39 protein-coding genes, 3 pseudogenes and 1 other annotated feature (1 of these 43 running past the window's edge) are annotated in these 43,185 nt (G+C 31.3%); of the genes and pseudogenes, 35 read left to right on the plus strand and 7 right to left on the minus strand.

All coding sequences use genetic code 11. The features are described from left to right. From ACREVX_RS09195 to ACREVX_RS09235, 9 genes are all read left to right on the plus strand, one after another. Positions 1 to 1,236: the 3' portion of a TrkH family potassium uptake protein gene (locus tag ACREVX_RS09195; protein ID WP_431543925.1), read on the plus strand. The gene continues 117 nt to the left of window position 1, outside the view; only the last 1,236 of its 1,353 coding nucleotides appear in the window; its start codon lies off the left edge, out of view; its stop codon occupies positions 1,234 to 1,236. Between the two features lie 11 nt (positions 1,237 to 1,247). After that, positions 1,248 to 1,907, plus strand: coding sequence for a potassium channel family protein (locus ACREVX_RS09200; protein ID WP_431543876.1), 660 nt, complete (start codon positions 1,248 to 1,250; stop codon positions 1,905 to 1,907). A 12-nt stretch (positions 1,908 to 1,919) separates the two neighbouring features. Then, a complete protein-coding gene (locus ACREVX_RS09205; RefSeq protein ID WP_431543877.1) occupies positions 1,920 to 2,705 on the plus strand; it encodes a TrmH family RNA methyltransferase in 786 nt (261 codons plus the stop codon). Positions 2,706 to 2,811: 106 nt separating this feature from the next. Beyond that, positions 2,812 to 3,023: a binding site (T-box leader), on the plus strand. Positions 3,024 to 3,098: 75 nt separating this feature from the next. Continuing rightward, positions 3,099 to 4,118, plus strand: coding sequence for a phenylalanine--tRNA ligase subunit alpha (gene pheS, locus ACREVX_RS09210; protein ID WP_431543878.1), 1,020 nt, complete (start codon positions 3,099 to 3,101; stop codon positions 4,116 to 4,118). Positions 4,119 to 4,146: 28 nt separating this feature from the next. After that, entirely contained in the window at positions 4,147 to 6,525 is a 2,379-nt protein-coding gene (gene pheT, locus ACREVX_RS09215; protein WP_431543879.1) for a phenylalanine--tRNA ligase subunit beta, read from the plus strand. 180 nt (positions 6,526 to 6,705) lie between these two features. Further along, a complete protein-coding gene (gene zapA, locus ACREVX_RS09220; RefSeq protein ID WP_431543880.1) occupies positions 6,706 to 7,305 on the plus strand; it encodes a cell division protein ZapA in 600 nt (199 codons plus the stop codon). A 165-nt stretch (positions 7,306 to 7,470) separates the two neighbouring features. Next, positions 7,471 to 9,402: an ABC-F family ATP-binding cassette domain-containing protein gene (locus ACREVX_RS09225; RefSeq protein WP_431543881.1), complete on the plus strand. Its 1,932-nt coding sequence runs from the start codon at positions 7,471 to 7,473 to the stop codon at positions 9,400 to 9,402. A 142-nt stretch (positions 9,403 to 9,544) separates the two neighbouring features. Next, complete coding sequence (locus ACREVX_RS09230; protein ID WP_431543882.1) at positions 9,545 to 11,911, plus strand: ATP-dependent DNA helicase; 2,367 nt, start codon at positions 9,545 to 9,547, stop codon at positions 11,909 to 11,911. Between the two features lie 678 nt (positions 11,912 to 12,589). Then, positions 12,590 to 13,006 carry a hypothetical protein gene (locus tag ACREVX_RS09235; RefSeq protein WP_431543883.1) on the plus strand — a complete coding sequence of 139 codons (417 nt, stop codon included), beginning with the start codon at positions 12,590 to 12,592 and terminating at the stop codon, positions 13,004 to 13,006. A gap of 70 nt (positions 13,007 to 13,076) precedes the next feature. Here ACREVX_RS09235 and ACREVX_RS09240 read toward each other — a convergent pair whose 3' ends face one another. Both ACREVX_RS09240 and ACREVX_RS09245 read right to left on the minus strand, forming a co-directional pair. Then, positions 13,077 to 13,322 (minus strand): AbrB/MazE/SpoVT family DNA-binding domain-containing protein, encoded by a 246-nt coding sequence (locus ACREVX_RS09240; protein WP_431543884.1) that lies wholly within the window; start codon positions 13,320 to 13,322, stop codon positions 13,077 to 13,079. A 338-nt stretch (positions 13,323 to 13,660) separates the two neighbouring features. After that, entirely contained in the window at positions 13,661 to 14,152 is a 492-nt protein-coding gene (locus ACREVX_RS09245; RefSeq protein WP_431543885.1) for a YajQ family cyclic di-GMP-binding protein, read from the minus strand. A 325-nt stretch (positions 14,153 to 14,477) separates the two neighbouring features. On the opposite strand from ACREVX_RS09245, the gene ACREVX_RS09250 reads away from it, so the two are divergent. The 6 genes from ACREVX_RS09250 (at position 14,478) to ACREVX_RS09275 (ending at position 21,655) form a co-directional block, all read left to right on the plus strand. Further along, positions 14,478 to 15,137 (plus strand): sensor histidine kinase, encoded by a 660-nt coding sequence (locus tag ACREVX_RS09250; RefSeq protein ID WP_431543886.1) that lies wholly within the window; start codon positions 14,478 to 14,480, stop codon positions 15,135 to 15,137. A 14-nt stretch (positions 15,138 to 15,151) separates the two neighbouring features. Next, a complete protein-coding gene (locus ACREVX_RS09255; protein ID WP_431543887.1) occupies positions 15,152 to 15,883 on the plus strand; it encodes a LytR/AlgR family response regulator transcription factor in 732 nt (243 codons plus the stop codon). 88 nt (positions 15,884 to 15,971) lie between these two features. After that, positions 15,972 to 16,352 carry a response regulator gene (locus ACREVX_RS09260; protein WP_431543888.1) on the plus strand — a complete coding sequence of 127 codons (381 nt, stop codon included), beginning with the start codon at positions 15,972 to 15,974 and terminating at the stop codon, positions 16,350 to 16,352. A 189-nt stretch (positions 16,353 to 16,541) separates the two neighbouring features. Beyond that, a complete protein-coding gene (gene recQ, locus ACREVX_RS09265; RefSeq protein ID WP_431543890.1) occupies positions 16,542 to 18,707 on the plus strand; it encodes a DNA helicase RecQ in 2,166 nt (721 codons plus the stop codon). Positions 18,708 to 18,722: 15 nt separating this feature from the next. Then, on the plus strand, positions 18,723 to 19,907 hold the full coding sequence (locus tag ACREVX_RS09270; RefSeq protein WP_431543891.1) for a DEAD/DEAH box helicase: 1,185 nt from the start codon (positions 18,723 to 18,725) through the stop codon (positions 19,905 to 19,907). A gap of 131 nt (positions 19,908 to 20,038) precedes the next feature. After that, positions 20,039 to 21,655, plus strand: a complete 1,617-nt coding sequence (locus ACREVX_RS09275; RefSeq protein WP_431543892.1) for an ABC-F family ATP-binding cassette domain-containing protein — start codon at positions 20,039 to 20,041, stop codon at positions 21,653 to 21,655. A 51-nt stretch (positions 21,656 to 21,706) separates the two neighbouring features. Here ACREVX_RS09275 and ACREVX_RS09280 read toward each other — a convergent pair whose 3' ends face one another. Continuing rightward, positions 21,707 to 21,907, minus strand: coding sequence for a ground-like protein (locus ACREVX_RS09280; protein ID WP_431543893.1), 201 nt, complete (start codon positions 21,905 to 21,907; stop codon positions 21,707 to 21,709). 326 nt (positions 21,908 to 22,233) lie between these two features. Here ACREVX_RS09280 and ACREVX_RS09285 point away from each other — a divergent pair, with 326 nt between their 5' ends. The 7 genes from ACREVX_RS09285 (at position 22,234) to ACREVX_RS09315 (ending at position 28,366) form a co-directional block, all read left to right on the plus strand. Continuing rightward, positions 22,234 to 22,395, plus strand: coding sequence for a YvrJ family protein (locus ACREVX_RS09285; protein ID WP_431543894.1), 162 nt, complete (start codon positions 22,234 to 22,236; stop codon positions 22,393 to 22,395). 250 nt (positions 22,396 to 22,645) lie between these two features. Continuing rightward, a complete protein-coding gene (locus ACREVX_RS09290; protein WP_431543895.1) occupies positions 22,646 to 23,053 on the plus strand; it encodes a DUF6465 family protein in 408 nt (135 codons plus the stop codon). Positions 23,054 to 23,237: 184 nt separating this feature from the next. Continuing rightward, positions 23,238 to 24,314: a M24 family metallopeptidase gene (locus ACREVX_RS09295; protein WP_431543896.1), complete on the plus strand. Its 1,077-nt coding sequence runs from the start codon at positions 23,238 to 23,240 to the stop codon at positions 24,312 to 24,314. A 67-nt stretch (positions 24,315 to 24,381) separates the two neighbouring features. Continuing rightward, the gene (locus ACREVX_RS09300) at positions 24,382 to 25,215 is read left to right on the plus strand and encodes a deoxyribonuclease IV (protein WP_431543897.1); all 834 of its coding nucleotides are present in this window, start codon (positions 24,382 to 24,384) and stop codon (positions 25,213 to 25,215) included. Between the two features lie 279 nt (positions 25,216 to 25,494). Next, the gene (locus ACREVX_RS09305; RefSeq protein WP_431543898.1) at positions 25,495 to 26,187 is read left to right on the plus strand and encodes an iron-sulfur cluster assembly scaffold protein; all 693 of its coding nucleotides are present in this window, start codon (positions 25,495 to 25,497) and stop codon (positions 26,185 to 26,187) included. Between the two features lie 28 nt (positions 26,188 to 26,215). Next, positions 26,216 to 27,217, plus strand: coding sequence for a GGGtGRT protein (locus ACREVX_RS09310; RefSeq protein WP_431543899.1), 1,002 nt, complete (start codon positions 26,216 to 26,218; stop codon positions 27,215 to 27,217). A gap of 282 nt (positions 27,218 to 27,499) precedes the next feature. Further along, a complete protein-coding gene (locus ACREVX_RS09315) occupies positions 27,500 to 28,366 on the plus strand; it encodes a hypothetical protein (RefSeq protein ID WP_431543900.1) in 867 nt (288 codons plus the stop codon). Between the two features lie 133 nt (positions 28,367 to 28,499). On the opposite strand, the gene ACREVX_RS09320 is transcribed toward ACREVX_RS09315, so the two are convergent. From ACREVX_RS09320 to ACREVX_RS09330, 3 genes are all read right to left on the minus strand, one after another. Beyond that, positions 28,500 to 28,856 (minus strand): hypothetical protein, encoded by a 357-nt coding sequence (locus ACREVX_RS09320; RefSeq protein ID WP_431543901.1) that lies wholly within the window; start codon positions 28,854 to 28,856, stop codon positions 28,500 to 28,502. 83 nt (positions 28,857 to 28,939) lie between these two features. Then, positions 28,940 to 29,620: a hypothetical protein gene (locus ACREVX_RS09325; protein WP_431543902.1), complete on the minus strand. Its 681-nt coding sequence runs from the start codon at positions 29,618 to 29,620 to the stop codon at positions 28,940 to 28,942. Between the two features lie 59 nt (positions 29,621 to 29,679). Further along, positions 29,680 to 30,129, minus strand: a complete 450-nt coding sequence (locus ACREVX_RS09330) for a helix-turn-helix transcriptional regulator (RefSeq protein WP_431543903.1) — start codon at positions 30,127 to 30,129, stop codon at positions 29,680 to 29,682. 247 nt (positions 30,130 to 30,376) lie between these two features. Here ACREVX_RS09330 and ACREVX_RS09335 point away from each other — a divergent pair, with 247 nt between their 5' ends. The 3 genes from ACREVX_RS09335 (at position 30,377) to ACREVX_RS09345 (ending at position 32,407) form a co-directional block, all read left to right on the plus strand. After that, on the plus strand, positions 30,377 to 30,880 hold the full coding sequence (locus ACREVX_RS09335; protein ID WP_431543904.1) for a GNAT family N-acetyltransferase: 504 nt from the start codon (positions 30,377 to 30,379) through the stop codon (positions 30,878 to 30,880). Between the two features lie 366 nt (positions 30,881 to 31,246). Beyond that, complete coding sequence (gene dcd, locus ACREVX_RS09340; protein WP_431543905.1) at positions 31,247 to 31,768, plus strand: dCTP deaminase; 522 nt, start codon at positions 31,247 to 31,249, stop codon at positions 31,766 to 31,768. Between the two features lie 96 nt (positions 31,769 to 31,864). Further along, positions 31,865 to 32,407, plus strand: a complete 543-nt coding sequence (locus ACREVX_RS09345; RefSeq protein ID WP_431543906.1) for a DUF7010 family protein — start codon at positions 31,865 to 31,867, stop codon at positions 32,405 to 32,407. A 63-nt stretch (positions 32,408 to 32,470) separates the two neighbouring features. Here ACREVX_RS09345 and ACREVX_RS09350 read toward each other — a convergent pair whose 3' ends face one another. Continuing rightward, positions 32,471 to 33,241 carry a DeoR/GlpR family DNA-binding transcription regulator gene (locus tag ACREVX_RS09350; RefSeq protein WP_431543907.1) on the minus strand — a complete coding sequence of 257 codons (771 nt, stop codon included), beginning with the start codon at positions 33,239 to 33,241 and terminating at the stop codon, positions 32,471 to 32,473. A 293-nt stretch (positions 33,242 to 33,534) separates the two neighbouring features. Here ACREVX_RS09350 and phnW point away from each other — a divergent pair, with 293 nt between their 5' ends. From phnW to ACREVX_RS09400, 10 genes and pseudogenes are all read left to right on the plus strand, one after another. Further along, the gene (gene phnW, locus ACREVX_RS09355; RefSeq protein WP_431543908.1) at positions 33,535 to 34,629 is read left to right on the plus strand and encodes a 2-aminoethylphosphonate--pyruvate transaminase; all 1,095 of its coding nucleotides are present in this window, start codon (positions 33,535 to 33,537) and stop codon (positions 34,627 to 34,629) included. Next, the gene (gene phnX / locus ACREVX_RS09360) at positions 34,626 to 35,429 is read left to right on the plus strand and encodes a phosphonoacetaldehyde hydrolase (RefSeq protein WP_431543909.1); all 804 of its coding nucleotides are present in this window, start codon (positions 34,626 to 34,628) and stop codon (positions 35,427 to 35,429) included. The genes phnW and phnX overlap by 4 nt, the downstream gene beginning before the upstream one ends. Before the next feature lie 336 nt (positions 35,430 to 35,765). Then, positions 35,766 to 36,113, plus strand: a complete 348-nt coding sequence (locus ACREVX_RS09365) for a hypothetical protein (protein WP_431543910.1) — start codon at positions 35,766 to 35,768, stop codon at positions 36,111 to 36,113. A gap of 218 nt (positions 36,114 to 36,331) precedes the next feature. Then, a pseudogene (locus ACREVX_RS09370) lies at positions 36,332 to 36,406 on the plus strand (dCTP deaminase domain-containing protein); the annotation flags it as partial. A gap of 9 nt (positions 36,407 to 36,415) precedes the next feature. Beyond that, positions 36,416 to 36,763 (plus strand): annotated as a pseudogene (locus ACREVX_RS09375) (NUDIX domain-containing protein); the annotation flags it as partial. Between the two features lie 71 nt (positions 36,764 to 36,834). Further along, a complete protein-coding gene (locus ACREVX_RS09380; protein WP_431543926.1) occupies positions 36,835 to 37,422 on the plus strand; it encodes an SdpI family protein in 588 nt (195 codons plus the stop codon). A 151-nt stretch (positions 37,423 to 37,573) separates the two neighbouring features. Further along, on the plus strand, positions 37,574 to 38,407 hold the full coding sequence (locus ACREVX_RS09385) for an undecaprenyl-diphosphate phosphatase (RefSeq protein WP_431543911.1): 834 nt from the start codon (positions 37,574 to 37,576) through the stop codon (positions 38,405 to 38,407). 168 nt (positions 38,408 to 38,575) lie between these two features. After that, positions 38,576 to 39,484, plus strand: coding sequence for a hypothetical protein (locus ACREVX_RS09390; RefSeq protein ID WP_431543912.1), 909 nt, complete (start codon positions 38,576 to 38,578; stop codon positions 39,482 to 39,484). Between the two features lie 185 nt (positions 39,485 to 39,669). Further along, positions 39,670 to 41,745 (plus strand): exosporium glycoprotein BclB-related protein, encoded by a 2,076-nt coding sequence (locus ACREVX_RS09395; protein ID WP_431543913.1) that lies wholly within the window; start codon positions 39,670 to 39,672, stop codon positions 41,743 to 41,745. Positions 41,746 to 42,213: 468 nt separating this feature from the next. Beyond that, positions 42,214 to 43,185, plus strand: a pseudogene (locus ACREVX_RS09400) (hypothetical protein); the annotation flags it as partial.

Below are 43,185 nucleotides of genomic sequence, written 5' to 3' on the forward strand. Positions count from 1 at the left end.
GGTGAAATTACTCCTTTTATAGATTGTATATTTACCTCTACATCTGCTGTGTGCGTTACTGGTCTCGTAGTATTAGACACTGGTACATATTGGACATATTTCGGGAAAACGGTAATAATGTTACTTATAGAAATAGGTGGACTTGGATTTATGTCAGTTGCTACGCTTGCTTTTTTACTTTTAGGTAGAAGAATAACATTAAAAGAAAGAATGGTAATGCAGGAAGCTATGAATGTTAATTCATTACAAGGGTTAGTCAAAATGGCCAAATATGTATTAATATTTACGATGGCTGTGCAGATAAGTGGAGCTGTGCTACTTGCAACACAATTTATTCCTGAGTTTGGAGTAGGCAAAGGAATTTATTATAGTGTATTCCATTCGGTGTCTGCTTTTTGCAATGCTGGGTTTGATTTGATGGGAAACTTTAATAGTGTTGTTTCTTATGCTAATAATTCTGTAATAATATTAACAATTTCTGCTTTAGTAATTATAGGTGGTTTAGGATTCTACGTTTGGGTAGAAATTTACAATTACAAAGGAATTAAAAAGTTGTCACTCCATTCTAGAGTAGTTATTTATTCAACTATAGCATTGGTTCTTGGAGGAGCAATATTTATGTTTATTTTTGAGATGAGCAACCCTAATACTATGCAGGGTATGACTATTAAAGGCAAGGTTTTATCCTCAATTTTTGCATCAGTTTCCCCGAGAACGGCTGGGTTTAACTCTATTCCAATAGATGAAATGACTGCAGCAGGAAAATTTCTAACAATGATTTTAATGTTTATTGGTGGATCACCTGGTTCAACCGCAGGAGGAATAAAAACAGCTACTGCATTTGTGCTTTTTATGACAGTAGTTTCTGTGGCTCGTGGACGAGATGATACTGAAATATTTCAAAGACGCATAAACAAGGAACTTGTCTATAAATCATTAGTAATAACTGTCCTTGGGTTTGTAATTGTTATCTTCGTTACCATGGCATTATCAATTATGCAGCAATCGAATATTCCTTTTGAATATCTTTTATTTGAGGCTACTTCAGCATTTGCTACAGTAGGTTTAACTTTAGGGTTAACTGCAAAATTAACACTTGCAGGAAAGATAATAATAGCGATTACGATGTATGCAGGTAGAGTAGGACCGCTTACTATAATACTTGCATTAGCTAAAAATAAGAAATCTAAATCAGGTAAAATAAAATACCCAGAAGGTAAAATTTTAATTGGATAGGGGTGGTGTAAATGAGTAAAAGGCAGTTTATTGTTATAGGTCTTGGAAGATTTGGAACGTCGGTTGCTGAAACATTATATTCTTTAGGAAATGATGTATTAGCAGTTGATTGTGATGAGGAAGTAGTTCAAGAAATTTCAGATAATGTAACCCATTCAGTTCAAGCTGATGCAAATGATGAGAATAGTTTAAGAGCTCTTGGTATTCGTAATTTTGATTGCGCAGTTATTAGTATAGGCACTAATATTCAATCTAGTATTTTGGCAACACTTCTAGTTAAAGAATTAGGAGTGAAATATGTAATAACAAAAGCGACTAATGCATTACACGCTAAAGTGCTATATAAAATAGGTGCAGATAGAGTAGTTTTCCCAGAACGTGATATGGGTGTGCGAGTTGCCCATAATTTAGTATCTTCAAATATATTAGATTATATTGAATTATCTCCTGATTATAGTATAGCAGAAGTTATTAGCCCTGAAGAATGGCATAATAAAACATTAGGAGAATTAAATATAAGAGCAAAATATGGTATTAATGTAATGGCTATAAAAAGAAATAATGATATCGATGTTTCTCCACTTGCAGATAATGTTATTGAACCTGGTGATATTATTGTGGCTATAGGCAACATTGAAGAATTAAATAAGTTAGAAAATCTAGTTAAATAAGGGGTACTTCTTTTGGAATATATTCAAAGTAAGGATAATTTATTGATTAAAGATGTTAGAAAATTAAAAGAAAAAAGGTATAGAGTAAGTAGTAATATGTTTTTAGTTGAAGGATTTAGGTTTGTACAAGAAGCGTTAGAGTCAGGGTTTGAAGTGGTGAGCATGTTTATAAGTGCTACAGGAGAATCTAAATATGAAGACTTAAACATGAAGCTAAAGTTAAGTAAAAACACTAAAGTTTATATTATTAGTGATAGTTTATTTAAAAGTATCTGCGATACTGATAATCCACAAGGTATTATTGCGGTGCTTAAAAATAAGCCTATTGAAATTAAATATGATCATGGGTTCTATATGTTAGCTGATAAAATTCAGGATCCAGGTAACATGGGAACTATAATAAGAACTGCTCATGCATCGGGAGCGTTAGGAGTTCTTATTACAAAGGGAACAGTAGATATTTATAATGAAAAAACCCTAAGAGCTACAATGGGATCCATTTTTAAAATACCTGTTATTTATGATGAGGATTTATCGCTTTTAAAAAAACTTAGAGATGATGGATTTAAATTAGTTACTAGTTCGTTAGATACTGATAAAAATTTTTATGATGTAGATTTAAAAGGAAAAGTAATTATATCGGTTGGAAATGAAGGTAATGGTATAAGCGAAGAAATTTATACTATAAGCGATATAAAAATAAAAATTCCTATGCCTGGTGGTGCAGAATCTTTAAATGCAGCTGTAGCTGCCTCAATTATGATGTATGAAGTGGTAAGACAAAAAAATAATACATAATATAAAACTTATAGTTGAAATTTTCTTCATTTGTGGTTATAATGTTTTGTATACTTTCACAAATTAATTATAACAAATTTATAATAAATAATAATGAAATAAATGATATTAAACTGTGATGGAGAAAGTAGATATAAAAATATTTACAGGGATAAGAAGCCTAGATTGAGAGCTTGCTTAAATAATTTTTATATTGAAGTTCACTCCGGAGTTCTAGCAGTGAAATTAAGTAACTGATAGCGGGTAGAATCGATAAATTTATCTAAGAGGACTATTTATAGTCAATTAGGGTGGTAACGCGGATATTCCGTCCCTTTAGTGAGGACGGTTTTTTTTTGTTTTATAAAAAACTATAAGATTTATTAAGAAATAAAAATGGAAGGAGCATTTATTATGAAAGAAAAGTTGGAAACAATAAAAGCAGCAGTTTTAGAAGAATTAAAGATTGCTAGTGTAAAAACAGAGTTGGAAAACATTAGAGTTAAGTATTTAGGGAAAAAAGGAGAGCTTACACAAATATTAAGGGGTATGGGGCAGCTTTCAAATGAGGAAAGACCAATTGTTGGTAAAATGGCAAATGAAGTTCGGGCAGATATAGAATCACTTATAACTAAAGCCTCAGATATATTAAAAAGCAATAAAAAGGAAATGGAACTAAAAAGTGAGGTTATAGATATATCTATGCCAGGGAAAAAACAAATAGTGGGAAAAAGACATCCACTTGAACTAACACTTGAAAAAGTTAATGACATATTTTTGTCTATGGGGTTTGCGATTGAAGAGGGGCCTGAGGTAGAAAGAGATTATTATAATTTTGAGGCGTTAAACATACCTAAAGATCATCCTGCAAGAGGAGAACAAGATACTTTTTACATAAATGATAGTATAGTTTTAAGAACTCAAACTTCACCAGTACAAATAAGAACTATGGAAATTCAGAAACCACCTATTAAAATGATATCTCCGGGTAAGGTTTATAGGTCAGATGCAGCAGATGCTACTCATTCACCAATATTTTATCAAATTGAAGGATTAGTTGTTGATAAGGGTATAACTTTTTCTGATTTGAAGGGGACGCTAGAAGCATTTACGCAAAAGATGTTCGGTAGCGAAATGGAAACAAAGTTTAGACCACATCATTTTCCTTTTACAGAACCATCTGCTGAGATGGATGCTACTTGTTTTGTATGTAAGGGAAAAGGTTGTAATGTTTGTAAGGGCAGTGGGTGGATAGAACTTTTAGGCTGTGGAATGGTTCATCCTGATGTTTTAAGGAATTGTGGAATTGACCCAGAAGTGTATAGCGGATTTGCTTTTGGATTTGGACTAGACAGAATTACAATGCTTAAATATGGAATAGATGATATTCGCGCACTTTATGAAAGTGATATGAGATTTCTAAAACAATTTTAATATAATAAAAATGCTAGGAGGATATATAATGAAAATTCCAGTTAAATGGCTTGAAGATTATGTAGATATAAATATTCCACCAAAGGAACTTGGCGATAGATTAACAATGTCTGGTTCAAATGTAGAAGAAGTTATTATAGCAGGTGCTGAAATTCAGAATGTTGTTTCGGGGAAAATAATAGAAATAGTTCGTCATCCCGATGCTGACAAATTGGTTGTGTGTCAGGTAGATATAGGCCTTGATAAACCAACACAAATAGTTACGGCAGCTACTAATATGAAAGAACAGGATATTGTACCAGTAGCCCTTCACGGCTCAACTCTTCATGGGGGATTAAAAATAAAAAAAGGTAAACTTCGTGGCATAGCTTCAAATGGTATGTTCTGCTCTGAGGAAGAACTTGGAATTGCTACAGATGAACCAGTATATGGATTGATGATACTTCCAAGCAATACGATTATTGGTAAAGACATAAAAGAAGTATTAAAACTTCAAAGTGTTTTAATTGATTTTGAGATAACATCAAATAGAGCGGATTGCCTTAGCGTTTTAGGGATTGCTAGAGAAACAGCTGCAACTCTTGGCACAACGCTAAGAAAACCATCGCTAGATTATAAAGCTTCTAACTTAGATAATGTAGAAGATATTTACAAAGTTAATATTAAAGATGAACTTTGCAGAAGATACATGTTAAAGGGAATAAAAAATATAAAAATTGAACCTTCACCACAATGGATGCAAGAAAGACTAATCGAGGCGGAACTTAGGCCTATTAATAATATAGTTGATATTACAAATTTTGTTATGCTTGAGATTGGTCAACCTATGCATGCATATGATGCCAGGCAAATTACAACTAACAATATAATCATTGAGAGGGCAAAGAGCAATGATAAATTTGTTACATTGGATGAGAAAGAAAGAAATTTAGATGAAACTATTTTAACAATAAAAGATGGAGATAGAACTATAGGACTTGCAGGTATAATGGGTGGCTTAAATTCAGAAATAAAAGAAGATACCATAAGCATAATATTTGAAAGTGCAAACTTTGATGGAGTTAATATAAGACTTGCATCTAAAAAACTGGCACTAAGAACTGATGCGTCTTCAAAATTTGAAAAAGATTTGGATCCTAATATTGCTCAAATAGCTATAGAAAGAGCTTGCCATTTAGTAGAAGAGTTAGGCGCAGGTGAAATAATGCTCGGGTGCGTAGATGTGTATCCTAGTGTTATTAAACCTCATTCTTTAGAAGTAGATGCTAACTGGATTAATAAATTTTTAGGAACTGATATATCAAAACGTGATATGAAAATGTACCTTGATAGATTAGAACTTACTACTGACATAATAGGTGACTTTTTAATTATACAGGTACCTACATTTAGAGCTGATATTAACATAAGAGAAGACATAGCAGAAGAAGTAGCAAGAATATATGGCTATGATAATATACCAACTACTATGCCTAAATGTGAGACTTTAAAAAGTGGAAAAAGTGAGAAACAAAAATTAGAAGATAAGGTAGTCCTATCACTAACTTCCAGTTCACTCAATCAATCTATTAGTTATTCATTTGTAAGCCCTAAATTATTCAATAAAATTTTGGTTCCAGAAGGCAGCGAATTAAGGAAAGTAGTTACTATCAGAAATCCTCTAGGAGAAGATTATAGTATAATGAGAACTACAACCATAGCTTCTATGATGGAATGTTTATCAAGGAACTACTCAAGAAACAATGAAGAAGCTAGGTTATTTGAAATAGGTAAAGTTTATATCCCAAATGAAGATGCAGATAAACTACCGGAGGAAAGAAATATATTGACTATAGGTATGTATGGGAATGTTGATTACCTGGACTTAAAAGGTGTTGTAGAAAATGTCCTAGAAATTCTAGGAATGAAAAATACATCTTTTAAAAGAGAAAGTGAAAACCCAACTTATCACCCTGGTAAAACCGCTAATTTATTTGTAAAAAGAGAATTTGCAGGTGTAGTTGGTGAAATTCACCCAACTGTATCTGAAAACTACGAAGTTGAGCCAAGGTGTTATATAGCAGAGCTAAACCTAGATATACTATATAAATATGCGGAGCTTAACAAGAAATATAAACCACTACCTAAATTTCCAGCTGTAACAAGAGATATTGCACTTATAGTTGACGAGGAAATTTTAGTTCAAGATATAGAGGATATAATAGTAGCACAAGGTGGTAATATTTTAGAAAGTACTAAGTTATTTGATGTATATAAGGGTAAACAAATAGCTGACGGTAAGAAAAGTGTAGCTTATGCTATATTTTATAGAAGAGCCGACAAGACGTTAACAGATGATGAGGTAAATAAGGTACATGATAAAATATTAAGAACATTAGAGCACAAAATAGGTGCTCAGCTTAGATAAAAGCATTAAATTATAACCCTCTTATAGCAAGGGGGTTATAATAATTTACAACATCTTTAAAAATAATAGGTTAATATAATAATTGTATTAAATACATGTATAATTTGAAAAAAATGGTTTTATTAAAAGTTATAATGTGATACAATGATATCAACTAATCTGTCTAAGAGGGTGTTTTAGATGAATGTTGTAACAATAAAAATAAATGGTGTTGAATATAATTTAAAGGGCGATGAAAGAGAAGAATATTTACATAAGGTAGCTAGTTATGTTAATAAAAAAATAAAGAATATAATGAGTAATAATGAGAAGCTTAGTACTTCGTCAGCGGCAATTCTAACTGCGTTAAATTTAGGCGATGATATGTTTAAAAGTAGTATATGTTGCAATGAACTCTCAAGTAAAGTTAAATCCATAGAAGTGCGTGATGAAGAACTTACTGAGCAATTAGAGGGTTTAAAAAAACAACTAAGTCATTTGGAAGATTATAATCAAGAATTGCTTAATAAGTGTAAAAAAGTAGAGAAAACAGAATATGTAAAAACTTTAGAGCAAGAAAATATAGAAATGCAACAACAATTAGATATTTTACAAGAGGCTAGTCAAAGTTCAAATCAAGAAAACATTAATATGAACAGAGAAAATAAAGAAATGAAATTTAAGCTGCAATCTTATAAGTATAAAATAATTGATTCTCAAAATAAGCTAATAGAATACCAAATTAGTTTAGCTAAGCAAAAGAAAATTAATAATCCACTTTTATCCTCACATAAGAAATAGTTCTTATTTAAGAATATGCTAGATTGTGAATTGGAGAGATTTTTTTAAAATAAATAGTCAGGTAATAGTGAGAAATTTGCCTTCGAAAATTTTCCGCTATCCCTTGGCTATTTTTTTGGTTATAATTAAAGTATGGTTTTATTAAATGAAAAGGGTGGTACATAAATGAATGTGTTAACAATAGAAGAAATGAGTAAAAGCTTTAGTGAGAGAATACTCATTAATAAAGCATCACTAGGTATAAGCGATAGTGATAAAATTGGTTTAATAGGAGTTAATGGTACTGGAAAGTCTACTTTCTTAAAAATAATAGCTGGTTTTGAAGTTCCTGATGAAGGAAGAATTTTAAAAGGTAGTATGATAAATATAGAATATTTATCTCAAAATCCTGAATTTGACCCAGAAGCTACAGTGCTTGAGCAAATTTTTAAGAGTAAAACTGATATTATGAAGGTTATAAGAGAATATGAGGTTACTTTAGAAAAAATGGAAGAAAATCCAGAGGATGAAAAAATCCAAAATGCTTTAATGAGACTTAACACTAGGATGGATGCATGCAATGGTTGGGAAGTACAAAATGATGCTAAAATTATACTTACGAAACTTGGAATAACTGATTTTAAGCAAAAAATTGGTGAGCTTTCAGGTGGACAAAGGAAAAGAGTAGCTTTATGTAGTGCCCTAATTACTCCATCAGATTTACTAATACTGGATGAACCTACAAATCATATGGATAATGAAATAATAGATTGGCTTGAGAAATTTTTAAATAATAGAAAAGGTGCATTACTTATGATTACTCATGATAGGTATTTTTTAGATAGAATTACAAATAAAATTATCGAATTAGATAAAGGTAATCTATATAGCTACCAGGGAAATTATAGTGTGTTTTTGGAAAAGAAAGTTGAAAGAATGGCTTTAATGGGTTCAATGGAGAAAAAAAGAGAGAGTTTATTTAAAAAGGAACTAGCTTGGATAAGACGTGGTGCAAAAGCTAGAACTACTAAGCAAAAAGCTAGAATTGATCGTTTTGATGAGCTTCGCGATGGAAAAGTTGAGGTAACAAACGAAAAGCTAGAATTAAACTCTGCATCAACGAGACTTGGTAAAAAGATTATGAATGTTGAACATATCTATAAGGCATTTGGTGATAAAAAGTTAATTAGTGACTTTAATCATGTTTTTACTAGGAGAGATAAAGTAGGTATTATAGGCCCTAATGGTATGGGTAAATCTACGCTTATGAATATTTTAAGCGGTATACTAAGTCCTGATTCAGGTATAATTGATTGGGGCGAAACATTAAAGATTGGTTTCTTCCATCAAGAAAATGGTGAGATGGACGAAAAGCTACGTGCTATAGAATATATCCGTGAAGGAGCAGAATTTATAACCACAGGTGATGGAGAACAGATTACAGCTTCTCAAATGCTTGAGAGATTTTTATTTGATGGAACTACAAAACATTCATTTATTTCCAGTTTATCCGGTGGGGAAAAAAGAAGGCTATATCTTTTAAGAATTCTTATGGAAGCTCCAAATGTATTATTCTTAGATGAACCTACCAATGACTTTGATATACAAACTCTAGCAGTGCTTGAAGATTATTTGGATGGATTTAATGGTGTGGTTATAACTGTATCTCATGATAGATATTTTTTAGATAGAGTATCTGATAAAATATTTAGTTTTGAAGGAAATCAAAAGATAATTCAATTTGTAGGGAATTATACTGAATATCAAGAATATATACAAAACAATCCAAACTTACTTGAAGATAATGAAGAAAGTAATGAAAGTGAAGATAAAGAAGCTATAAAGGATATTATCCCAGAAATTAAGCAGGATAAACCTTTGAAATTTACTTTTAAAGAGCAAAAGGAATTTGATGAAATTGATGGTTTAGTTGAACAAAAAGAAGCAGATCTTGTTGAGGTTAATAAAAAGATTAATGCTGCAGGCAGTGATTTTGAATATTTGGAGAAATTGATGAAGCAGCAAAAATATATTGGATCTGAATCAGAACGTCTAATGAAACGTTGGACAGAGCTCAATGAGTTAAATGAGTCTATTGAAGCTCAAAAAAATAGTTAAAGTATTACCTATAATGGTATAATAAAGGCGGCTTCAGAAGAAAATTTATATTTCTACTGAAGTCGTTATATTTTAATGAATACAATGAATTATATTATTATTCAATAAAGACGGTAGTTATTAAAAAAAGAAGGTATAATCTGTGGATAAAAATAGAGATATAAAAATATCTGTGCGTAACTTAGTAGAATTTGTACTACGGGCTGGCGATTTAGATTCGAGATTTATGGGCAGTAGTAGAGCTGTAGATGGTACAAAGGCGCATCAAAAAATTCAGCATGAAAACAGAGAAAAGTATTCTATTATATTTGGAGAAGAGTATTTGGCAGAGGTAAGTTTAAAACATAGAATATTATATAATGATACTGTAATTCAAGTTGAAGGGCGTGCTGATGGTATTTTAATTATTGGCGATAAAGTTACCATAGATGAAATTAAAACAGTTACTAAAGATGTTGAACTTATTAAGGAAGATTATAATAGTCTTCATTGGGCCCAGGCTAAGTGTTATGCGTATATATATGGCATTCAAAATAATTTTGAGCTTATAAGTGTTCAGTTAACTTATTATGAATTAGAGACGGAGAAGATAAAGCAATTCATTAAGGCTTTTTCAATAAATAAACTTAAGGAATTTTTTGATGAAATTATTTCTAGTTATTTTATATGGGCTAATATCACATATGAGTGGAATAAGGTGCGAGATAAAACTATAAAAGATTTAAAGTTTCCTTTTGATAGTTATAGAGATGGACAAAGGGAACTTGCCGTTTCCGTATACAAAACAATAACTCAAAATAAAAAGATGTTCGTGCAGGCACCTACTGGTATAGGTAAAACTATATCTACTTTGTTTCCAGCGATTAAAGCTGTGGGAGAGGGTCATTCTCAAAAGATATTCTACTTAACAGCTAAAACTATAACAAGGCAGGTTGCAGAGGATGCCTTTGATAAAATGAAAAAGAATGGACTTAAATTTAAGACAATTACAATAACTGCAAAAGACAAAGTGTGTTTTAGCAAAGGTAGTGCATGCAACCCGCAGCAGTGCACATTTGCAAAAGGTCATTTTGATAGGGTTAACGGAGCGCTACTTGATATTTTGAAAAATGAAGATACATTTAGTAGAGAAATAATTGAAAATTATTCAAATAAATATAAAGTATGCCCCTTTGAATTTTCATTGGATTTAACTCTGTGGTCTGATTGTGTTATATGTGATTATAACTATGTATTTGACCCTAGGGTATACTTAAAAAGATTCTTTACAGATAACACAGGCGACTATACTATTTTGGTTGACGAGGCTCACAACCTAGTTGATAGAGCTAGAGAAATGTATTCGGCATCACTTCATAAAAAACCGCTTTTGCAATTGAAAAGAGATATCAAAGCTATTGACAAGCAAATGTACAAAATTATTAATAAGCTTAATGCTTTTATGGCTGACATGAAAAAGATGTGTAATGAAGATGGGTACTATAAACAAAAGGGTGAGCCAGTAGATGTATATAATCTGCTTACAAGGCTTACTAAAATATTAGAGGTTTGGCTAACAAAAAATGAAAAATCTGCAATATACGATAACTTTTTAGAACTGTATTTTAATTCGCTAAGTTTCATTCGTGTGGCTGAGCTTTATGATGATAAATATGTAACCTATGTAGAAAGTACTGATGATGATGTGATATTAAAAATATTTTGTTTAGATCCCTCTAAGCTTTTAAGAGAAGCATCTAAAAGAGGGCGGTCGGTGATATATTTTTCTGCAACATTACTACCACTTTCATATTTTAAAAAAATTTTAGGTGGTGTCAAGTTAGATTACAATTTAACATTAAGTTCTCCTTTTGATAGAGATAAACTTAAAGTTCTAGTAGCTAAAGATATCTCCACTAAATTTAGACATAGAGAAAATAGTTACCCTAAAATAGTGGAATATATATATTCTATAATAAGCTCTAAAAATGGAAATTATATGGTGTTTTTCCCTTCTTATAAGTATATGGATGAAGTGTATGATAGATTTACTCAAAAGTATCCTGGAATAAAAGTTAAAACCCAAATGAGTTTTATGACAGAGGAGCAGCGCGAAGCTTTTCTACAAAATTTTAATAGTTTAAGTAGCGATGACACCTTAGGATTTGGAGTTTTAGGTGGTATATTTTCAGAAGGAATTGATTTAAAAGGTGAAGCCTTAATCGGTGCTATAATTGTAGGTGTAGGACATCCCATGATTTGTTTTGAACGAGAAATTATTAAAGAATATTTTGATGAAAAAAGTAATAATGGATATGAATATTCTTATATGTACCCAGGCATGAATAAAGTACTTCAGGCAGCTGGAAGAGTAATTAGAACAGAAGAAGATAGAGGGACAGTGCTTTTAATAGATGATAGATTTCTTCACCAAAGGTATAAAAGGCTTTTCCCAAAAGAGTGGGATAATTATAATATAATAAGTAATAAGACCGATGTGCAAAAAGAGGTCAGCGAATTCTGGAAGTAAAGTAAAAGACCTAAGCAATTGCTTAGGTCTTTATATATATAATAACTAAAATTTAGTTATAAAGTCCATTGGGGGGGATAAAGAAAAGGAAACTAAATTAATAATAACTGCTCCAATACATCTACATAAAATATTTATATCCATCAATACGATAATGGGTCACTGGTTATTAGTTAGAGCGTAATATGAATAAATAATTATGTTCATAACTAATTATAAGATATAAATAGTTTCCTTTTTTTATTTAGGGGTTTTTCTGTTTTGTAATTTAATATCGAAACAAGGTTTATCGTTTGTATAAGTAATACTGGGGGAAATTCGACTTATTTCTTATTCTTAGGATAACATTTATAACACGTTTAGTCAATAGTTTTTAGTAAAATTAATAAAAACAAGAAAAAAATAAAAATAAAGGATGCAATTCGACAAAATATATATGTAATTATTTAATCCTTATTTATAACGACATTTCAGTTCCGCAGGAGATGATTTAATTAGTAGTGTAATTGTAATAGAATAGAAGTATAAACAGGCATTACTAATCTTTTACAGAAAATTAATAATAATCTGAGCATTATAGTGATAAAATATATATAAGAGCATTAATCATATATTCGTCAATGTAGATAACAATTCGCAGTTGTTATCCACTCCAGAGAAAAGTAGGGGGAATTGTAAATGTTTGTTAAATGTTGTAGAGGATCTTATGGCTGGGATAGACTATCAAAAGTAACCTTATTATCAGGGATACTTTTGATTGTAACTAGGTATGCATGGATTTTAGGAACAACACTTATTGTATATTCAATTTGGAGAAGTAAGTCATATAATTTGCATAGGAGAAATACTGAGAAATTCATTTTTGAAAATATAGAAAGAGGGTTTTATAATAAAATTGGAAATTTTAAACATAATTTTAAGCTAATTAGTATTAAAATTAAAAAATATAATCCTATAGAGAGATTAAAAGAAAAAAGAAAGTATATAATTACTAGTTGTCCGAAATGTAAACAAAAATTAAGGGTACCAAGAAAAAAAGGGAGAATTATTGTTACTTGTTCAAATTGTTTTAGTGAGTTTAGGTTAAAAACGTAAAAAAAGATATCCTTAATATGGATATCTTTTTTATTATTAGGTATATGATAGCTAATTTTAAAAAAATAAATTATTTACTTGATCCTAATTCAGCAAGACAATCTTTACAAATGTTTTTACCTTTGTAATTTACAACGTCTCTTGCATTTTGACAGAAAATACAAGCTGGTTCATATTTCTTAAGGATAATTTGATCACCATCTACATAGATTTCTAAAGCGTCCTTGATATCTATATCTAAAGTTCTTCTTAATTCTATAGGAATAACAATTCTTCCAAGTTCATCCACTTTTCTTACAATACCTGTTGATTTCATATAATTTCCTCCTCAAACATCTTTCGACTTATTTATAATTAAATTGTAGCAAAAATAACATAAAACGTCAATAGGTTTATGAAAACATTTAAAAATAATAATAAAAATTAACAAACTTTTACGTATTATGCAAATAAAATATAATTGCCTGTCATTTTAAAAGATATTATAATATCTTTTAAAGTATACATAAATTTTTAATTATTACAATATTAGCAACGGTATGAAATTAATGTAAAAAAATATAAGACATATAAGATAAGATAAAATAAAAAAGGGTTAGTACAATTTAAATTGTACTAACTCTTTTAAAGATAATTAATAATTTTAAAATAGAACTATCTATAATTAGTGAATTGCAAAGCAATATCAAAATCCTTAGATTTTACAAGTGCCATTACTTGTTGCAATGTGTCAAGGTCCTTGCTGCTTATTCTAAGCTGACTATCCATAATTTGAGCTTGAACCTTAAGCTTGCTAGATTTAATTTCAGCAATTATAAGTTTCGCTTTTTCTGTAGATATTCCTTTTATAATTTTAGCAGTTTGTCTTGCTGAACCTAGAGTTGCTTCTTCTTGTTTATCAAGGTCTAATGCCTTGCCGGATATACCTCTTTTAATTAATTTACTTACAAGAACTTCTACAACTGATTTTAATTTAAAATCATCATCAGATACAATTTTAATATCTTCTTTTACTAATTTGATCTCAGTAATAGTGTTTTTAAAATCATACCTTTGCTTGATTTCTTTTAATGCTTGGTTTATTGCATTGTCGACTTCTTGCAAATCTACATCTGATACTATGTCAAACGAATGTGCACTTGCCATAATTAAAAACCTCCTCTGTATCCTATTATTAATTAATAGAATTATCTTAATTAATAGTAGGTTAATAATACAAAAATGTCCAGTGGTTAATGAGTAAAGATTGTAATAATAGATAATATAACCTATTTTAATGAAAAATATATGATTTTTTAATACTATGCAAGGTTTATTTAGAAAAAAACCCCGTTTTTCACTAAGGTATATTGGAAATGGAACGATATATTATTAAACATAAAAAACAAAATCATTTCAATATTGTAGCTGCTCAGGAGATGATTTAATGTAGAACAAAAGTGTACATATGTTTAAAAGGAGAAAAAAATCAGTGATTGTAGATAAAAAATATGAAGAAAATAATAAATATAAAAGTAATTTAGATGACATACAAATAGAAAATAAATCTAAGGAAACAGGAATATATATTAATCAACATTTTCTATTCAATACTTTAAATAGTATATTGTCACTTTGTAGGGAAAATTCCGAAGAGGCTAGAAAAGTTGTTTTAGAATTAAGTAGCTATTTAAGATTTAATTTTAGTGTAACAAATGAAACTGTTTTTTTGCGTGAAGAAATAGAGCATATAAAATCTTATTTATATATTCAAAAGGTTAGATTTGGAACTAGGTTAAATATTGATTATGATATTGATAAAAATATAAATTTTCTAATACCTAAAAACTCATTATGTAATTTAATAGACAACGCAGTTAATCATGGTATTTTAAAAAATGATTTAGGTGGAACAATAACATTAATGATTAAGAGGGATAAAGAAAAAATAGTAATAAAGATTAAGGATGACGGTGTTGGTATGGCGAAGGAGCAAATTAAAAATTTACTTAGTAATAATTGTGGTTCTCTTTCAATTTCAAGTGCTAAATATAAAAATTTATATAATAGTAAAATCCAAGTGAGTAGTAACTTACAAATTGGAACAAATATCAATTTATATATACCGATTGAGAATATAAAGTTCATTTAGGGGGTGGGGTGTATATGCTAAGAGTGGTCCTAGTTGATGATGAGAAATTATCTTTAGACGAATTGAGTTTTATTTTAAGTAAAAACAGCGAAATCGAAATTATAGGTAAGTATGACAGTCCATCAGTCGCTTTAGAATTCATAAAAAAATCTAAACCTGAAATTGTTTTTCTAGATATAGAAATGCCTGGAATTGATGGGTTTACTTTGGCGAAAGAGATAAACAATCTTGATTTTAGTGTAAGTATTGTATTTGCAACAGTATTTGATAAATATGCCATAAATGCTTTTGAAATGAATGTCATTGATTATGTTTTAAAACCATTTTCAGAGAAAAGGCTACAACTTACTATGGATAAAATAAATGAAAAATATAATAATAACAATATACTACAAAAGGGAAAAAATACTGAGGGTATGGTAAAATTACCACTTTGGAAAGATGAGTGCATATACTTAGTACATCCAAAAGATATATTATATTGTACTGTATTAAATAAGGAAGTGTTCGTTTTTACAAGGGATACTACTTTTACAACTCATGACACATTAAATCAATTAGGGAATAGACTTATTAATCAGAATTTTTTTAGAAGCCATAAAAGCTATTTAGTTAATTTAGATAGAATTTATAAAATAGTTCCGTGGTTTAATAGCACTTTTATATTACAAATAGAAGGGCTAAAAGAGGAAGTACCTGTAAGTAGACATTATGTTAAGGATTTTAGAAAATTACTTAATATGTGAATTTGATCATCTTCAAAAATAACTAATGTTGAATGGTTATTTTTGAAGATGCCTAAAAGCATTATCATAAGAAAAAGCGAGGCAATAAATGAATAAAATACTAATAGTAGATGATGAAGTTAATAATAGGATATTGCTCGAGGAAATACTTGAGGAATTCAAAGAAAAAGGTGTGGAAATACTTCTGGCAAGTGATGGGAAAAAGGCTTTAGATATAATTAAAACTCAAATGCCTGACTTAGTATTTTTAGATATCATGATGCCTATGATAAATGGGTATGAGGTATGTAACATAGTAAAAAAAGAATTAAAACTGCTTGGTGTATATATAGTACTTTTAACAGCCAGGGGGCAAGCAGAAGATAAAGAGAGAGGTTTTGAAGTTTCGTGTGATAAATACATTACCAAACCTTTTTGTTTTAATGAAGTTTTAGCAATAGCTGAAAATGTATTGGGATTGAAAATCTAGTAAATAAAAGGACAACTATGTTTTAAATATTATAAAATTGACTAAAATAGATAATGATAAGATTTTTGATCTTGGGAAAAAAAAATTACCATTTAAAACTAATATAAAGTTCGTTTCATATTGCTACAAATATTTTAAAATAATGTTATACTATTGTAAGAAATTATTACGGATGAGAGGAAGAAGTATATGTTGCGTGAAGCACAAGAAAAGTTAAAGAAGTATTATGGATATGATGATTTTAGAAAAGGACAAGAAAATGTAATAGAGAGTATTATAAGTGGAAATGATACTTTTGCTGTAATGCCTACGGGTGCTGGAAAATCTGTGTGCTATCAGATACCTGCGCTAATGCTCGAAGGGGTAACACTTGTAATATCACCGCTTATATCACTTATGAAGGATCAAGTAGATACATTAAATAGTATAGGAATAGCTGCAACATATATAAACAGCTCACTTAGTATTAATGAAGTTAATGATAGAATAGATAAAGTGGCGTCTGGCGAGTTTAAGCTTCTTTATGTTGCCCCAGAAAGGCTAGAATCAGACTTTTTTTGTAATATGCTAAATAGATTAACAATATCGCTTTTAGCAGTGGACGAAGCTCATTGTGTATCTCAATGGGGACATGATTTTAGACCTAGTTATGCTGCAATATCTACTTTAATAGATAAATTACATGAAAGACCGATTATAGCAGCATTTACAGCTACGGCAACTCAAGAAGTAAGAACTGACGTTATAAAGCTGTTAAAATTAAGAGAGCCGGATGTTTATGTAACTGGTTTTAATAGAGAAAATTTAAACTTTGCTGTTATTCGTGGAGAAAACAAAAGAGATTTTGTTTTGAAATATATTCAAGATAATAAAGATAAAGTAGGGATAATTTATACAGCTACAAGAAAAGAAACAAACAATCTTTACGAACTTCTACATAAAAAAGGATACAATGTTGGTAGATACCATGCGGGACTTAATGATGATGCGCGAAAACAAAATCAGGAAAAGTTTTTGTATGATGATATAAATATTATTATAGCTACAAATGCCTTTGGAATGGGTATAGATAAATCAAATGTTAGATATGTAATTCATTATAATTTAACCAAAAGTATGGAAGCATATTATCAAGAGGCAGGACGTGCAGGCCGTGATGGTGAGCCTAGTGAATGTATATTGTTATTTTCAGCGGCAGACGTTTTGCTTCAAAAGTTTTTCATTGAGCAAACTGGCACCAATTCGCAAAGAAAGGTAAATGAATATAAAAAGCTTCAGGCTATGGTTGATTACGCGCATACAACTAGATGTCTGCGACAATTTATTCTACAATATTTTGGCGAAGAGAATGTTGTAGATAAGTGTGACAATTGCAGCAGCTGCAATGATGATAGTGAACTTGTAGATATAACTATTGAAGCGCAAAAGATATTTTCTTGTATCTTTAGGATGAAGGAGAGATATGGTACGTCTTTAATTGCGGACGTGCTTAGGGGATCTAAAAATAAAAAAGTTTTGGAGCTTGGATTTGATAAGTTATCAACATATGGAATAATAAAACAATATACTGTTAAAGAAATAAGAGACCTTATAAACGTGCTTACAGCAGAAGAATATTTGTCACTAGCAGATGGCCAATTTCCAGTTGTCCATTTGAAAGAGAAAGCTGTTGCAGTGCTCAAAAACCAAGAAAAAGTATATCAAAAAATTGAGAAAAAGAAAGCTAAGGTTGTTCGAGATACTGGATTGTTTGAAATACTTAGAGAGCTTAGAAAAGAAATCTCTGAGAGAGAAAAAGTTCCGCCATATATTGTGTTTGCAGATAGCGCATTAAGAGAGATGAGTGAATATTTCCCGGTGAATGAGAAAGAGATGCTTAATATCAAAGGAGTTGGGGAATCTAAGCTTAAAAAGTATGGAGAGGAATTCATATCAGTTATAAAAAAATATATGCAAGAAAACAATATAGAAGTTAAGGATGAAATACTATATAATAAAGATGATGGTAAAATGGAAGTTGCAGTCGCGCAAGATTCTAAAAATGGGGATAAGGTGCCTAGCTATGTTATTACTTATAATATGTATAAAGAAGGTAAAAGCATAGCAGAAATAATTAACGAGAGAAAACTTAAAAGTCTCACAGTACAAGAACATATATTTAAATGCGCTGCGGAGGGTTTTGATGTTAATTTAGATGATTTTATTCCAAAACATCATGAAGCACTTATTATTGAGGTTATAGAAAAAATTGGAGCAACAAAACTTAAACCTATTAAAGAAGCGTTACCAGAAGAAATAGATTATCTAGCAATAAAAGCAACAATCTTTAAATATGCAAATAACAAGATTTCTTAGAAAAAAGGAGAACATATGAATAAATTATTTAATGAACTAGGATTACAAGAAAACCTTATAGAAGGTCTTCTTAAACAAGGAATTGAGTGCCCTACAGAAATTCAAGTAAAAGCTATACCAATGGGACTTGCGGGCTCAGACATTATAGGAGAATCAGAAACCGGTACAGGCAAAACGTTAGCTTATCTACTACCTATATTTCAAAAAATAGACGTAACATCTAAGGATGTTCAAGCAATCATACTTGCGCCTACTCATGAACTTGCTATGCAAATACATAAGCAGATAGAATTATTATCAGAGAACTCCGGTAGCAACGTAAAGTCTACTAGCATAATAGGTAATGTTAATATTAAAAGGCAACTCGAGTCACTTAAGGAAAAACCACATATAGTAGTAGGATCTGTAGGAAGGATTTTAGAACTTATTACTATGAAGAAACTAAAATCACATGGTGTAAAAACTATAGTAATAGATGAAGGCGACAGAATGATTGATGAGGATAACATAGAGGGAGTAAAGGCAATAATAAAAACTACTCTTCGTGATAGACAAATTATGATATTTTCAGCTACGATTTCACTTAATGTTGTAGAAACTGCTAAAACTTTGATGAAGGACCCAGAAATTATTAAAGCTTTAGATAAAAGCGTTATTAACCCTAATATAGAACACATCTATTTTGTAACTGAGCAAAGAGATAAACTTGTTCTCCTTAGAAAACTTATAAGTGCTACTCAGCCAGAAAAAGCGATAATATTCATAAACAGAAGTGATGAGGTAGAAATTACAACTTCAAAACTTAGTTATCATGGACTCAAGGTAGAGGGTATTCATGGGACATCTGATAAAGTTAATAGAAAAAAAGCTATGGAAGATTTTAATGTTGGTAAAATTCAACTTTTAGTTGCTTCAGATTTAGCAGCTAGAGGGCTTGATATAGCAGGAGTAACACATATATTTAACCTAGATATACCAGAAAATTCTAAGGATTATTTACATAGAGTTGGTAGAACAGCAAGAATGGGTAGACGAGGCCTTGCTTTATCTATAGCAGTAGAGAGAGAACTCGATCTTATTAAAAGTTATGAAAGAGATTTTAATATAGAAATATTACAAATGGATATTGCAAGAGGAATGATTTCGCCACACAAAGATATACCACCATTTGAAAAAAGAAAAGCAAACAAGGAAAAATAAATTACATTAGCCTAGCTACATTCAGTATGGTATAATGGATGAGTGGTTTCCGCTAGATGAAATCACTTAATATATACAGGTTTAAAATTGTAATAGAGGTATTAAAATTATATGGAGGTATTTAAAATTATATGATAAGTTCAAACAATGTAAGTTTAAGATATGGAGCTCGAAAATTATTTGATAATGTTAATATAAAGTTTATGCCCGGTAATTGTTATGGATTAATTGGCGCAAATGGTGCTGGTAAATCAACATTTCTTAAAATATTATCAGGTGAAATTGAACCAAACAATGGAGACGTTTTTATAACTCCAGGAGAAAGACTTGCAGTACTTAAGCAAGATCATTTTGAATTTGATGAACATCAAGTTCTTGAAACAGTAATGATGGGTCATATAAGACTGTTTGAAATAATGAAAGAAAAAGATGAATTATACGCAAAAGCAGATTTTACAGATGCAGATGGAATGAGAACTTCAGTACTAGAGGGTGAGTTTGCAGAACTTAATGGTTGGGAAGCGGAATCAGAAGCTTCCACACTGCTCATGGGCCTTAGAATAAATGAAGAGCTTCAAAACAAAAAAATGAAGGAATTAACAGGATCTGAAAAAGTGAAGGTTCTTCTTGCTCAAACTTTATTTGGAAAACCTGACATCTTGTTACTAGATGAACCTACAAACAACTTGGATATAAAATCTAAAAATTGGCTTGAAAGTTTCTTGCTCAATTTTGAGTCGACTGTTATAGTTGTTTCCCATGATAGACATTTTTTAAATAAAATATGTACTCATGTTGCAGATATAGATTTTAGTAAAATTCAACTGTTTGTTGGAAATTATGATTTTTGGTATGAGTCTAGTCAGCTGGCCCTTCAAATGGCTAAGGATCAAAATAAGAAAAAAGAAGAGAAAATTGCTGAACTTCAAAACTTTATCGCTAGATTTAGCTCTAATGCTTCAAAAGCAAAACAGGCTACTTCTCGTAAAAAGCAATTAGATAAATTGACTTTAGATGATATAAAACCTTCTTCTCGTAAATATCCATTTGTCGGATTTAAGCCAGAAAGAGAAGCTGGAAATGATTTGTTGACAGTTCAAAACTTAAATAAAACTATTGATGGAGTGAAAATTATTGATGATTTAACATTTATAGTTACTAAGGGAGATAAGATTGCTTTCACAGGTGCAAATGAAATTGCTAAAACCACATTGTTTAAAATAGTAATGGGTGAAATGGAGCCAGATAGCGGTGACGTTAAATGGGGAGTTACTACTTCCAAAGCTTACCTTCCAAAAGATAACACAGATTATTTTTACGGTGTGGATTGTAGCTTAGTTGATTGGCTTCGTCAATATTCAGATGACAAGGCTGAAAGCTTCATTAGAGGTTTTTTAGGCAGAATGCTTTTCTCAGGAGAAGAAGCTCTTAAAAAAGCTAGCGTATTGTCTGGTGGAGAAAAAGTTAGATGTATGCTTTCTAAAATGATGCTTAGCAATGCTAACGTATTAATTTTTGATGAGCCTACTAATCATTTAGATTTAGAGTCTATTACAGCTTTAAACAATGGGTTAACTAGCTATACAGGAACAATGTTATTAACATCTCATGACTCTCAGCTAATTGCGACAGTTGCAAATAGAATAATAGAAATTACACCTAAGGGTATAATGGATAAACAAATGGGTTATGAAGAATTTATAGAAAATGAAGAAATTCAAAAAGAATTAGATCTTATGTATAAATAAAAACGAGGTGCCTCTAATAATACTATTAGAAGCGCCTCATTTATTAATTAACTAAAATAAGCCAAAGCCGCCTCCGCAGCCACGCCCACGTCCACCAATACCACCAACACCTAATAGTAATAAAAGTATCAAGATACCACTTCCGCCTCCAAAACCGCCTCCAAAGCCGCCTCCACAGTTATTATTACCACAACCGCAAGTGGGTTTACAGACAGGTTCACAACAACAACAATCTTTATGTCTATGACTCATATAAATAACCTCCTTATTTTATAAGCAAAAATTTATAATTATACTAAAGTAATTTAGAAAGCTACTTTAGCACGAAATTATATATCTTTGCTTAAGTAGAGGAGACGGATTGATATAAGAATGCAATAACTAAGGAAATATTGCATTTTATAAAGAATAAGCTCAATTAAGTAGTATCTGTAGTATAATATATTCGGTGTTATATTAAGTGTGAATATTAAATCGTAAGTTTTATGATATAATATTAAAAAATATATTTAAAAACTTAAGTTTAATAATTATAAAAGTCATATATATTAAATGTAATGGTGAGGGAGGTAGTGCAAATGTATGATGCACTTGTTAAACTGGTTAGCACAGTTGGCTTCCCTATAGGTGTGAGTATATTTCTGCTGGTTAAATTTGAAAAGAAAATTGAAGAGCTCAATAAATCTATTTCTTATTTAGCAACGGTTTTATCCACTGTTATAGGAAAATATGAAAAATAAGGGTACCAATTTGGTATCCTTATCTTTTTATAGGAATAATTATAGAAAAAGAATAGTTTCATTAGGATAAATCAGTATAATTATGTATTTAATAACAAAAAATAGTAATCTATTGAATTTTGTGGTATGATGAGATACATAATAAAAGAACAAAAAAATTTATAAATAAAGGATTTTATGATATTATATATAATAAAAATCATAAAAAACGTAAGAAACATAAAAAATATTATAATCGGGGGGAAATGACATGGAAAAAGATAATACTTTAACTTCTGATAAAGAAGTAAAAAGTGAAGAAACAGAAGAAGCAATATCATTGGTATCTGATGCTACAAAAGAAAATGTTGGAAAAACTATTAACGCGGTGAAAGATATCGCTAAAAACGTTAAATCAAAAACTACTAAGGTTGCAACTAAAGCAAAAAAAACAGTGGCTAAAAAAACGATAGCTAAGAGAGTTGATGTTGGGTTTTACATTCAATACAAAGGCAGGGAGGTTTCCAAAGGAACAATACTAGAAAAAGTTTATGAAGAATGGGTAAAAATTCATAAAATATCAGAGCTTAAAACATTAGACGTATATCTAAAGGTTGAAGAGAATACTGCGTATTGTTTGGTGAATGGAGATATTAAAGTAGATATTAAATTGGACTAATATAATTCAATAAAAAAATTAAGGCTTATGGCCTTTTTTTATTTGCCATAGATTAATTATAGTAATAGCTTAAAAATAGTGTACATTGTTAAACTTTTATGATAAATTGATGAAGAAAAGAACATAATACAGTGTGATAAGTAACTATATTATAAGTTCACAATATTTTAGGAGGGGATTTTTAATGTTAGAGGGAAGACTTAACAAAGTTCTAAAGATAATGGAAGAGAAGAAAACGCCCCAAATGATTATCTCTGATAGCGCTGCTATATTCTATCTTACGGGGAAATGGATTTCGTCAGGTGAGAGAATGATAGCACTTTACATTAATTTAGATGGACATAACAAACTGTTTATTAATGAGTTATTTCCAATAAGTGAGGATTTAGGGGTAGAAAAAATATGGTTTAACGATACTCAAAGTCCAGTAGAAATACTTGCAAATAATATTGATAAAGATAAGCCAATGGGCATAGATAAGAACTGGCCAGCTCATTTCTTAATAAAACTAATGAGACTAAAAGGTGGAAGTTCTTTTGTTAATGGGTCTGAAATTCTTGACAGAGTACGAATGTGTAAGGATGAGGATGAAAAAGAATTAATGAGGATAGCGTCGACGCTAAATGATACTGCAATGGATAAAATGATAAAACTTATCCCTAAAAAACATACTGAAAAGGAAATGGGGAAACTGCTTGGGGATATATGGGAAAATGTGGGAGCACAAGGACATTCATTTGATCCGATTGTTGGTTATGGCGCAAATGCTGCTGACCCACATCATGAACTGGATAACTCAACAGTAAAAGAAGGGGACAGTATAGTTATTGATATTGGATGCAAAAAAGATTCATACTGTTCTGACATGACTAGGACTGTTTTTTACAAAAGTGTATCAGATCATAGTAAAGAAGTTTACGAAATTGTAAAAGAAGCAAATAAAAGAGGAATTGAGAAAGTTAAAGCGGGAGTTAGATTCTGTGATATTGATGCCGCAGCTAGGAACTATATTACAGATAAAGGCTATGGAAAATATTTTACTCATAGATTAGGTCATTCCATAGGAATTGAATGCCATGATTTTGGTGATGTTTCATCAGCTAATACTGATAAGGTTCAGGTAGGTCAAATTTTCTCCATTGAACCAGGCATCTACCTTCCAGGTGATGTAGGAGTTCGCATAGAAGACCTAGTAATAGTTACAAAGGATGGTTGTGAAGTGTTAAACCATTATACAAAAGACTTAATTATAGTAGAATAGGGTAATACATTAAGATCGAAAGTGTTATATATGTAATTAGAATAGGATTTTTTATTGGAGGATGTTTATGTTAAATATAGGTTGTCATTTGTCAGTATCAAAAGGATATAAAGCTATGGGAGAAGATGCTCTTAGCATAGGAGCAAATACATTCCAGTTTTTTACCCGTAATCCTAGAGGTAGTAAAGCAAAAGAAATTGATCCAAGTGATGTAGAGTCACTACTTGAAATATTAAAAGAAAACAAATTTGCCACAATACTAGCACATGCGCCATATACACTAAATGCATGTTCAGCTGATGCAAAAACAAGAGAATTTGCAGTGATAATAATGGAAGATGATTTAAAAAGAATGGAGAATTTTCCTAATAGCTTTTATAACTTCCATCCAGGTAGTCATGTAAAACAAGGAGCAGAAGTGGGCATAGAATATATTATAAATATGTTAAACCTTATACTAAAGCCTGAACAAACTACCACAGTGCTTCTTGAAACCATGTCTGGTAAGGGAACAGAAGTAGGTAGAACTTTTGAAGAGTTAAAACAAATACTTGACGGAGTTACGCTTCAGGGCAAAATGGGTGTATGTCTTGATACTTGTCATATATATGATGCCGGTTATGATATCGTTAATGATTTAGATGGAGTTATAGATGAGTTTGATAGAATTATTGGCCTTGATAAGTTATATGCTATTCACTTAAATGATAGCAAAAACCCATTTGAAAGTCATAAAGATCGACATGAAACAATCGGTGAAGGTTCTATTGGACTAGAAGTCATTAGCAAGGTTATAAATCACCCCAAACTACGTCACTTGCCGTTTTATTTAGAAACTCCAAATGAACTTGAGGGGCATGCAAAGGAAATTAAGATGCTAAGAGAAGTTTACGTAGAATAAATAGTAGCCATGAGAATATCTCATGGCTACTATTTATTGTGTATTTAGTTTGTAGAGTTTTATGAATAGTATAACAAAAACGCATCAATATGTAATGTTTATTATTAATTTTTACAAAAGCTATTAATTTTTAGAGTATAATTCTATTGATAAGTTAGCGGATGTTTGATAAAATAGGGTTGAAGACGTATTTCAATTGTTGACCCAGTGGGATTTTTTAGTACCCACTAACTATAAAGAAGGTTAAATTACAATCTACATAAGAAAGGAGATAATATTATGAATTATACAACAGAAGTTTCAGAAATGATTTGTGTTGCTAAAGGACCTAATCATGGTTCAGCACCAATTCCTGAAGAAGGAAAATGGGTACAAAGTAAAGAAATTAAAGATATCTCAGGTTTAACACACGGAATTGGTTGGTGTGCTCCTCAACAAGGTGCATGTAAGCTTACACTTAATGTAAAAGAGGGAATAATACAAGAAGCATTAGTTGAGGTAATTGGTTGCTCAGGTAGTACTCATTCAGCTGCAATGGCTTCAGAAATACTTCCAGGAAAAACTATATTGGAAGCATTAAACACAGATTTAGTTTGTGATGCAATAAACACAGCTATGAGAGAGTTATTCCTTCAAATAGTATACGGAAGAACTCAAACTGCATTCTCAGAAGGTGGACTACCTATCGGCGCTGGACTTGAGGATTTAGGAAAAGGTCTTAGAAGTCAAGTCGGAACAATGTACGGATCACTTGCTAAGGGACCAAGATATTTAGAAATGGCTGAAGGTTATGTATCTAATATTGCTCTTGATAAAAACAACGAGATAATAGGTTATAAATTTGTTCAATTAGGAAAAATGATGGACATGGTTAAAAAAGGTATGGATGCTAATGAAGCTATGGAAAAAGCTACTGGAACTTATGGTAGATTTGCAGAAGCAATAACAGTAATCGACCCTAGACAAAAATAATAATAATATAAAAAGGAGGAATAATTAAATGGCTTTATTTGAAAGTTATGAAAGAAGAATAGAACAAATATTACCTGTTTTAAAGAAACACGGAATAAATTCACTAGAAGAAGCAAGAACTATATGTGAAGAAAAAGGTATTGATACTTTTGAAATAGTAAAAGGAATTCAACCTATAGCATTTGAAAATGCTTGTTGGGCATATGCAGTTGGAGCAGCTATTGCAATTAAAAATGGATGCACTAAGGCAGCAGATGCGGCAGTATATATAGGAGAAGGACTTCAATCATTTTGTATACCAGGTTCTGTTGCAGATGACAGAAAAGTTGGAGTCGGACATGGTAACTTAGCAGCTATGCTACTGCGCGAAGAAACTAAATGTTTCGCATTTTTAGCTGGACATGAATCATTTGCTGCTGCTGAAGGCGCAATTGGTCTTGCAAGAGCAGCAAACAAAGTAAGAAAAGTGCCTCTAGAAGTAATATTAAACGGCCTTGGAAAAGATGCTGCTTATATAATTTCAAGAATTAATGGTTTTACTTATGTTCAAACTAAATTTGATTACTATACTAGTAAATTAACAGTAGTTAAAAAAACAGCTTATTCTGATGGAGAAAGATCTAAAGTAAGATGTTACGGAGCAGATGATGTACGTGAAGGCGTTGCAATATTGCATTCTGAGGGAGTAGATGTTTCAATTACAGGAAATTCTACAAATCCTACAAGATTCCAACATCCAGTTGCTGGTACTTATAAGAAAGAATGCCAAGAACAAGGCAAGAAATACTTTTCAGTAGCATCAGGTGGTGGTACAGGAAGAACTTTACACCCAGATAATATGGGAGCAGGTCCTGCTTCATACGGAATGACAGATACTATGGGAAGAATGCATTCAGATGCACAATTCGCAGGGTCTTCATCAGTTCCAGCTCATGTTGAAATGATGGGACTTATAGGAATGGGTAACAATCCTATGGTTGGAGCTTCTGTTGCAGTTGCGGTTGCAGTAGAAGAAGCAATGAACAAATAAAATTTAATGTTGTACCATAATAATAAAGTTCGCCATCTTATAATAAAGTTCCCCAAACTCATAATAAAGTTCGGGTAAAATAGATGATGGACAAGCCCAGTAATTAGCTTTTATCGGCTAAGTACTGGGCTTTTATTTTTAATACCAAAGAGTAATATTAATTAATAATGGGATTTTTAGTAAGAAAAGAAATAAATTATGAAGAGTTTGAATAGTATATTTTCATTGCATTATCCTAAAGATAAATCAAGTAGAAAATAAATAATCTTAGGATGGTGTGATATGAAAAATGCAAAAATTACTTCAATATTTATTATATGTAGTCTATCTATTATGCTATTTTATGGTTACAATTCTACTGTAAAGAAAGCACCCATTAATACCAAAATAGTACCGATGAATAATAAAACAGCTGATGGATTTATACCAGCTTTATATGGCAATCAGTCAATGCAGTCATTAATTTATATTCCTGAAGATGACGTTATTATTTCAGGATACAAATTATATTCTGGAACAGAAGGATTATGCACGTTAAGGAAATGGAATAGAAAAACTAAAAAATTAATAACAAATTATGATAATTTAAATCTTTATCATTGCTCAGATATGACATACAACCCCAATACTAAAGAAATATTTATATCAACCAATACTGACCCACGTGCAAGGAATTATATATCTGTATATGATTATACAACTATGACATTTAAACGTGAATTTCAATATACTTATAAGCCGATAGTTTATGGAATTGCTTACTCAACGTTACATAATCAATTTGTTTTTTATGATAATTCTAATATTCGTATATGCGATGAAAATATGGTTTCACAATCATTTTTTAACGTTCCTAATTTAGGTATGAATTACCAAAGTATCGAGGTTTATAAAAATTATGTTTACATTTACTATGATATAGCAATTCAAATTTATGATTTTCAAGGTAATTATATTAAAACATATAAAATTGATACACTGGATGAAGGAGAGGGAATTTGTCACATTGGATATGGTAAATTTTTAGTTGGTAGAGTAATAAATACTCCTATGGCAACGGCTTCTGCTACATCGAGAGTATATATATTTGATACATCTCTAATGGGTGTTTGTCGTAATTTTTTAGGGAGGTATTTCACAAGAGCTTAACTCTTTTACTTAATTTAATAAGTTTATTGCAGCAATCTATGAGAATTTAAGAGAGGTGAATGATATAATTATATAATATTAGAAGGGAGATAATATAAATAGACAATCCAATAAATTTTTACATAACAAGGGATTATTTTTTTATTTTAAATCTGATAATTAAGCCAATTATAAGTCCAATCAACGCAGGAAAAAAAGCGAAAAATAAATCTATACCATCAAATGTTCTAAACACTAAAAACGGAATCATTATGCCCAAAAGACCAAAAAATATGGGATAAAACCAAAACAGATAACCATTTTTCATACTAATGATAAGTGAAGCAATTAAAGAAGTTAATGGCATTATAATGTAAAAATCAAGCACACAATAGCCTATTTCGTCGCCAGCGGCAAGAAATATTCCCTGAAGACCAATTGCGAAAAAAACTAGTGCAGAAAAACCATAACACATTATCGAAATTCTTTTTTGTGAATTAATATTTTTCATTGTTACTCCTCCTCCAAATAAAACTCTATGATCAGTACAAATAATACAATTATGTCCTTATTAAACTATATGGAGTTTTAATTTTATTTCATAATCCATTGAGTATTATTACTATCTACAAATCGCGCGCTTTTCCCCGTATCTAAATCCATTATCCAGTTATGACCACAAGAACCGGTAATCATACCCTCTAATATAGACCCAACAGAAGTTAGGTGCCCCATTGAGTAATATATAAGATATTTGCCATCGGGTGAAAAACCCACAGGTGAGTATCCTGTAAATTTATCATATATACCATAAAACTTTTTAACGCATTTTTCTTTACCGTTTTCCACTAAAAAAATCGAACCTTTTTTTTGAATAGCAGTAATGCTTCCGGCATGATTATTAATATAATCAGTTTTACTTATATTAGAGGAGCTATATTCGTTTATTGTTCCTTTTTCAAGACTATATAGCTGCCAGTCTTCATTCATTGCAACAAAATTTATACTATCGCTTTTTATATCATAGTAAAAATCAATAATATTATCGTTAGTTCCATACTGGTTTTTACCTTTTCCCAAGTGGCTATATACGAGTTTTTCATTTTCCAAATTTGCGTTCGATTTGTATAAGGTTAGTACTGAATCTACCCTTTTGGTATAATAAATCTGACCTTCCAATTTTGTAATGATATCTTTATTGTTAAACCCTATTAAACCCCAAAAGCAATAAATAAATAGAGCTATACTTACTAAAAGCAATAAATTATTTTTCATATTAACTTCACCGCCTATATTTAATAGAGCATTTGTGCATAATAGTTCGAAAACAAATATTAACTGGTAAGTTCTTTGAGTCTTGTGTTTATATATTCAAGATCAAAAGAAAAACATACTCTTCTATGATTCTTAGCCAATATTCTGTAATGTTTTGATATCATGTTTTGTTGTACTGTAAAACTATTTTTCGTTTGTACGTCCTGCCACCAAATTCTACCTCCAAGTGTTGGGATATATTTTCTCTCATTATTGGGGAATGATAATGAAAGAATAATATCTTCAATATCTCCACCAAAAGTTAATTCTAATATTTCGCTATCCCTAAAAATAACACATACTGCAATTGCGACCGCCCAACCCAAACTACTTCTTTCCTTTTCGACTTGTACAAGTGTTTTTTTAGAAATCCCAAGTGTTTCTGACATTTTATCTTGTGTATATCCTTTTTCAGTTCTTATAAGCCTTACTTTTTCATCCACTTTCTTTATAAACTCTAGCCTAGTCATAAATGCATCACCTTTCAGTTGATTATTATACTTGTCGTACGTTACATAATAAGTATAAATCTATTCTTATAGTGTAATTATACACCAAAAAAATAGATTTGTAAATATTAGATATAAAGTGACTTGTGGATATGGAGCTTAATTGGAACAAATGGTATATAATTATGAGAGTGAATGGTATTTAAAATAAATATCGTATGAAAATTACAAAACATAAATTATTTATTTAGTGAGGAGAAAATGTGGGATGGAATTCAAAAAAGCAGTTGCAGCAGATGCTAATAGTATAATGAATATCATTAATCAGGCTCAAGATTATTTTAGGGAACGTGAAATAAATCAATGGCAGGATAATTACCCTAACTTTGAAACAGTAATGAGTGATATTAACAATAAAAATGGATATGTGTTGCTTGAAGATAATAATTTGGTTGGTACTGTGGTAGTTACTTTTGATGGAGAAAAAAACTATGAATTTATATGTGATGGTAATTGGATTAGCAATGATAAATATGCAGTTATTCATAGAATAGCTGTTGACATAAATTATAAAGGAAGAGGGCTATCAACTATAATTATTAAAAATATTGAGAGACTTTGTTTAGATAGGGGCATACGCAGTATTAGAGTAGACACACATAAAGAAAATATATCTATGCAGAAGATGCTTTCAAAAAATGATTTTAAATATTGTGGCATAATTTATTTAGATGATCAAAGTAAAAGAATTGTATTTGAGAAAAGACTATAAAAAGATACGGGTATACTTTATTCTATTCTTAAAGATAGAAACCTATCACAATATGTTGGAGTAGATATTTCTAAAAAGATAATAGATGTGCAATACATTCATGAATGCACTGAACTAAAGTTGGACAATCTATTACAACACCTCCTAAACGGTTTATATTGATATTATAATTCAAAGTTATGTAGATACCGTGAAGATTGGGAAATTTATCTTAAATGTATTCATGGTGTAAAACAATTATTTCTAGTTGTGATGTATTAGAAAATGAAGTTCCAGACGGAGAACGAACTACACAAAGGTACTGGATTATGATAATATAAATATATTAAAGAAAATAAAAACTATAGAAATGAGGCGGTATAATATATGATTCTTTCAGGAAAAGAGATAAAGAAAAAGTTAGGCAAAGAGATTGTAATAGAGCCTTTTAATGAAAAACAACTTAATCCGAATAGTTACAATTTGAGGTTGCATAATGAACTACTTGTCTATGATGAACCAATTTTAGATATGAAAAAAGAGAATAAAGTTAAAAAAATTTTTATACCAGATGAGGGATTAGTTTTGGAAACAGGAAAACTATACCTTGGAAGAACAGTAGAATTTACAGGGACAGAGAATTATGTTCCAATGCTCGAGGGCAGGTCATCTATTGGTAGATTGGGGCTATTTATTCATGTAACGGCAGGGTTTGGAGATGTTGGTTTTCATGGCTTTTGGACCTTAGAAATATTCTGCGTTCAACCAATAAAAATCTATTCAGGAGTTGAAATATGCCAAATATATTATCATTGTATTGAAGGTGAATATGATGAATATCGCAGTGGTAAATATCAAAATAATCAGGGGGTACAGCCAAGTTTATTATATAAAGATTTTGAACGTTAAATAAAAATATATAAAGATGTTTGATACAATTTTGGGGTTTTAATCTCAATATTATTATTAGCAAAATTATTTATATTTTGAATGGGGGAAAAAGATATGAATTTAGATGAATTAAGAATTGATATTGCAAAACAAGGTAAAAAGGGACTACATTTTATTATTGCTTCTGTAATTATTTGGTGTGTTGTACTGGTTATATGGTTATTGCCAATAGAAAATATTATAACTAAAAATTTACTGACATTCTGTGTGACAGCACCGCTTCCACCGTTAGCATATACGATTTCAAAGATAATAAAAGCAGAGTTTTCACCAAAAGATAATCCTTTAAATAAATTAGGTATTTTATTTTCCGCTAATCAATTTTTATATCTATTAATTGCTATGTGGGTATATCCTACAGTACCAAATAAAATGGTAATGGTTTTGGCAATTATATTTGGTGCACACTTATTGCCTTTTGGATGGTTATATAAATCAAAAGCTTATTCAGTAATGTCTGTACTTATTTCTTTTACCGCTCTTATTATTGGGATTATGTTTAATGCAGTCGTGGTTTCAATAGTTATGGTTATATTTGAAATTATATTCTGTATGTGGTTAATGTTTGAAAATAAGTCATTAATCAAACAATCATGACCATATTTTGTAGTTACTCGATGAAAGATAATAAAAACAACAACTAATTAGTTGTTGTTTTTATTATTCTGAAGCACTTGCTAGTATTAATGTTGTTTTAGATTCCTTGAAAATTTGTGCAACGCTTTTATCTAAAAGAAAGTCTGTAATAATATAATTAATTTTATTTAATGGTGCGATACTTATAATTACATCTCGTCCCAATTTACTGCTATCAGCAGCAACATAAATTTCTTTTGATCTTTCAATTATTTTTTTTCTAGTAACTGCTTCTTGCATATTAAAATCTGAAATACCATTTTCAACAGTTATGCCTCCAGCACAAAGAAAACTTTTTTGTATATTCAATTGTGAGAAGTTGAAAATATAGTCAAAGGTGACAATGGAGCGTTCTTCATGTCTTATCTTTCCTCCAATTATGATTATTTCAAAGTTAGTATTAATTAATTCATTAACTACTGCGATAGAATTAGTTATGATAGTTAGATTTTTTTTATTCCTGATATGTTTTGTAATATGATATGTGGTTGAGCCACTATCAATAAATATGCAGTCACCATCATTAATAAATTCGCTACACTTTTTACCTATCCAATCTTTTTCTTTCAGATTATTTACCATTCTTTCTTCTATTGAAGGTTCACTTAAAATTGATCTCTTTAGTTTTGCACCACCGTAAACTTTCTCGATTTTATCTTGTTTTTCTAAAATAGATAAGTCTCTTCTTACTGTTTCAATAGATACATCGAATTCAGTCATGAAAGTTGTGATAGCAATTACATCTTTATTAGATAATAAGGCTAAATATTTTTTTTGTCTTTCAATTGGTAACATATAATTTACCTCACTTAATTTATAGTTAATATACTAATATTATCATTAATTGTGATGATATTCAACATTTTATTGTCAAACTTGCAATAAATATTGTAATTACATTGCCTAAATATATTAAACACATTGTAAGTATTTACGCACAATTAACAAGAACATAATATAAATTAACAAACAATCCTTTATACTTAAGAAGTAATGAAATAGCGAAGGTGGATTTCCAAGTAGAACTATTACAAAAACATCAAGATTTCTTTGATTCAGCAAAATAATAGAAAATGGAGATGAAATATATGAATATATATAAACTTTTAACACCAGGCCCCTTAACAACATCTAATTCTGTTAAAGAGGAAATGCTCTTTGATCGTTGCACATGGGATGATGAATATAAAGCAATTACACAGAAAATTAGAAAGCAAGTGCTTGAAATTGCAGAAGTTTCAACGGACGTGTATACATCTGTTTTGATGCAAGGAAGTGGTAGTTTTGGAGTTGAGTCCGTTTTAAACTCCACTATTAGTAAAAATGATAAACTACTCATAATATCTAATGGAGCTTATGGTGAGCGAATTATAAAAATAGCTAATAAGATAGGTATTAAATATGTTTGTTATTATACGCAATATGATAAGGTTTTTGATGTGAGCGAGATAAAAAATATTCTTGGTAAGGATTTAGAAATAACGCACTTAGTTATGGTACATTGTGAAACAACCACAGGTATACTTAATCCAGTTGAAAAACTTGCAGAAATATCTAAGCAGTATGGGAAAGTATTAATTATTGACGCAATGAGCAGTTTTGGAGGAATACCAATTAATGTTCAAGAATTAGGAATTGATTATCTAATCAGTAGTGCAAATAAGTGCATCCAAGGAGTACCAGGGTTTTGTTTTATAATTGCTAAAATAGAGAGTCTTCTTAAATGCTCAGGAAATTCTAAAAGCTTATGTTTAGATTTGTATGATCAATGGGAATGTATGGATAAGGATGGAAAATGGAGATTTACTTCACCTACTCATGTGGTTGCTGCTTTCTCAAAGGCAATCGACGAATTAATTGAGGAAGGAGGGGTAATAGTTAGAAATAACAGATATAAAGAAAATAATTATTTATTAAGAACTAAATTAACGGATATAGGGTTTGATGTTTATATAAAAGAAGAACTTCAATCTCCAATTATAACTACATTTCTTTTTCCAAATCAAAAATTTAATTTTAATGACTTTTATACTTTCGTAAAGAAAAGAGGGTATGTTTTATACCCAGGTAAATTAACAGATATAGATACTTTTAGAATTGGTAACATTGGAGAAATTTATAAGGAAGATATAAAAAAACTTTGTTTAATAATACAGGAGTACATGAGGGGAGAAAAATTATGAATAAAATTGAAGGAGTAATTTTTGATTGGGCAGGAACCACTGTAGATTTTGGATGTTTTGCACCTGTGAATGTATTCTTGAAAATTTTTAAAGAGAAAGGTATTGAAGTAACACTGGATGAGGTAAGAGAACCAATGGGCATGTTAAAAAGAGAGCATATTAAAACTATGCTTAAAATGAAACGGATAAATAATCTTTGGAGAGAAAAATATGGTAAAAACTTTGAAGAAAAAGATGTAGATGGTTTATATTCGAGTTTTGAATCATTACTTATTAGCTCACTTTCTATATTTTCTAAGCCATTACCAGATGTTTGTAAAATTATTAAATTGTTGAGAAGTAATGGTATAAAAATAGGCTCGACTACGGGGTATACTGATAAAATGCTCCAAGTAGTTTTAGAAAATTCTAGAAAAAATGGTTATGAACCAGATTTTTGGATTACTCCAGATTCTACAAATTCTTATGGAAGACCATATCCGTATATGATATATAGAAATATTGAGGCTTTAAAACTTTCTGCAACATGGAAGGTAATAAAAGTTGGTGATACAAAATCGGATATAAAAGAAGGCGTAAATGCTGGGGTTTGGTCAGTAGGAGTTATTGTTGGAAGTTCTCAGATGGGATTAAGTTATGAGGAATATGAGAGTTTATCTGAAAATGAGAGAGATGAGGCTATAAAAAAAACAAATCTAGCATTTTTAGAAGCAGGAGCTGATTTCACAATAAAGACAATGATGGAATTGCCAGAATTAATAGTTAAAATTAATGATTTAATAATAGAGGGTAGAAATTAGATGAAGTGATAGTTAGTGTTCATAAGTAAATTTCTATTCATGGACAGTTATACATGCAGTTTTTATTCACATAATTATTTATAGTTGCATATATTGCTATTGTGAAATGTATATTTTCTGTATTATGTACAGATCCATTAATCAAACTAATTATAAATTTATAATAAAGGCATTTTAATATATTAATCTGATTTAGGAGAACATATATCAATATATAAATCTCATGTTCAATATATATTGTAGTGATATATGTAACTATAGAATTACAAATGACCCAATCAGTATTAGTACGTATTGTCGTATTCTTAATTTATATATAAAAAGGAGTTTTGTTAAATGGGTAAAGATAATTGTTCATGTGAGTTATGCAGTAATATTAATGCAGACCCAATAGATATGGAAAAACACGGTGCTAAATTATTGACTGTAAGAATACAAGTAAATAACGTATGCTTTGGTAAAAAAGTATGTGTTGCATGCATTATATATGATAATTGTCACAGAATACTTGCTTTTAGGGGTTTCACTACAAAAGTATGTAAAGAAGATAAATGTGGTAATGATCGATGTGGTATGATTACACGAAAACTAGTGTTTGTGCTTCCAGACGATATTGAAGATCTTGATGAATTAGATGTTCGTTGTGGAGCAAATTATATATATCCATGTGAGTCAAACGATTAAGTAACTACTAGAAGGATAATAAAGATATAAAAGTACCTATAGAGTTGAGGAATGAATGGTCCAACCCTATAGGTACTTTTTAATAACTAATTTTCATTTTGATACTAATCATCGCACCAATCATAATAATGCGAATTAAGATGATATTTATAGTCACAACAATTATCGTGCCAATCCTCAAGACGAATTTCGGAATGAACTTCATAACAATCATTATTTCTATTGGTAGAGTGGGGCTATTTATTCGTGTAACAGCAGGGTTTGGGGATGTTGGATTTCATGGGTCTTGGACTGGTGGTCATGCAGACGGAGACGCAGATTTATTGAAAGTTGCTATTAAAGAAGCGAAAGAAGAAATCGGTATAATTGAAGTAACGCCGCTTACAGAAAGTATTATAGCTATTGATATTCTACCTGTATACGGGCATATGAAAAAAGGTAAATATGTTAGTGGACATCTTCATCTTTCAATAGCTTATATCCTTATTGCGAGTGAGGAAGAAAAATTGATAGTAAATGAGGATGAGAATAGTGGGGTTAGGTGGTTTGAATTGGATAAATTTAATGATAGTTACTTTGATATACATGACGTTTATTTGTATAATAAGCTAATTAAAAGAGCTAAACAATTAAGTAATGCTTTGAAATAATCCTTAAGGGAGTAATATTATTATTTATGTACATATGTGGGATTAAGAGATAGAGGTAACTAGGATTTATAATTGGGATGTTTTTTTATTCGTCGCTACCAAGTAGAGTACCTATACATTGGAATTCACAAGGGCAAATAGATGGGTATGGTAGTAAATTTCTTGGAACTTTTGCTATTCCGTTGGTGAATTTAGCGATTTATTTATTATTTCTTGCACTTCCGTATATAGATCCTAAAAGAAAAAATTATGAAAGCTTCCAGTCAACTTATCAATATTTAAAGTATTTATTGATTATATTTTTTCTTGGACTGGAAATGACAACACTTCTAATAGCTACAGGAGTTGTAGATAACACGCCAGTCCTCATACAAGTATCAATTTCATTGTTATTCATTTTATTAGGAAATGTTATGGGTAGATTTAAGCCTAATTATTTTGTAGGAATAAAAACTCCTTGGACCCTAGCGAATGAACAGGTATGGAGAAAAACTCATAGGATAGCTGGCCCAGTATGGGTTATAGGAGGTATTCTAAATGTATTATTAGCTGTTACGGGATTGAATTTTAATGGAATGGCTTTCATAATTATTATTGCAGTAATTGTAATTGTACCCACTGCATATTCATATATTATTTATCAAAAAATTGTTAATTAGTAAAGATTAATAGCGGTATAAAATAAAATACATTATAATATTTCAGCTCCGAAGGAGATGATTTAATCTGTTTTTAATATTATACATATATAATATGAATATCAATCAGTGTAGCATGTCCTACACGAGATATTTAAAGGGGTGTAATTAGATGGATTTAAACATTATATTAGTATTAAAAGCTATAATAATAGCTATAGTAGAAGGGATAACAGAATTTATTCCTATTTCCTCTACTGGACATATGATTATTGTTGGAGATGTTATAAACTTTAAAGGTGGTTTTGCAACTAGTTTTGAGGTAGTCATTCAATTAGGAGCTGTTCTTGCAATTATAGTTTTATATTGGAACAAAATATGGACTTCCGTTGTGGAGTTTTTTCATGCTAAGCCATCAGGTGTTAAATTTTGGACTAATATTATCGTTGCATTCATTCCAGCAGCAGTTTTTGGTTTTCTTCTAAATGATAAAATAGATGAATACCTTTTTAATTCAGGAACTGTAGCAGTAGGTTTAATAGTTGGCGGAGTTCTTATGATTATTATAGAAAATGAATTTAGGAATAAGAGTACGACAAAAAGTATAGAGAAAATAAATGTTAAACAATCATTTAAGATAGGATTTTTTCAATGTCTTGCTCTATGGCCAGGTATGTCAAGATCTGCATCAACTATAATGGGGGGATGGGTTTGTGGCGTTTCTACAGTTGCTGCAACTGAGTTTTCATTTTTCCTTGCGTTGCCAACAATGCTTGGAGCTACAACCTTAACTTTGATTAAAAGCGGTATGAATTTTACTGGTGGAGAAACTATTACTTTAGTTATTGGATTTATTGTGGCATTTTTAGTTGCAATGGTAGTAGTTGAAAAGTTTGTTTCATATCTAAAGCGAAAACCTATGAAAGTTTTCGCTATTTATAGAATTGTTTTAGGCATAGGTTTGCTATTATTAATTCAGCTTGGCACTTTTGTTAGGGTCTCGTAGTAGCATTTATATTGAATATAAAGAACAATAGAAGAAAGCAAATATACGTTAAGGTTGTGTTATAAAAGCACCTTTTCTTATAAATGTTCTTCAACTGTATCAATATATTTTTATCTGAATAACATATACTAGTAGTTTATAAAGAGTAAGCTACTAGGAGGTTAATTTATGTATAATGAAATCTATAATGTAGATGGTGAAAAATATTCTTATTGGCACAGGAATGAGGTTGATAATAGTAAATCGAATAACTATTATAGTAATGACAATGATTTAAAAAAATGTAAAAAACATCATTGTAATCATTGTAATGACAATCATGATTGTCATTATTGTCATGATTGTGATGATTGTCATGATTGTGATGATTGTCATGATTGTGATAGACATTGCTGTAGGGGGTGCCATACTGGAGCAACTGGAGCAACTGGAACAACTGGAACAACTGGAGCAACAGGAGTAACTGGAGCAACCGGTGGAGCAACAGGAGGAGTAACCGGAGCTACTGGCATTACTGGAGCCACAGGAGCAACAGGAGTAACCGGAGCAACCGGTGGAGCAACAGGAGGAGTAACCGGAGCTACTGGTATTACTGGAGCCACAGGAGTAACAGGAGTAACTGGAGCTACTGGTGTACCAGGTTTTTCGACTCAGATAAGAGGATTGCAAGTTCAGCTACAAGACCAAGGGATAATATCTATTGCGGCTGGTGACACTGTGGTATTTGATACAGTCATAAATGATTTATCAGCATTTATTTCCTATAATAATATAACTGGCGAGATAACAATTACGCAAGATGGTGTATTTTATATCAATTGGTGGGTATCAGTAAATGGTTTTGGTGGTGGAACAGATACAGCTATTACAATGTCCATTATTACCTCAGCTGGTGATGATATAAGAGCTTCAAACGAATCCCTAACAGGACAAATTAGTGGAAATGCATTAATTTCAGTTATAGCAAGTCCGGGATTCCCAGTAATATTACAACTTATAAATGCAACTGATGGTACAATCGGTTATGGTTTAACTCCAATTCTAGCAGATTTAACAATTATTAATGTAGCATTTTAATTTATTTGATGGAATAATATGTTTATATTATTCCATCAAATTTTTATTACCTGTAAATTTATTATTAAAATCCAATAGTAATTTTGTAGAATTTATAGTTTGAAATATTTAATGACATATTTTGAACCAACATCATATTATGAATTAGCAATGATAAGATTCATTGCTAAAAGGAGAGATATAATGTGGATACAATAGGTCTTCAATTAGAAAGAACAACAGCTGGAACAGTAAATATAAATTCTAATGTAATATTTAATACGCAAGTAAATAGTTATGGAGCTATAGTTTATAACTCATTAACTGGTGAAATAGTAATAAATAAAGTAGGAAGATATTTTATTAATTGGTGGGTAGCCACTCAGTCAGCTATAGGACACAATAATATAACTTTTTCAATTCAATCATCTCAAGGAGATAACTTGATAGGAACTTCACCTATTAAGAAGAATGAAGTTGTTGGTTATGCACTTATACAAGTTGATTCAGCGCCAATAGCATTAAGGTTAGTTAATACAACTCCAGCTAGCGTGTTTTATTCTTCTTTAGTACCAACTACAGCTTTTTTAGTATTAGGTGAGATACAAGAAATAGACAATACAACTGCAATTACAGGTGCAACCGGTCCAACAGGAGCAACCGGTCCAACAGGAGCAACCGGAGCAACGGGAGCAACTGGTGTAACTGGAACTACAGGTGAAACCGGAACTACTGGTGAAACTGGAGTTACTGGGTTAACCGGAGCAACTGGGGCAACAGGAGATACTGGAGCAACAGGTGTTACTGGAACTACAGGTGATACTGGGGCAACAGGCCCAATAGGAGCAACAGGTGCAACAGGATTAACTGGCGTTACTGGAGTAACAGGAGAAACTGGTGTAACTGGAGCAATCGGAGACACGGGAGCTACCGGAGCAACTGGAACTACAGGTTCTACAGGAGATACTGGAGCAACGGGAGTAACGGGAACTACTGGTGCAACTGGAGACACCGGATCAACTGGTGTTACTGGGTTTACAGGAGAAACAGGTGCAACCGGAAATACTGGAGTAACAGGAGAAACTGGTGTTACTGGAGCAACCGGAGCAACTGGAAATACAGGAATAACTGGAACTACAGGTGAAACCGGAACTACTGGAGTTACTGGGTTAACCGGAGCAACTGGGGCAACAGGAGATGCTGGAGCAACAGGTGTTACTGGAACTACAGGTGATACTGGGGCAACAGGTGCAACAGGATTAACTGGCGTTACTGGAGTAACAGGAGAAACTGGGGTAACAGGATTAACTGGTGTAACTGGTGTAACTGGAGCAATCGGAGACACGGGAGCTACCGGAACAACTGGAACTACAGGTTCTACAGGAGATACTGGAGCAACGGGAGTAACGGGAACTACTGGTGCAACTGGAGACACCGGATCAACTGGTGTTACTGGGTTTACAGGAGAAACAGGTGCAACCGGAAATACTGGAGTAACAGGAGAAACTGGTGTTACTGGAGCAACTGGGGCAACTGGAAATACAGGAATAACTGGAACTACAGGTGATACCGGAGCTACCGGAACTACAGGTTCTACAGGAGCTACTGGAATTACAGGTGCAACAGGATTAACTGGTGTTACTGGAGTAACAGGAGATACTGGAGCCACCGGAGCAACAGGTGTAACCGGAAGTACTGGAGTAACTGGTGTAACTGGAGAAACTGGAGCCACCGGAGTAACAGGAACTACAGGTGATACTGGATTAGGTTCTATTATACCATTTGCATCAGGAAATTCGATTGATATGACAACAATTGCAGGTGGATTAGTGGGTACTGGTGGAGTTGTTGGTTTCGGAAGTTCTGTTTCAGGCGTTTCGCTTTTAGGCGGAACCATAGACCTTACAGGTGGTGCAGCAGTACTCCTTAATTTTGCATTTTCTGTTCCGAGAGATGGAATTATAACATCGATAGCAGCTTACTATAGTAATGTAACTCCACTAGCATTAACAGACTCTACAGTAACTATTACCGCACAATTGTATAGTTCAACTACACCAGATAATCTTTTCACACCGATAGCAGGGGCGATAGCAACCTTAGCCCCAGCTCTTACAGGAGCTGTTGCGTTAGGAAGCAGTAGTAACGGAATTACTACTGGGCTTTCAATACCTGTTACTGAACAAACACGATTGTTAATGGTATTCTCTACAACCGCTGTAGGTTTGTCACTTATTAATAATGTAACTGGATATGCTAGTGCGGGTGTTTCATTAGTATAAAGATAGAATAATAATAACGGTCATGTAATCTAAATAAAATATGTATAGATAATTGGATAAATAGTATTTTAAATCATCACTTTAGTAAAAGAAATTTCATATGAATTTAATATGGAAAACGAAAAACTACCCTTAATTTTAGGATAATATGCCTAAAACTAAGGGTATTTTATTTAATAAATATATTTATTAAATCATACATATCTAAGTACAGCGAGCCCAATTGTTAATGTAACTTTTATTACCTTGTAAATTATTATTAAAATCTAATAGTAACTTTATAAAATTTATAGCTTGATAAATATTTATGGACTAAACGTATTTAATATAGGTTATGATATTAATTATTTTTTGAAAGGTATTTTATTTGTATACTTACATTTTATAATCTTTAATGACATATTTTGAACCAACATCATATTATGGATTAGCAATGGTAAGATTCATTGCAAAAAGGAGAGATATAATGTGGACACAATAGGTCTTCAATTACAAAGAACAACAGCTGGAACAATAAATATAAATTCAAATGTAATATTTAATACGCAGGTAAATAGTTATGGAGCTATAGTTTATAACTCATTAACTGGTGAAATAGTAATAAATAAAGCAGGAAGATATTTTATTAATTGGTGGGTAGCGACTCAGTCAGCTATAGGACCAAATAATATAACTTTTTCAATTCAATCATCTCAAGGAGATAACTTGATAGGATCTTCACCTATTAAGCAGAATGAAGTTGTCGGGTTTGCTATTATACAAGTTGACTCTGCGCCAATAGCATTAAGGTTAATTAATACAACTTCAAATAGCGTGTTTTACTCTTCTTTAGTACCAATTACAGCATTTTTAGTATTAGGTGAGATACAAGAAACAGACAGTACAGCTGCAACTACAGGTGCAACTGGAGCTACAGGATCTACTGGCGCAACCGGACCAACAGGAAATACTGGTACAACTGGGGTCACTGGAACAACGGGAACTACTGGTGCAACTGGAGACAACGGATCAACTGGTGTTACTGGATTTACAGGAGCAACAGGTGTAACCGGAAGTACTGGAGTAACTGGTGCAACTGGAGCAGCCGGAGACACGGGAGCAACTGGAACTACAGGTGAAACCGGAGCTACTGGTGTTACTGGAGTAACAGGAGAAACCGGAACTACTGGAGCAACGGGAGTAACGGGAACTACTGGTGCAACTGGATTTACAGGAGTAACAGGTGATACCGGAACTACTGGAGTAGGGGATACAGGATCAACTGGAGTGACGGGAGTAACGGGAACTACTGGTGCAACTGGAGACACCGGATCAACTGGTGTAACTGGAGCAGCCGGAGACACGGGAGCAACTGGAACTACAGGTGAAACCGGAGCTACTGGTGTTACTGGAGCAACCGGAGCAACTGGAGAAACAGGAAATACAGGAATAACTGGAACT

It is taken from the genome of Clostridium sp., assembly GCF_050717545.1.
Lineage (GTDB): Bacteria > Bacillota > Clostridia > Clostridiales > Clostridiaceae > Clostridium_AD.

Excerpts from the sequence above, each read along its gene's own strand:
- ACREVX_RS09200 (WP_431543876.1), top strand. The coding sequence starts at position 1,248 with ATGAGTAAAAGGCAGTTTATTGTTATAGGTCTTGGAAGATTTGGAACG.
- pheS (WP_431543878.1), top strand. The coding sequence starts at position 3,099 with ATGAAAGAAAAGTTGGAAACAATAAAAGCAGCAGTTTTAGAAGAATTA.
- pheT (WP_431543879.1), top strand. The coding sequence starts at position 4,147 with ATGAAAATTCCAGTTAAATGGCTTGAAGATTATGTAGATATAAATATT.
- zapA (WP_431543880.1), top strand. The coding sequence starts at position 6,706 with ATGAATGTTGTAACAATAAAAATAAATGGTGTTGAATATAATTTAAAG.
- ACREVX_RS09225 (WP_431543881.1), top strand. The coding sequence starts at position 7,471 with ATGAATGTGTTAACAATAGAAGAAATGAGTAAAAGCTTTAGTGAGAGA.
- ACREVX_RS09235 (WP_431543883.1), top strand. The coding sequence starts at position 12,590 with ATGTTTGTTAAATGTTGTAGAGGATCTTATGGCTGGGATAGACTATCA.
- ACREVX_RS09240 (WP_431543884.1), bottom strand. The coding sequence starts at position 13,322 with ATGAAATCAACAGGTATTGTAAGAAAAGTGGATGAACTTGGAAGAATT.
- ACREVX_RS09245 (WP_431543885.1), bottom strand. The coding sequence starts at position 14,152 with ATGGCAAGTGCACATTCGTTTGACATAGTATCAGATGTAGATTTGCAA.
- ACREVX_RS09255 (WP_431543887.1), top strand. The coding sequence starts at position 15,152 with ATGCTAAGAGTGGTCCTAGTTGATGATGAGAAATTATCTTTAGACGAA.
- ACREVX_RS09260 (WP_431543888.1), top strand. The coding sequence starts at position 15,972 with ATGAATAAAATACTAATAGTAGATGATGAAGTTAATAATAGGATATTG.
- recQ (WP_431543890.1), top strand. The coding sequence starts at position 16,542 with ATGTTGCGTGAAGCACAAGAAAAGTTAAAGAAGTATTATGGATATGAT.
- ACREVX_RS09270 (WP_431543891.1), top strand. The coding sequence starts at position 18,723 with ATGAATAAATTATTTAATGAACTAGGATTACAAGAAAACCTTATAGAA.
- ACREVX_RS09275 (WP_431543892.1), top strand. The coding sequence starts at position 20,039 with ATGATAAGTTCAAACAATGTAAGTTTAAGATATGGAGCTCGAAAATTA.
- ACREVX_RS09280 (WP_431543893.1), bottom strand. The coding sequence starts at position 21,907 with ATGAGTCATAGACATAAAGATTGTTGTTGTTGTGAACCTGTCTGTAAA.
- ACREVX_RS09285 (WP_431543894.1), top strand. The coding sequence starts at position 22,234 with ATGTATGATGCACTTGTTAAACTGGTTAGCACAGTTGGCTTCCCTATA.
- ACREVX_RS09290 (WP_431543895.1), top strand. The coding sequence starts at position 22,646 with ATGGAAAAAGATAATACTTTAACTTCTGATAAAGAAGTAAAAAGTGAA.
- ACREVX_RS09295 (WP_431543896.1), top strand. The coding sequence starts at position 23,238 with ATGTTAGAGGGAAGACTTAACAAAGTTCTAAAGATAATGGAAGAGAAG.
- ACREVX_RS09300 (WP_431543897.1), top strand. The coding sequence starts at position 24,382 with ATGTTAAATATAGGTTGTCATTTGTCAGTATCAAAAGGATATAAAGCT.
- ACREVX_RS09305 (WP_431543898.1), top strand. The coding sequence starts at position 25,495 with ATGAATTATACAACAGAAGTTTCAGAAATGATTTGTGTTGCTAAAGGA.
- ACREVX_RS09310 (WP_431543899.1), top strand. The coding sequence starts at position 26,216 with ATGGCTTTATTTGAAAGTTATGAAAGAAGAATAGAACAAATATTACCT.
- ACREVX_RS09315 (WP_431543900.1), top strand. The coding sequence starts at position 27,500 with ATGAAAAATGCAAAAATTACTTCAATATTTATTATATGTAGTCTATCT.
- ACREVX_RS09320 (WP_431543901.1), bottom strand. The coding sequence starts at position 28,856 with ATGAAAAATATTAATTCACAAAAAAGAATTTCGATAATGTGTTATGGT.
- ACREVX_RS09325 (WP_431543902.1), bottom strand. The coding sequence starts at position 29,620 with ATGAAAAATAATTTATTGCTTTTAGTAAGTATAGCTCTATTTATTTAT.
- ACREVX_RS09330 (WP_431543903.1), bottom strand. The coding sequence starts at position 30,129 with ATGACTAGGCTAGAGTTTATAAAGAAAGTGGATGAAAAAGTAAGGCTT.
- ACREVX_RS09335 (WP_431543904.1), top strand. The coding sequence starts at position 30,377 with ATGGAATTCAAAAAAGCAGTTGCAGCAGATGCTAATAGTATAATGAAT.
- dcd (WP_431543905.1), top strand. The coding sequence starts at position 31,247 with ATGATTCTTTCAGGAAAAGAGATAAAGAAAAAGTTAGGCAAAGAGATT.
- ACREVX_RS09345 (WP_431543906.1), top strand. The coding sequence starts at position 31,865 with ATGAATTTAGATGAATTAAGAATTGATATTGCAAAACAAGGTAAAAAG.
- ACREVX_RS09350 (WP_431543907.1), bottom strand. The coding sequence starts at position 33,241 with ATGTTACCAATTGAAAGACAAAAAAAATATTTAGCCTTATTATCTAAT.
- phnW (WP_431543908.1), top strand. The coding sequence starts at position 33,535 with ATGAATATATATAAACTTTTAACACCAGGCCCCTTAACAACATCTAAT.
- phnX (WP_431543909.1), top strand. The coding sequence starts at position 34,626 with ATGAATAAAATTGAAGGAGTAATTTTTGATTGGGCAGGAACCACTGTA.
- ACREVX_RS09365 (WP_431543910.1), top strand. The coding sequence starts at position 35,766 with ATGGGTAAAGATAATTGTTCATGTGAGTTATGCAGTAATATTAATGCA.
- ACREVX_RS09385 (WP_431543911.1), top strand. The coding sequence starts at position 37,574 with ATGGATTTAAACATTATATTAGTATTAAAAGCTATAATAATAGCTATA.
- ACREVX_RS09390 (WP_431543912.1), top strand. The coding sequence starts at position 38,576 with ATGTATAATGAAATCTATAATGTAGATGGTGAAAAATATTCTTATTGG.